This window comes from Streptomyces sp. NPDC055506 (assembly GCF_053643595.1).
In genome coordinates, this window is sequence record NZ_JBSHKH010000049.1 from 1 (window position 1) to 52,981 (window position 52,981).

At 70.0% G+C, this 52,981-nt stretch carries 61 protein-coding genes and 1 pseudogene (1 of these 62 cut by a window edge); 26 read left to right on the forward strand and 36 right to left on the reverse strand.

The features are described from left to right. Positions 1-49 precede the first annotated feature (49 nt). Both ACWIF2_RS19945 and ACWIF2_RS19950 read right to left on the reverse strand, forming a co-directional pair. A complete protein-coding gene (locus ACWIF2_RS19945; RefSeq protein ID WP_030243122.1) occupies positions 50-730 on the reverse strand; it encodes a response regulator transcription factor in 681 nt (226 codons plus the stop codon). Then, complete coding sequence (locus ACWIF2_RS19950; protein WP_454361854.1) at positions 727-2,019, reverse strand: sensor histidine kinase; 1,293 nt, start codon at positions 2,017-2,019, stop codon at positions 727-729. Before ACWIF2_RS19950 ends, ACWIF2_RS19945 begins: the two co-directional genes overlap by 4 nt. A 264-nt stretch (positions 2,020-2,283) precedes the next feature. Between ACWIF2_RS19950 and phoU the strand changes: the two genes are divergently transcribed. From phoU to ACWIF2_RS19965, 3 genes are all read left to right on the forward strand, one after another. Continuing rightward, positions 2,284-2,988, forward strand: coding sequence for a phosphate signaling complex protein PhoU (gene phoU, locus ACWIF2_RS19955; protein ID WP_454361855.1), 705 nt, complete (start codon positions 2,284-2,286; stop codon positions 2,986-2,988). A 191-nt stretch (positions 2,989-3,179) separates the two neighbouring features. Then, complete coding sequence (locus tag ACWIF2_RS19960) at positions 3,180-3,335, forward strand: hypothetical protein (protein WP_454361856.1); 156 nt, start codon at positions 3,180-3,182, stop codon at positions 3,333-3,335. Between the two features lie 124 nt (positions 3,336-3,459). Then, a complete protein-coding gene (locus tag ACWIF2_RS19965; RefSeq protein ID WP_454361857.1) occupies positions 3,460-3,711 on the forward strand; it encodes an SCO4226 family nickel-binding protein in 252 nt (83 codons plus the stop codon). A gap of 103 nt (positions 3,712-3,814) precedes the next feature. On the opposite strand, the gene ACWIF2_RS19970 is transcribed toward ACWIF2_RS19965, so the two are convergent. Then, positions 3,815-5,137, reverse strand: coding sequence for an MDR family MFS transporter (locus ACWIF2_RS19970; RefSeq protein WP_454361858.1), 1,323 nt, complete (start codon positions 5,135-5,137; stop codon positions 3,815-3,817). A gap of 162 nt (positions 5,138-5,299) precedes the next feature. Here ACWIF2_RS19970 and ACWIF2_RS19975 point away from each other — a divergent pair, with 162 nt between their 5' ends. Continuing rightward, a complete protein-coding gene (locus ACWIF2_RS19975; RefSeq protein ID WP_382494968.1) occupies positions 5,300-6,061 on the forward strand; it encodes a phosphoglyceromutase in 762 nt (253 codons plus the stop codon). 83 nt (positions 6,062-6,144) lie between these two features. Here the strand turns inward: ACWIF2_RS19975 and ACWIF2_RS19980 are convergent, their stop codons facing one another. Together ACWIF2_RS19980 and ACWIF2_RS19985 are read right to left on the reverse strand one after the other, a co-directional pair. Beyond that, the gene (locus ACWIF2_RS19980; protein WP_454361859.1) at positions 6,145-6,684 is read right to left on the reverse strand and encodes a DUF6415 family natural product biosynthesis protein; all 540 of its coding nucleotides are present in this window, start codon (positions 6,682-6,684) and stop codon (positions 6,145-6,147) included. After that, on the reverse strand, positions 6,681-7,214 hold the full coding sequence (locus ACWIF2_RS19985) for a hypothetical protein (protein ID WP_454361860.1): 534 nt from the start codon (positions 7,212-7,214) through the stop codon (positions 6,681-6,683). The genes ACWIF2_RS19980 and ACWIF2_RS19985 overlap by 4 nt, the downstream gene beginning before the upstream one ends. A 135-nt stretch (positions 7,215-7,349) precedes the next feature. Here ACWIF2_RS19985 and ACWIF2_RS19990 point away from each other — a divergent pair, with 135 nt between their 5' ends. The 4 genes from ACWIF2_RS19990 to ACWIF2_RS20005 all read left to right on the forward strand — a co-directional run bounded on the left by ACWIF2_RS19990 (position 7,350) and on the right by ACWIF2_RS20005 (position 12,721). Continuing rightward, positions 7,350-8,597, forward strand: coding sequence for a helix-turn-helix domain-containing protein (locus tag ACWIF2_RS19990; RefSeq protein ID WP_454361861.1), 1,248 nt, complete (start codon positions 7,350-7,352; stop codon positions 8,595-8,597). A 589-nt stretch (positions 8,598-9,186) separates the two neighbouring features. Then, positions 9,187-11,571 (forward strand): hypothetical protein, encoded by a 2,385-nt coding sequence (locus tag ACWIF2_RS19995; RefSeq protein ID WP_454361862.1) that lies wholly within the window; start codon positions 9,187-9,189, stop codon positions 11,569-11,571. A 51-nt stretch (positions 11,572-11,622) separates the two neighbouring features. Beyond that, positions 11,623-12,234, forward strand: coding sequence for a DinB family protein (locus tag ACWIF2_RS20000; protein WP_454361863.1), 612 nt, complete (start codon positions 11,623-11,625; stop codon positions 12,232-12,234). A gap of 67 nt (positions 12,235-12,301) precedes the next feature. Beyond that, positions 12,302-12,721 carry a nuclear transport factor 2 family protein gene (locus tag ACWIF2_RS20005; RefSeq protein WP_454361864.1) on the forward strand — a complete coding sequence of 140 codons (420 nt, stop codon included), beginning with the start codon at positions 12,302-12,304 and terminating at the stop codon, positions 12,719-12,721. Here the strand turns inward: ACWIF2_RS20005 and ACWIF2_RS20010 are convergent, their stop codons facing one another. Then, positions 12,722-13,414 carry a YqeB family protein gene (locus ACWIF2_RS20010; protein WP_454361865.1) on the reverse strand — a complete coding sequence of 231 codons (693 nt, stop codon included), beginning with the start codon at positions 13,412-13,414 and terminating at the stop codon, positions 12,722-12,724. A gap of 70 nt (positions 13,415-13,484) precedes the next feature. Beyond that, positions 13,485-13,922: a DUF2000 family protein gene (locus tag ACWIF2_RS20015; protein ID WP_454361866.1), complete on the reverse strand. Its 438-nt coding sequence runs from the start codon at positions 13,920-13,922 to the stop codon at positions 13,485-13,487. A gap of 49 nt (positions 13,923-13,971) precedes the next feature. On the opposite strand from ACWIF2_RS20015, the gene ACWIF2_RS20020 reads away from it, so the two are divergent. Then, positions 13,972-14,802 (forward strand): helix-turn-helix domain-containing protein, encoded by an 831-nt coding sequence (locus ACWIF2_RS20020; protein WP_454361867.1) that lies wholly within the window; start codon positions 13,972-13,974, stop codon positions 14,800-14,802. A 48-nt stretch (positions 14,803-14,850) separates the two neighbouring features. On the opposite strand, the gene ACWIF2_RS20025 is transcribed toward ACWIF2_RS20020, so the two are convergent. Both ACWIF2_RS20025 and mshA read right to left on the reverse strand, forming a co-directional pair. Continuing rightward, the gene (locus tag ACWIF2_RS20025; protein WP_382494948.1) at positions 14,851-15,360 is read right to left on the reverse strand and encodes a type III secretion system chaperone family protein; all 510 of its coding nucleotides are present in this window, start codon (positions 15,358-15,360) and stop codon (positions 14,851-14,853) included. Continuing rightward, entirely contained in the window at positions 15,353-16,690 is a 1,338-nt protein-coding gene (mshA, locus tag ACWIF2_RS20030; protein WP_454361868.1) for a D-inositol-3-phosphate glycosyltransferase, read from the reverse strand. The genes ACWIF2_RS20025 and mshA overlap by 8 nt, the downstream gene beginning before the upstream one ends. A gap of 369 nt (positions 16,691-17,059) precedes the next feature. On the opposite strand from mshA, the gene ACWIF2_RS20035 reads away from it, so the two are divergent. The 5 genes from ACWIF2_RS20035 (at position 17,060) to ACWIF2_RS20055 (ending at position 22,416) form a co-directional block, all read left to right on the forward strand. After that, positions 17,060-17,899 (forward strand): calcium-binding protein, encoded by an 840-nt coding sequence (locus ACWIF2_RS20035; RefSeq protein ID WP_454361869.1) that lies wholly within the window; start codon positions 17,060-17,062, stop codon positions 17,897-17,899. A gap of 106 nt (positions 17,900-18,005) precedes the next feature. Then, complete coding sequence (locus tag ACWIF2_RS20040; protein WP_454361870.1) at positions 18,006-18,617, forward strand: dihydrofolate reductase family protein; 612 nt, start codon at positions 18,006-18,008, stop codon at positions 18,615-18,617. Between the two features lie 43 nt (positions 18,618-18,660). After that, entirely contained in the window at positions 18,661-19,485 is an 825-nt protein-coding gene (locus ACWIF2_RS20045) for a class I SAM-dependent methyltransferase (RefSeq protein ID WP_454361871.1), read from the forward strand. Positions 19,486-19,697: 212 nt separating this feature from the next. Beyond that, complete coding sequence (locus ACWIF2_RS20050) at positions 19,698-20,786, forward strand: NlpC/P60 family protein (RefSeq protein WP_454361872.1); 1,089 nt, start codon at positions 19,698-19,700, stop codon at positions 20,784-20,786. A 280-nt stretch (positions 20,787-21,066) separates the two neighbouring features. Then, on the forward strand, positions 21,067-22,416 hold the full coding sequence (locus ACWIF2_RS20055; protein ID WP_454361873.1) for a PP2C family protein-serine/threonine phosphatase: 1,350 nt from the start codon (positions 21,067-21,069) through the stop codon (positions 22,414-22,416). Between the two features lie 40 nt (positions 22,417-22,456). Here the strand turns inward: ACWIF2_RS20055 and ACWIF2_RS20060 are convergent, their stop codons facing one another. The 4 genes from ACWIF2_RS20060 to ACWIF2_RS20075 form a co-directional block, all read right to left on the reverse strand. Further along, positions 22,457-22,789: a DUF2516 family protein gene (locus ACWIF2_RS20060; RefSeq protein ID WP_382495898.1), complete on the reverse strand. Its 333-nt coding sequence runs from the start codon at positions 22,787-22,789 to the stop codon at positions 22,457-22,459. A 150-nt stretch (positions 22,790-22,939) separates the two neighbouring features. Beyond that, positions 22,940-23,608, reverse strand: a complete 669-nt coding sequence (locus ACWIF2_RS20065) for a hypothetical protein (RefSeq protein ID WP_454361874.1) — start codon at positions 23,606-23,608, stop codon at positions 22,940-22,942. Between the two features lie 89 nt (positions 23,609-23,697). Next, complete coding sequence (locus tag ACWIF2_RS20070; RefSeq protein ID WP_454361875.1) at positions 23,698-24,378, reverse strand: helix-turn-helix domain-containing protein; 681 nt, start codon at positions 24,376-24,378, stop codon at positions 23,698-23,700. A gap of 70 nt (positions 24,379-24,448) precedes the next feature. Continuing rightward, on the reverse strand, positions 24,449-25,012 hold the full coding sequence (locus ACWIF2_RS20075) for a DUF6817 domain-containing protein (RefSeq protein WP_454361876.1): 564 nt from the start codon (positions 25,010-25,012) through the stop codon (positions 24,449-24,451). A 228-nt stretch (positions 25,013-25,240) separates the two neighbouring features. Here ACWIF2_RS20075 and ACWIF2_RS20080 point away from each other — a divergent pair, with 228 nt between their 5' ends. From ACWIF2_RS20080 to ACWIF2_RS20090, 3 genes are read left to right on the forward strand one after another with little or no spacing between them, the layout of a single operon-like run. After that, positions 25,241-26,224: a LysR family transcriptional regulator gene (locus ACWIF2_RS20080; protein ID WP_454361877.1), complete on the forward strand. Its 984-nt coding sequence runs from the start codon at positions 25,241-25,243 to the stop codon at positions 26,222-26,224. A 2-nt stretch (positions 26,225-26,226) separates the two neighbouring features. After that, positions 26,227-27,426 (forward strand): AAA family ATPase, encoded by a 1,200-nt coding sequence (locus tag ACWIF2_RS20085; RefSeq protein ID WP_454361878.1) that lies wholly within the window; start codon positions 26,227-26,229, stop codon positions 27,424-27,426. Next, complete coding sequence (locus ACWIF2_RS20090) at positions 27,423-29,045, forward strand: VWA domain-containing protein (protein ID WP_454361879.1); 1,623 nt, start codon at positions 27,423-27,425, stop codon at positions 29,043-29,045. The genes ACWIF2_RS20085 and ACWIF2_RS20090 overlap by 4 nt, the downstream gene beginning before the upstream one ends. A 20-nt stretch (positions 29,046-29,065) precedes the next feature. On the opposite strand, the gene ACWIF2_RS20095 is transcribed toward ACWIF2_RS20090, so the two are convergent. Next, positions 29,066-29,440, reverse strand: a complete 375-nt coding sequence (locus ACWIF2_RS20095) for a VOC family protein (protein ID WP_454361880.1) — start codon at positions 29,438-29,440, stop codon at positions 29,066-29,068. Between the two features lie 176 nt (positions 29,441-29,616). Between ACWIF2_RS20095 and ACWIF2_RS20100 the strand changes: the two genes are divergently transcribed. Then, a complete protein-coding gene (locus ACWIF2_RS20100) occupies positions 29,617-30,279 on the forward strand; it encodes a hypothetical protein (protein ID WP_454361900.1) in 663 nt (220 codons plus the stop codon). A gap of 7 nt (positions 30,280-30,286) precedes the next feature. On the opposite strand, the gene ACWIF2_RS20105 is transcribed toward ACWIF2_RS20100, so the two are convergent. Both ACWIF2_RS20105 and ACWIF2_RS20110 read right to left on the reverse strand, forming a co-directional pair. Further along, entirely contained in the window at positions 30,287-30,601 is a 315-nt protein-coding gene (locus ACWIF2_RS20105) for a hypothetical protein (RefSeq protein WP_454361901.1), read from the reverse strand. Beyond that, on the reverse strand, positions 30,601-30,951 hold the full coding sequence (locus ACWIF2_RS20110) for a hypothetical protein (protein WP_454361881.1): 351 nt from the start codon (positions 30,949-30,951) through the stop codon (positions 30,601-30,603). Before ACWIF2_RS20110 ends, ACWIF2_RS20105 begins: the two co-directional genes overlap by 1 nt. Positions 30,952-31,109: 158 nt before the next feature. Here ACWIF2_RS20110 and ACWIF2_RS20115 point away from each other — a divergent pair, with 158 nt between their 5' ends. Both ACWIF2_RS20115 and ACWIF2_RS20120 read left to right on the forward strand, forming a co-directional pair. Continuing rightward, positions 31,110-31,406 carry a GntR family transcriptional regulator gene (locus ACWIF2_RS20115; RefSeq protein ID WP_454361882.1) on the forward strand — a complete coding sequence of 99 codons (297 nt, stop codon included), beginning with the start codon at positions 31,110-31,112 and terminating at the stop codon, positions 31,404-31,406. A gap of 15 nt (positions 31,407-31,421) precedes the next feature. Further along, complete coding sequence (locus ACWIF2_RS20120) at positions 31,422-31,709, forward strand: winged helix-turn-helix domain-containing protein (protein WP_454361902.1); 288 nt, start codon at positions 31,422-31,424, stop codon at positions 31,707-31,709. A gap of 18 nt (positions 31,710-31,727) precedes the next feature. On the opposite strand, the gene ACWIF2_RS20125 is transcribed toward ACWIF2_RS20120, so the two are convergent. Then, positions 31,728-32,375 carry a class I SAM-dependent methyltransferase gene (locus tag ACWIF2_RS20125; RefSeq protein ID WP_454361883.1) on the reverse strand — a complete coding sequence of 216 codons (648 nt, stop codon included), beginning with the start codon at positions 32,373-32,375 and terminating at the stop codon, positions 31,728-31,730. Between the two features lie 180 nt (positions 32,376-32,555). Here ACWIF2_RS20125 and ACWIF2_RS20130 point away from each other — a divergent pair. The 3 genes and pseudogenes from ACWIF2_RS20130 to ACWIF2_RS20140 all read left to right on the forward strand — a co-directional run. Then, positions 32,556-32,924 (forward strand): annotated as a pseudogene (locus tag ACWIF2_RS20130) (DUF2269 domain-containing protein); the annotation flags it as partial. A gap of 80 nt (positions 32,925-33,004) precedes the next feature. Then, positions 33,005-33,592, forward strand: a complete 588-nt coding sequence (locus ACWIF2_RS20135; protein WP_454361884.1) for a TetR/AcrR family transcriptional regulator — start codon at positions 33,005-33,007, stop codon at positions 33,590-33,592. A gap of 4 nt (positions 33,593-33,596) precedes the next feature. Then, entirely contained in the window at positions 33,597-34,775 is a 1,179-nt protein-coding gene (locus ACWIF2_RS20140) for a GDSL-type esterase/lipase family protein (RefSeq protein WP_454361885.1), read from the forward strand. Between the two features lie 6 nt (positions 34,776-34,781). On the opposite strand, the gene ACWIF2_RS20145 is transcribed toward ACWIF2_RS20140, so the two are convergent. The 7 genes from ACWIF2_RS20145 to ACWIF2_RS20175 all read right to left on the reverse strand — a co-directional run bounded on the left by ACWIF2_RS20145 (position 34,782) and on the right by ACWIF2_RS20175 (position 43,358). Further along, positions 34,782-35,441, reverse strand: a complete 660-nt coding sequence (locus ACWIF2_RS20145) for an RraA family protein (protein WP_454361886.1) — start codon at positions 35,439-35,441, stop codon at positions 34,782-34,784. A gap of 35 nt (positions 35,442-35,476) precedes the next feature. Further along, entirely contained in the window at positions 35,477-37,498 is a 2,022-nt protein-coding gene (locus ACWIF2_RS20150) for a HelD family protein (RefSeq protein ID WP_454361887.1), read from the reverse strand. Positions 37,499-37,539: 41 nt separating this feature from the next. Next, positions 37,540-38,163: a TetR family transcriptional regulator gene (locus ACWIF2_RS20155; RefSeq protein WP_454361888.1), complete on the reverse strand. Its 624-nt coding sequence runs from the start codon at positions 38,161-38,163 to the stop codon at positions 37,540-37,542. Between the two features lie 26 nt (positions 38,164-38,189). Further along, positions 38,190-40,379: a phosphotransferase gene (locus tag ACWIF2_RS20160; RefSeq protein WP_454361889.1), complete on the reverse strand. Its 2,190-nt coding sequence runs from the start codon at positions 40,377-40,379 to the stop codon at positions 38,190-38,192. Between the two features lie 257 nt (positions 40,380-40,636). Continuing rightward, positions 40,637-41,512, reverse strand: coding sequence for a winged helix-turn-helix domain-containing protein (locus tag ACWIF2_RS20165; RefSeq protein WP_454361890.1), 876 nt, complete (start codon positions 41,510-41,512; stop codon positions 40,637-40,639). Positions 41,513-41,715: 203 nt separating this feature from the next. Next, positions 41,716-42,513 carry an HAD family hydrolase gene (locus ACWIF2_RS20170; RefSeq protein ID WP_454361891.1) on the reverse strand — a complete coding sequence of 266 codons (798 nt, stop codon included), beginning with the start codon at positions 42,511-42,513 and terminating at the stop codon, positions 41,716-41,718. Next, positions 42,462-43,358, reverse strand: a complete 897-nt coding sequence (locus ACWIF2_RS20175) for a winged helix-turn-helix domain-containing protein (RefSeq protein ID WP_454361892.1) — start codon at positions 43,356-43,358, stop codon at positions 42,462-42,464. Before ACWIF2_RS20175 ends, ACWIF2_RS20170 begins: the two co-directional genes overlap by 52 nt. A 152-nt stretch (positions 43,359-43,510) precedes the next feature. Between ACWIF2_RS20175 and ACWIF2_RS20180 the strand changes: the two genes are divergently transcribed. Continuing rightward, complete coding sequence (locus tag ACWIF2_RS20180; RefSeq protein ID WP_189729472.1) at positions 43,511-43,699, forward strand: hypothetical protein; 189 nt, start codon at positions 43,511-43,513, stop codon at positions 43,697-43,699. On the opposite strand, the gene ACWIF2_RS20185 is transcribed toward ACWIF2_RS20180, so the two are convergent. From ACWIF2_RS20185 to ACWIF2_RS20195, 3 genes are all read right to left on the reverse strand, one after another. Then, positions 43,694-44,605, reverse strand: coding sequence for a FadR/GntR family transcriptional regulator (locus ACWIF2_RS20185; protein ID WP_454361893.1), 912 nt, complete (start codon positions 44,603-44,605; stop codon positions 43,694-43,696). The genes ACWIF2_RS20180 and ACWIF2_RS20185 overlap by 6 nt on opposite strands. Positions 44,606-44,836: 231 nt before the next feature. Next, entirely contained in the window at positions 44,837-46,090 is a 1,254-nt protein-coding gene (locus tag ACWIF2_RS20190) for a GNAT family N-acetyltransferase (RefSeq protein WP_454361894.1), read from the reverse strand. 77 nt (positions 46,091-46,167) lie between these two features. After that, positions 46,168-46,800, reverse strand: a complete 633-nt coding sequence (locus tag ACWIF2_RS20195; protein WP_454361895.1) for an RsiG family protein — start codon at positions 46,798-46,800, stop codon at positions 46,168-46,170. A 212-nt stretch (positions 46,801-47,012) separates the two neighbouring features. Between ACWIF2_RS20195 and dtd the strand changes: the two genes are divergently transcribed. Then, positions 47,013-47,438 carry a D-aminoacyl-tRNA deacylase gene (gene dtd / locus ACWIF2_RS20200; protein ID WP_391415809.1) on the forward strand — a complete coding sequence of 142 codons (426 nt, stop codon included), beginning with the start codon at positions 47,013-47,015 and terminating at the stop codon, positions 47,436-47,438. A gap of 56 nt (positions 47,439-47,494) precedes the next feature. Here dtd and ygfZ read toward each other — a convergent pair whose 3' ends face one another. The 3 genes from ygfZ to ACWIF2_RS20215 are packed head-to-tail and all read right to left on the reverse strand — an operon-like array spanning position 47,495 to position 49,499. Then, a complete protein-coding gene (gene ygfZ, locus ACWIF2_RS20205) occupies positions 47,495-48,460 on the reverse strand; it encodes a CAF17-like 4Fe-4S cluster assembly/insertion protein YgfZ (RefSeq protein WP_454361896.1) in 966 nt (321 codons plus the stop codon). 10 nt (positions 48,461-48,470) lie between these two features. Further along, entirely contained in the window at positions 48,471-48,908 is a 438-nt protein-coding gene (locus ACWIF2_RS20210; RefSeq protein ID WP_215120573.1) for a Fur family transcriptional regulator, read from the reverse strand. Between the two features lie 15 nt (positions 48,909-48,923). Next, positions 48,924-49,499: an FABP family protein gene (locus ACWIF2_RS20215; protein WP_261680433.1), complete on the reverse strand. Its 576-nt coding sequence runs from the start codon at positions 49,497-49,499 to the stop codon at positions 48,924-48,926. A gap of 216 nt (positions 49,500-49,715) precedes the next feature. Here ACWIF2_RS20215 and ACWIF2_RS20220 point away from each other — a divergent pair, with 216 nt between their 5' ends. Further along, a complete protein-coding gene (locus ACWIF2_RS20220; protein ID WP_189729483.1) occupies positions 49,716-50,078 on the forward strand; it encodes a DsrE family protein in 363 nt (120 codons plus the stop codon). On the opposite strand, the gene ACWIF2_RS20225 is transcribed toward ACWIF2_RS20220, so the two are convergent. The 6 genes from ACWIF2_RS20225 to ACWIF2_RS20250 form a co-directional block, all read right to left on the reverse strand. After that, positions 50,072-50,458 carry a VOC family protein gene (locus tag ACWIF2_RS20225; protein ID WP_454361897.1) on the reverse strand — a complete coding sequence of 129 codons (387 nt, stop codon included), beginning with the start codon at positions 50,456-50,458 and terminating at the stop codon, positions 50,072-50,074. The genes ACWIF2_RS20220 and ACWIF2_RS20225 overlap by 7 nt on opposite strands. A gap of 21 nt (positions 50,459-50,479) precedes the next feature. Beyond that, on the reverse strand, positions 50,480-50,740 hold the full coding sequence (locus ACWIF2_RS20230) for a DUF3099 domain-containing protein (RefSeq protein WP_454361898.1): 261 nt from the start codon (positions 50,738-50,740) through the stop codon (positions 50,480-50,482). Positions 50,741-50,826: 86 nt separating this feature from the next. After that, positions 50,827-51,114 (reverse strand): DUF1416 domain-containing protein, encoded by a 288-nt coding sequence (locus tag ACWIF2_RS20235; protein WP_003991226.1) that lies wholly within the window; start codon positions 51,112-51,114, stop codon positions 50,827-50,829. A 41-nt stretch (positions 51,115-51,155) separates the two neighbouring features. Further along, entirely contained in the window at positions 51,156-52,001 is an 846-nt protein-coding gene (locus tag ACWIF2_RS20240; protein WP_215120569.1) for a sulfurtransferase, read from the reverse strand. A gap of 134 nt (positions 52,002-52,135) precedes the next feature. Beyond that, positions 52,136-52,216: a putative leader peptide gene (locus ACWIF2_RS20245; protein WP_350310325.1), complete on the reverse strand. Its 81-nt coding sequence runs from the start codon at positions 52,214-52,216 to the stop codon at positions 52,136-52,138. 204 nt (positions 52,217-52,420) lie between these two features. Further along, positions 52,421-52,981: the 3' portion of an LmeA family phospholipid-binding protein gene (locus ACWIF2_RS20250; protein WP_454361899.1), read on the reverse strand. Its footprint extends 177 nt past the window's final position; the window shows 561 of its 738 coding nt (coding positions 178-738); its start codon lies beyond the right edge, outside the window; the stop codon is at positions 52,421-52,423.

Consider the following 52,981-nt stretch of genomic DNA (forward strand, 5'->3'; position numbering starts at 1 on the left):
GTCTCGAAGGAGAGGCCCCGCCCTTCTGCTTCCGTCCTGCGCCGCCGGTCTACGGCTCGAACTTGTAGCCCAGGCCGCGGACCGTCACCAGGTAGCGCGGGGCGCCCGGGTCCGGCTCGATCTTGGCGCGCAGGCGCTTGACGTGGACGTCGAGGGTCTTGGTGTCACCGACGTAGTCGGCGCCCCAGACCCGGTCGATGAGCTGCATCCGGGTCAGCACGCGCCCGGCGTTGCGCAGCAGCATCTCCAGCAGGTCGAACTCCTTCAGCGGCAGGTCGATCTTGGTGCCGCCGACGGTGACCACGTGCCGGTCGACGTCCATGCGGACCGGACCGGCCTCCAGCGCGGCCGGGGTCACCTCCTCGGGCTCGCCGCGGCGGCGCAGGACGGCCCGGATACGGGCGACCAGCTCGCGCGAGGAGAACGGCTTGGTGACGTAGTCGTCGGCTCCTATCTCCAGGCCTACGACCTTGTCGATCTCGCTGTCCTTGGCGGTCACCATGATGACGGGGACATTGGAGCGGCCGCGCAGCTGGCGGCACACCTCGGTGCCCGGCAGGCCGGGCAGCATCAGGTCGAGGAGGACGAGGTCGGCGCCGTTGCGCTCGAACTCGTCGAGTCCGTCGGGGCCCGTGGTCGCGACCGCGACCTCGAAGCCCTCCTTGCGGAGCATGTACGACAGGGCGTCGGAGAAGGACTCCTCGTCCTCGACGACAAGCACTCGGGTCACGGAAGGACCTCCGGGGCGGGAAGCGTTTCGTACGCGGTTGATTCGGGGGATGTGGGGGTGGACCGCCCGGCCTCCTCGTCGAGGCCCGCGCCTCCTGCGCGTATCTCTCGGGCGGGCTGCTGATGTGCGCGGTCGCGGGCCGCACCGGCCTCCGGCAGCCGCAGGGTGAAGGTGGAGCCCTGGTTCTCGGCACTCCACACCGAGACCTCCCCGCCGTGCGAGGCGGCCACGTGCTTCACGATCGCCAACCCCAGGCCCGTGCCACCGGTGGCACGGGAGCGAGCGGGGTCGACGCGGTAGAAGCGCTCGAAGATGCGCTCCTTGTCCTTGTCGGAGATGCCGATGCCCTGGTCAGTCACGGCGATCTCGATGTGCTCCCCGCCGGACGCGTTCACCCTGCGGGCGGCTATGCCGACGCGGGTACGGGCGGGCGAGTAGTTGACCGCGTTCTCGACGAGGTTGCCGAGTGCGGCGGCGAGCTGGCCGCGGTTTCCCCATACGTGCAGGTCGGCGGTGCCGCCCGCGGCCATGGTGATCTGTTTGGTGCCGGCCTGGTGCCGGCAGCGGTCGATGGCCTCGGCGACGAGTTCGTCGACGCGGACCGGTTCGGCGTCCTCCAGCGGGTCGTCGTTCTGCACCCGCGACAGGTCGATGAGCTCCTGGACCAGGCTGGTCAGCCGGGTGGCCTCGATCTGCATGCGCCCGGCGAACCGCTCGACGGCCTCGGGGTCGTCGGAGGCGTCCATGACGGCCTCGGAGAGCAGGGAGAGGGCGCCGACCGGAGTCTTCAGCTCGTGGCTCACGTTGGCGACGAAGTCGCGCCGGACCGCCTCGATACGGCGGGCCTCGGTGAGGTCCTCGACGAGCAGCAGCACCAGCCGGGAGCCGAGCGGCGCGACTCGCGCGGAGACGGCCAGGGCCTCGCCGCGTCCGGTACCGCGCCGCGGCAGATCCAGCTCCACCTGGCGTATCTCCCCGTCGCGCCTGGTGTCCCGGGCCATCTGCAGCATCGGCTCGACGGCGAGCTTGCCGCCGCGGACCAGCCCGAGGGCGTACGCCGCCGAGCTCGCCTTGACCACGGCGTCCGCCTCGTCGAGCACGACGGCGGAGGACCTGAGCACCGACAGGACGGTGTCCACGCCCGGCGGAAGCACCGGGTCCGTGTGCAGGGAGGTACGTGTGGGGCGCTTCTGCTCGCGCTCGCTCCACCGGAACGCCAGCATGGCGATGACACCGGTGAGCACCCCGGCGATCGCTGCCACTGCGGCGACCGCCGCGTTCACGTCCATGCACCCAGGTTAGGCATGGCTCGGGCGCGGGCCACAGCCGTCGGACTGCGACCTCGAACACTCGTCGCCCAGAGTTCACCTTGGAGCCAGTATTGGTTCATTTGGGATGACGGAAACGGACGCGTACAGGCCGGAACGTGGGAGCGTGGGGTTCGGACCGTTGGTTATACGACGGTCGTACCGCCGGTTGTTCGGTGGGCCCCGGCTCGTTCGGTGGGCCCCGGCCCTCGAACCCCCGACACAGACGCACGAGAGGGAAGCCTGATGCGGGACGCGTACCACGAGGAACTGGACTCGATCAGCGACAGTCTGGTGGAAATGGCCCGGCTGGTCGGATCGGCGATCGGGCGCGCCACCACCGCCATGCTCGACTCCGACCTGAAGCTGGCCGAGGCCGTCATCGAGGCCGACCAGAAGGTCGACGAGCTCCAGCACGACCTGGAGGCCCGGGCCATAGCCCTGCTGGCACGGCAGCAGCCGGTGGCGACGGACCTGCGCATCGTCGTCACATCGCTGCGCATGTCGGCCGATCTGGAGCGCTCGGGCGACCTCGCCCAGCACGTGGCGAAGCTCGCGCGCCTGCGCTACCCGGACCGCGCGGTTCCGAGCGACCTGCACGCCACCATCCTGGAGATGGGCCAGCTCGCCCAGCGTCTGATGGCCAAGGCCGCCGAGGTGATCATCACCAAGGACGTCGACCTGGCGCTCCAGCTGGAGCAGGACGACGACGAGATGGACCTGCTGCACCGCACCCTTTTCCAGCACCTGATGGACGACCGCTGGAAGCACGGCATCGAGACGGCCGTGGACGTCACGCTGCTGGGCCGCTACTACGAGCGGTTCGCCGACCACGCGGTCTCGGTCGCCAAGCGCGTGGTGTACCTGGTGACGGGCGAGCACGCCGACGAGATCCAGCCGGACGTGCAGCCGGAGATCCAGGCGGTGAAGACGGAGGCGGAGAGCGCCTGAGCACGGAGTGGGAGCGGGCCGGGGGGCGGGTCCGTGGGCCGGGGGGGGACGGTTCCGTGGGCCGCGGGGGTACGGGCCCGCTGGGGGCGGTTGAGGGTCGGCCGGGGCGCGCGCAAGCCTCAGTGCGCCGTTGATGCGCCCAGCGGAACAGGCGTCCAATGGGCACAGGCACCAGCCTCGAGGAGGAACCCATGGCCGATTCCCCCAGCACCACGCCCGACCCCACGCAGGAGCGCCAGACCGAGCAGCCCGCCGAGGTCAGGAACCTGACCCTGATCGCCGCGTGCGGCTGCGGCTCGGGCTGCGGCTGCGGGTGTCAGTCGGGCAGCCCCTGCCAGTGCGGCTGAATTCCGTAGGGCCCCGGTGGTTCGCCGCCGGGGCCCTACGGCGTTGAGGTCGCCCGCGTGCGCATACGGGCGGAGCATGGACTTGAGGGCTCACTGGGGGTTCGTACGGAAGGAGGCGCGGGCCATGGCCAAGTTCATGGATGTCCACCACAGCATGAAGGGCATCACGGAAGAGCAGCTGCGCGAGGCCCACAACGCTGACCTCGCCATAGAGGGCGAAGAGCGCGTCCACTTCGAGAGGGCCTGGGCGGACCCGGAGTCCGGCATGGTCTACTGCCTCTCCGAGGCGCCCTCGGCCGAAGCCATCCAGCGCGTTCACGAGCGCGCCGGGCACAAGGCCGACGAGATCCATCCGGTGCCGCTGTCGATTCAGTGAGGTGAGGTGAGCGGCCGGCCGCCGTGTGTCGCGGTGTGCCGCCGTGTGTCGCGGTGTGCCGCCGTGTGCGTCGTGCCGGTCGCGCGGCCATCCCGGAAGAGGATCAGAGGCTTGCCGCGGGTCCCTCAGGGATCGGTGCCAAGTTCCTCTCAGCGGGCTCACCCGGCTTCTCCGCCGCAGCTTCCACCACCGGCTCCTCCGCCGGCTCCTCCTCGGGCAGTCGCCGCATCAGCAGCCCGTATCCCAGCCCGGCCACCGTTCCGACCACCGCGCACAGTCCCCACAGCCACTCCGCCCCGACCCGGTCGATGACGAAGCCGGACAGCAGCGGGGCGACGAGGGCGGCGACGGACCAGGACATCGTGTACATGCCCTGGTAGCGGCCGCGTCCGTGCATCGGAGACAGCCGGACGACCAGGCCGGTCTGCGTCGGGGCGTTGACGATCTCGGCCAGCGTCCAGACGCACACCGTGAGGGCGATGACGCCGACCGACCCGGCGAAGGCGGTGAGGGCGAAGCCGTACCCCGCGAGGAGCGAGGAGACGACGAGCAGCCGGCGGGGGTCGCGGTGCTCGATGAACCGGGTGACGGGGATCTGGAGGACGACGATCAGTACGCCGTTGACGGCGATCGCCATGCCGTACTCGGCCGGGGTGAACCCGGCCTCGCCCATCGCCACCGGCAGCCCCACCGACCCCTGCTGGAAGATCAGCGCTACGAGGAAGGACAGCCCGACGACGCTCATGAAGCGCCCGTCGCGCAGCACGGTGCCGAGGCTGACGGAGTCGTCCCGGTCCGCCTCGGCCGGGTTCTTACTCACCGTCTCGGCCGGCTTCGACTCCGGCAGCCTCAGGAAGACGAGGATCGCGCAGGCCATCGTCATACCGGCCTCGATCAGGAACCCGGCACGGTAGCTGACCTCGGCGATGAACCCCGCGGCCATGGAGGACACGGCGAAGCCGAGGTTGATCGCCCAGTAGTTCAAGGAGAAGGCGCGGATACGGTCCTCGGGCCGCACGATGTCCGCCATCATCGCCTGCACGGCCGGCCGGGAGGCGTTGCTGGCCATGCCGACGAGGAAGGCGACACCGGCGATCGCGACCGGGTCGTGCACGAACCCGAGGAGCGCGACGGACACGGCGGTCGAGGCCTGGGCGATGAGGAGCGTCGGCCGCCGGCCCAGCCGGTCGGTCATCACCCCGCCGCCCAGCGAGGAGATCACTCCGCCGAGCCCGTGCAGGGCGGCGACCAGACCGGCGTACGTGGCGGAGTAGCCGCGGTCGAGCGTCAGGTACAGCGCCATGAAGGTGGCGACGAAAGCGCCGAGCCGGTTGACGAGTGTGCTGGTCCACAGCCACCAGAACTCGCGGGGCAGCCCCGAGACGGTCTCCTGGACGGCACGTCTGGCGCGGACGGCGTACGGCATGGACTCCCCCGGATGTAAGTGGCCGCGCGTAAGTGACGCATATGGGAGTCACAAATTACGAGCGGCGGCTTGACGGCGGCCACTCAATTAACGGATCCGGTCAAGCGTCCGCCTGCCGGGCAGCCACGCGAACGGGCGAATGCGTGGATTACGCTCTGGGGCATGGCCGACGCACCGTACAAGCTGATCCTCCTCCGCCACGGCGAGAGCGAGTGGAACGAGAAGAACCTGTTCACCGGCTGGGTGGACGTCAACCTCACCGCGAAGGGCGAGAAGGAGGCGACGCGCGGCGGCGAGCTGCTCAAGGACGCCGGCCTGCTCCCCGACGTCGTGCACACGTCCCTCCAGAAGCGCGCCATCCGCACGGCGCAGCTCTCCCTGGAGTCCGCCGACCGCCTCTGGATCCCGGTCCACCGCAGCTGGCGCCTGAACGAGCGCCACTACGGCGCCCTGCAGGGCAAGGACAAGGCGCAGACACTCGCCGAGTTCGGCGAGGAGCAGTTCATGCTGTGGCGCCGGTCCTACGACACCCCGCCCCCGGCGCTGGACATCGACGCCGAGTACTCCCAGTTCTCCGACCCGCGCTACGCGACCCTGCCTCCGGAGCTGCGCCCGCAGACGGAGTGCCTCAAGGACGTCGTCAACCGCATGCTCCCCTACTGGTTCGACGCGATCGTCCCGGACCTGCTGACGGGCAAGACGGTCCTGGTCGCGGCCCACGGAAACTCGCTGCGCGCCCTCGTCAAACACCTCGACGGCATCTCCGACGAGAACATCGCGGGCCTCAACATCCCGACGGGCATTCCGCTGTCGTACGAGCTCGACTCGGACTTCAAGCCGGTGAAGCCGGGGGGGACGTACCTGGACCCTGAGGCGGCTGCGGCTGCCATTGAGGCGGTCAAGAACCAGGGGAAGAAGAAGTAGTTCGAACCCTCCTTAGGCCCCCGACCTGCGGTTTGTTCGCGGGGCGGGGGCTTTCTGGGTTGGGGCGGTCTGTCACTGGGCGGTCAGAGCCACTCCCGTGGGCCTGGCCCACCGCGCCGGGCCTGCCGGTACTCCTCGTAGAGCCGGTCCCCGGTCACGCAGCCGCCGACGGTCTCGCCCCTGTCATCCACGGCCCGGCAGTCCGGGCACGCGGGGCAGTGCAGCAGCATGCGCAGGTAGGCGGCTCGCTCGGGGGCGTTCGGGCACTGGTGGTTCTCGTTCTCGTAGTGGTCGCAGAGGGTTCGGACGGAACGGGCGAGGCGTTCCGCGTGGGCGACCCGGGCGGAGGGGTCGCGACCGGGCTGGGCGCTGAGCCGCAGCCGGGCTTCACCGATGCAGAACGACGCACAGGCTCTCGCCGCGCTGTCTTCGGGCAGAGCCAGCGCCACCGTCTCGACCTCGGGGACGGCAAGCATGAGGTGTCCGTGCAGTTGGAGCATGAGCGTCTCCAGCGTTTCCGGGGAGGGCGCTTCCGTGTCGCTCGCGAGCAGGCGGTCCGCGCTGGCGCGCATGGTCTCGAGGTCCAGCGGCGGCGTGGCCTTGCTGATGGGCGGCGCGGTCATGACTCGTCCTCGTCACCAATGCAGCGACCCGCCATCGCAAGAGCCAGCACGTCGACCGCCATGCCCAGCCGCCCGGGCCGGAAGAGGGGTACGGCCCAGTAGGACGCCCGCGTCTGTTCATCGAATGCGGTGCGGTCGGCTCGCGGCACTCCGAGGTACGTGCCCTCGCCCAGGCACTCCGCGACCGGCGCGCACCACATCTGTTCGGTGCCGGGCGGTACGAGGGCGTAGTAACGGCGGAAACCCGGGTCGTGGATGACCGGGGCACCGCTGAGGCACCGGGCCAGCCGATCCCTCACCGTGTCCCGATCCGCGCTCGCGACCGCACGATGCACGACCCGCTCGGGCAGACGAACCGCCTCGAAGACCCTCCCCAACGGAATCACGGCGAGCTTCGCGGCACCGTTCCACTCTCCACGCGCGGTGTCCGGTGACGGATGGGCCGATGCCAGCCACCGCGCGACCGTCGGGTAGTCCGGCGCACTCGCCGGGGACGGGCAGGAGACCCCCGGGAACCTAATCTCTGTCATGTCAGCGCTCCTCGACAGCGTTGGCCATGCCCCGGGACCGGTCGCACGGTCGCCAGGGTCCTTGCAGGAAGACCCTTGCGCCAGGTGCCGATTGCTCCCATCCCAAGCCCCATAGGAGCGCCCTATATTGGAGCTATGGGGGAATTCCGTACGGACCTCTGGTCCCATCCCGCACTCGCCTCTGCGGTCACGGTTGAAGACTGGGGCCAGGTCTTCCGCACCTACCGCAAGCTCACCGGCCTGAGCCAGACCAAGCTCGGTGAACTCGTCGGCTTAGTCCAACCCGACGTCTCCGACATCGAACGCGGACGACGCCGGGTGACCTCGCTCGAAGTACGGCAGCGCATCACGGCAGGGCTCGACATCCCAACGTCCCTGCACACTCCACCGGAGCACCCGAATACAACACCGGTCCCCGCACTCTCCCTCGCCGGCCCCGGACCCGACGAAGACCTCCTGGCCCGTGTCACGAGCGTCGTCGACACAGCACACCGTGTGGACGCCGCCACCCTGGACTGGCTGGACCGCCTGCTCGCTGAACACCGCCGCGCAGAGGACGTGATCGGCTCCCGCCCCCTCGTCGAGGTGATGCGCCGACAACTCAGCACCGTCGTCGACCTTTACGCCGCTGCCAGTGGCCCGCTCGCCGACCGCGTGATCCGCCTCGCCTCCGAACACGCCCAATTCCTGGCCTGGATGGCGCAGGACCAAGGCCGGACGGCCGCCGCGCTGGCCTGGTACGACCGCAGCCACGAATGGGCCTTGGAAGCCGGCGACGCCGACATGGCCGCGACCACCCTCAGCATGAAGGCCCACATGGCCTGGTCCGGCGGACGCGGCACCCGCTGCGTACGACTCGCTGAAGCCGCCCGCTGGTCCGCCCCCGGCACATCCCTCGGCGTCCAAGGCATGGCCGCCCAGATGACCGCCCGCGGCCACGCCCTCAACGGCGACGCCGACGAAGCCGAACGCCACCTGGACGACGCACAGGCCCTCATCAGCCGGGCCGCGGAACACCCCGAGGACGAGCCCCCGTGGATGTACTTCTACGGCGAAACCTGGTTCACCCTGCAACGCGGCATGGCAGCCCTGCACCTCCGGAACTGGCAGACAGCCATCACCCACCTCACCACCGGCTTGAACGCCCTGCCGGACGACTACCGACGCGACAGAACCTGGTACCAGACCTGCCTCGCCCACGCCTTCGCCGGCGCCGGTGAAGCAGCTCCAGCCTTGGCGGCAGCCATGACGGCCGTCTCCGACGCCTCAGCCATCGGGCGCCCTCACTCCTGGAACGAACTCCACACCACAGCGGCGGTTCTCCTGCGACGCGGAGCCAGGGAAGGACACCAACTGGTTGCCGCATTGCGAGATCACGACTGAACCGGCTCTTCCCTACAGATTGAGTCAGCAACTCTCGCTACCCGTTCAAGGCGGCTCGCTCCGCTCACCGCGCGCGGAGCACCGGGCCCGTCGCCATAGAGCTTCAAGGGTTCACCCTTGGGAGCGGCCAAAACGCGGCCCGAATGCGGCGGACCAAGGCACAGGCAGCTTGCAACCATTCACTTGGTAGAAATTGACAATTCATCAATAGCATGCTTGAAAGGAGCCGCCATCAGGTGTCCGCATTGGCGCCAAGGTGCGAGCTGAAGCCCAGCTTCTTAGAATCGGTCATAGAGGTTGCCTGGCCGCATGCACTCACTCCGTTCTGGAGGCACTCATGTCTCGGAGGAGCCGAAAGCAAGGCCACTGGGCCGAGGCTGCCGTCCCCGAGCCTCGACCTACGCTGTGGCTGTCTCTCTGCATAATCTCATCTGTGGCGGTACTCTGTGGAGTTTCGGCCTTTTGGGCCGACTTCACGAAGCGGGAAGGTAACTGGATTCTGCAAACCCTATGGCATTTGCGACCCTACAGATTCTTTATTCTTGCCGCCTTCCTCCTGATAGCCGTCTACTGTTGGCGAAGGTTCAGCATGGCCCTGAAAATCAACAAACCAGGGCCCATTTCCGTGACACCGCTAAGAGATGAGACTGTCAGACACAGTCTGTCCACAGACAGACTGACCACTTACTTCCGCGAGAGGCTCAACGAGGTAAACATTCAAGCCCCGGCACCGATTCCAGGAGGAGCGCAGCAAATTGATTTTGCGGAGGTATTGCACAGTCCGACGGTGGACACAAGGAACGTAGGCGCAAGCTTGGCTATAAGCATCGGCAAACTATTGGCGGCAGGCAACATCAGTTACGCCTATCAGGTTAATGGCGCCCTCTTCAACAGCGAGGACGGGAAGCGCGGTGTGACCGTACAGGTCATGGTGTTGCCTAAGTGGGCCAGCCAGCCCATCACCTACACAGATGAGACCTGGGAGCTGGCCATAGACAAAGCGGCGTACGACGTATGTGCTTTCATCCTTCCGCTGACAAAACTTGTAGACCAACCGCCATGGCAGGCATGGCGGCGGCTCGCCATCCCGGGCCCACTTTTCAAGGTTGTCCAACAAGCACAGCAATGCAAGGCAGAGAGGCGCTTCGACGAAGCTCTTGGGCACTATTACGAGGCTCTTAATCTCGATCCTCGCAATCCATATCTTCGACTTGAGGTCGGCCTGCTTCAAGAGCAGCTAGGACTTCATCTCGATGCGCTTGTCACGTACGAAGGCGTAATTGACCTCGCTCCCTCGAGTATGGACCTGAAGATTTACCACGCTTTCAAGAGGAAGCCAGTCTATTTCCAAAGGAAAGGTATATTTATTCGCAGGGGCTGGTGGAGGGTTCCCCTACTCATGGCGCGATATCGACAGGCGATCCTGCTAGGCATGGGTGAGCGTTTGAGTGGGGATTGGTCGCCACCTTACGAGATTTCCGGGCCGCGAGCGGAAGAGTGCGCAGACCTTCGTGGTCAAATTAAGGAAATTTTCACGAGCGACTTTCAAGGTTTCCAACTATACCTTTGTGATCACGAAGGAAAGTCAAACGACCATAAAATTGACGGAGTGCTCCCTAACAAGCCTCTCGGAAAGAACTCAGAGAGGCTGCTTCAGCAAGAGTTCTTCCAATTCCTAGGGCAAGTCAAGGCGCAGCAATTGAGTCGAGCCTACTTCTTCCCACGGACCATCCCAGAGCGGAAAATTCCACGAGCCGCTCTACGCCTCTTGTTGGTGTGTAACCCAGTCCGGCGGTGTTGGACCCGGAACCTTCGCCTTGGAGAAGCAGCCGACTCCCGCGGCCTCAAGTACTTGGCAGCTTACAGAGCCATCAAGCGGCCAGCGATTGCGAATGCACTCTGGCAAGCAATACGCACGTTCGAGTTTGCGCCTAGATTGGTGGGAATGCACTGGCCTATCGACGCACAGGAGGTATCACGCCGAGTGTCGTTTGGCCGTCACGGCATGAGGCTTTCCCGCCTGTCTCCGCATTGGCAGGACTTCTACGATGTCGCTTGCATTTATGCCGTCTGCCTGACTCCGACTAAGCCGGGCTCGTCTGACAACCACTCTTCTACCGCGGAGAAGGATGAGGGTTTGGCCGACAAAGCTGTGGAATCACTTGAAAAATCTTTGCGGCTTCAGGACAGTGGGTTCGCCAGCTCAATTCGCTCATGGGTTACGGAAGATGACCCCGATCTTGTCGTTCTTCACAGAAGGCAAAAATTTTCCCACTGGGCAAAACGGCATTTCCCCACGACATGCCCGAACCAACCTCATCCTGACAATGTTCAAGAGATCGAACTGCTGTATTATGAGCAGCTACTTATCGAAGGATCGGCCTCCACGGCTGCCGCCGTATGGGATTATCGCAGCGCTCGCACCTCAAATGGGAGCCTATCGCAGAAGAGGCTTCATGAGTGGCTGAGGAAGGAAAAGGAAGGGTGGGACCGGGTAGCCGAATTGGTTGAGAATAGGCGACATTGGCAGACGCGCTACGAATTCATCAATGCGATGCGCCAATTCGGGCACGACTCTTCACCAAATGATGTGACATACGAATTCACGATTCCCTATCCCTCGTTCAGCAACGACCCGTTGATCGACCTATATGCCGATCACGCCCGCGGCTGCACTACTAAAGTGACGGACGTCCTCGAGGAGAGAGAGCAGCGAATCAAGGATTTGGCGAAGATTCTTGCGAGTCGTCGGAAATGGTGCATAGGCAGTTTGCCGAGTTCGCCAACTGCGGATGATATATCGAAGCTCTGCACGCAGCTGGCAAACAGGTGGGAGACCCTGGCCAAAGCATTCCATGAACCCATAGAGAATGGCGTTTTCAGACCTTTTGGTCGGGTTAGGGAGGTAGGCAGAAAGCCAGGAGCCTTTAGGGATGACCCGACCAGGCGTGCAGGCTCTCCGCACCGGAGCTGAAAAGCCCGATATCCAGTGGCGGAACCTTCCCGCCTCGTCCACCATGCCCCCATGGTCTCGGGTGAGCACACCACTGAACGAGCTGTGGCTCGGTGGACGCAGTCCATCGTCTACCCCGACATGTGGGTCGATCCGGATGATGACCCCCGTGAGACCGACACCGAAGTCGTCGATGAGCGCAGCACCTTGCTCGAGAACCTGCGCCACTACCGACTCACCCTGGAAATGAAGTGTGGGGGCCTGGACGCCGAGCAGATGGCCCTGCGGTCTGTGCCGCCGTCGACGATGTCTCTGCTGGGGCTGGTGCGGCACATGGCTGAGGAGGAGCGGCATTTTCGGCGGGTGATGGCCGGTGAGGATGCGCCGAAGCTGTATCGGACCGAGGAAGACCGGGACGGCGACTGGAACGGGGCGGTCGCGGATCCGGGGGTCGTGGATGGTGCCTGGCGGCAGTGGCGGGTGGAAGTGGAGCTCACCGATCGGTATCTGGCCGGCGTCGGCGATCTCGCCACCCGGAACGCCGGGTTCTCCGATCTCGGGCCCGAACCCGGTGGACAGCTTCAGCTGCGCGATGTCCTGGTGGCGCAGATCGGGGAGTACGCGCGGCACTGCGGCCACGCCGACCTTCTGCGCGAGCTGATCGACGGTCGCGTCGGGCAGTGATCGACGCCGGGTTTCCTTACCTGGGACGTAATCGACGCTCCTGCGGTGTCCCGGCAGTCTGGGCTTCATGACGCCTACCACCACCGCGGACGCGACCCGCGCCACCGTTCAGAGGTTCCTCGAGCTCCGTCTCGCCGGGGACATCGAAGGGCTCACCGCGCTCTTCGCCGACAAGGTCGACTGGGTGCTCGCCGAGAATCCGGGAGTGCCGTGGATACGTCCGCGGTCCACCGCTGCCGAGTGTGCCGCGCAGGCAGCCGAGTTGATGGAGTACACCGTGCCCGAGGATGCCCGCGCCTCCGTCGATTCCTTTCTCGTCGACGGCGCCGACGCCGTGCTGATGGGGCATGTGTCGGGGACCGTACGGGCGACGGGGAAGTCCTTCGAGGGGCCGTTCGCGCTGCGGCTCACCGTCGAGGGTGGGCGGATCACGCGGCATCACCTTTATGAGAACAGCTTGTCGATCGCCGAGGCCTGCGCCCCGTGATCAGTCCCTCCCCACCAGCCGCCAGTACTGCCGCCTCTCCTCGTCCCGTACGACGACCCCCAGCCGCAGCAGTTCACCGCGCAGCTCCCGGGCGTCGTCGGCGGCGTCCGAGTTCCTTCGGGCTTGCGCGCGTGCCCTGAGCAGGGCGTCCGCGCCCTCGGGGAGGCCCGGGGTGCCGGGGACCCAGCGGCGGTAGTCGGCTTGGTGGGGGTCCTGGTCCGACCACGGGTAGCCGTACGAGGAAAGCGTCGTTGTGAGGCGAGGCCAGGGCAGGCCGCTGTGTTCCCGGGCCAGTTCCATGCCGTCCGGGGCCAGGACGACCAGGTGCTTGCCGTCCCGGAACAACGTCGCGATCTCCTCGCGGGCGAACGACCGGGCGCTGTCCCTGATGGTCAGGGTCACGTGGGTGTCGGAGATGCTCACCGACAGCGACTCGTGCACGGCGGTGAAGCCCAGGAGGAGGCCGGCGAGTGCGCCCACCCCGACTGTGCCGAGGGTGAGGGCGGGTTCCGGGATCGAGGTGAGCAGTTCGGCCGGGCCCTCCAGCGGTGCCCACGGCAGGCTCAGCAGCCAGCGGGCGAGGAGAGGGAGCAGGGCGCCGGCGGCGGCACCGCAGCCGACGCAGAAGAGCACGATGGCCCAGGTCGATTCCCCGAGTTCGGCTCCCATGCGGACCTTCTTGGCTTCCTCCATGAGACAGAGTCTCGGGACGGGCCCTCCGTCCTGTCATCAGCCGTTGGTCTACGTGCCTCCGACTTTGGTCTCACGGATGCATCCGCGCCCCCTTCACCACCTTGTCCACCGCGTTCTTCGGGCCGTGGACCAGGAGGCCGACCAGGTCCAGGTCCGCCGTCGGAACCGCCCGTACGGCCGCGCGGTTGTCGCGGTCGTTGCCCGTGGCGAACAGGTCGGACGTGAAGACCGCACGGGGAAGGGAGCGGGACAGGGTCCTGGTGTGGGCCTTGGTGAGGGTTTCCTTCGTGGCCTCGAAGACCATCACCGGCTGGCGGAACATCGGCAGGTAGGGCACGCCGTCCGCGTCCTCGTACGGTTCGCCGATCACCTCGGGGAGCTGCGTGCCCAGGCCGCTGACCAGGAACGACGTGACGTTCAGGCGCTGCCACTGCTCCAAGTCCTCGCGCAACAGCACGGCGATCTTCGTATCGAAGCGGATCGGCTCCGGGGATGCTTCGGTGTTCATGATGCGAGCGTGCCCGGCAGGCCCCGCCAGGGTCTTGTACGTTTTTTGCATGGCCTCCGAGTCATCCCGGGCCTCCCGGACCTCCCGGATCTCCCAGACCTCCCGGACCGTCTCCGCTTGGCGGCCCCCCGTCGCGGGTGTCGTCGAGGTCTTCCACGCGCGGTTCACCGAGTACGCGTATCCGATGCACGTCCACGAGGCCTGGACGCTGCTGATCGTCGACACCGGCGCCGTGCGGTACGACCTCGACCGGCACGAGCACGGAACGCCGCACGACACCGTGTCGCTGCTGCCGCCGCATGTGCCGCACAACGGCTCTCCCGTCACGTCGGAGGGCTTCCGCAAGCGGGTGCTGTATCTCGACGGGACCTATCTCGGCGACGAGCTGATCGGCGCCGCCGTCGACCGGCCCGATCTGCGCGATCCGCTGTTGCGGCGGCGCGTCGGGCAGTTGCACGGCACGCTGCTGCGGCCCGGTGAGGAACTGGAGGCCGAGAGCAGGCTGATGTTCGTCGGGGAGCGGCTGCGCGGGCATCTGCGGGGCGACCTCGTCGCACCCCGGCCGGTCGATCCCGCACTGGCGCGACGGCTGCGCGAACTGCTGGACGAGCGGGTCGTCGAGGGGATCGGGCTGAGGGAGGCCGCTGGGCTTGTCGGGGCCCATCCGGCGCATCTCGTACGGGCGTTCAGTGCCGCCTTCGGCATCGCCCCGCACCAGTACCTGACGTCCCTGCGCGTGGGCCGCGCCCGGCGGCTGCTGCTCGACGGGCGGACGCCGAGCGAGGTGGCGGTGGCGACCGGGTTCTACGACCAGTCGCATCTCACCCGGCACTTCCGGAAGTTGGTGGGGGTGCCGCCCGGGCGTTTCCGGGCCAAGTGATCAGCGCGCCGAGTGATCAGCGCGCCAAGTGATCAGCGCGCCGGCCGATCAGCGCTCCGGGCGCTGCGTCAAGTGCGCGAACGCGTCCAGGTTGCGCGTCGACTCGCCCCGGGACACCCGCCACTCGTACTCCTTGCGGATCGCCGAGGCGAAGCCCAGCTCCAGGAGGGTGTTGAAGCTGCCGTCCGCCGCTTCCAGGACCTGGCCGAGCAGACGGTCCAGTTCCTCGGCGGTGACGGCGGCGAGGGAGAGCCGTCCGGTGACGTAGACGTCGCCGTGCTGGTCGACGGCGTAACTCACGCCGTAGAGCTTGAGGTTGCGTTCCAGCAGCCAGCGGTGGACGGCCGGTTCGTTCTCGTCGGGGTGGCGGATGACGAAGGCGTTCAGGGAGAGGGAGTGGCGGCCGACGATCAGGGAGAGCGTGGTCTTGAGCTTGCGGGTGCCGGGGAGCTGCGCGACGTAGGTGCCGGGCTCGGGGCTCTCCCACTCCAGGTCGGCGTCCTTCAGCACTCCCTCGATGACCTGTGCCGCGCGCTGTTCCTGACCGGTTTCACCCATGGTGCGAGCGTACGCGACGGCGGTGCGCCTGCATCGCGGCCGTGTAGACGTCCGCCGTGGCGGCGGCCGCGGTGTCCCAGCCGAAGGACTGGGCGTGGCGGGCGGCCTGCGCGCCCATGCGGGGCGCCAGTTGCGGGTCGTCGGCGAAGTCGCGCAGCACGCGCGCGTAGTCGGCGGGGTTGTGGCCGCGTACGAGGAAGCCGGTGTGTCCGTCGTCCACGGCCACGGGCAGGCCGCCGACCGCCGCCGCGAGCACCGGGGTGCCCGCCGCCTGGGCCTCTATGGCGACCAGGCCGAAGGACTCGCTGTAGGAGGGCATGACCAGGAGGGAGGCGGCGCGGAACCAGTCCGCGAGCTGTTCCTGGCCGACCGGCGGGCGGAACCGTACGACGTCCGCGATGCCGAGGCGGGCGGCGAGCTTCTGCAGGCCCTCGGGCTTGGCGAGGCCGCTGCCGCTGGGGCCGCCGACGACGGGGACGTGGATGCGCGAGCGGAGTTCGGGGCGCTCGTCGAGGAGGACGGCGACGGCCCGCAGCAGCACGTCGGGGGCCTTCAGGGGCTGGATGCGGCCCGCGAAGAGCGGGATCAGGGCGTCCTGGGGCAGGCCGAGACGGGCGCGGGCGGCGGCGCGGCCGTCGGCGGGCGAGAAGCGCGTGAGGTTCACGCCGGGGTGGACCACCGCGAGCTTGTCGGGGTCGGCCGCGTAGTGCCGGGCCAGTTCGTCGGCCTCTTCGGTGGTGTTGGCGATGAGGCGGTCCGCGGCGGCGACGATCTGGGTCTCGCCGATGACGCGGGCGGCCGGCTCGGGGCTGTCGCCGTCGGCCAGGTTGGCGTTCTTGACCTTGGCCATGGTGTGCATGGCGTGCACCAGGGGGACGCCCCAGCGCTGGGCGGCGAGCCAGCCGACGTGGCCGGAGAGCCAGTAGTGGGAGTGGACCAGGTCGTAGTGGCCGGGGCGGTGGCCGGCCCAGGCCTGCATGACGCCGTGGGTGAAGGCGCACAGCTGGGCGGGGAGGTCCTCCTTGTTGAGGCCCTCGTAGGGGCCGGCGTCGATGTGCCGGACGAGGACGCCGGGGGCCAGTTCGACGGTCGGCGGGAGGGCGGCCGCGGTCGCGCGCGTGAAGATCTCGACCTCGACGCCCTGCGCGGCGAGGCGCTGCGCGAGCTCCACGATGTAGACGTTCATGCCGCCGGCGTCGCCGGTGCCCGGCTGGTGGAGCGGGGAGGTGTGCACGGAGAGCATGGCCACCCGGCGGGGCCTGCGGTGCAGCCTCAGTCGCGCGGGCGCGGACGCGGAGCGCCGCCCGAGCCTGCCGATGTACTGGCTCACGTGGCGTTCCTCCTCGCTCCGGGCATGCCTCACGCAGGACTCGCTGTGCCCTGCACGGGGGTAACACCGGAAGGGGGCACTCCATTTCCTCGTTCGTTTCCCTGTTCGCGACTTTTACCGAATCATTACCGGTCGCCGCTCAACCGTTCGAGGGTTCGAGCCTCCCGCAGCCTCCGGGCCCGGGAGCATGACCGACAGGTGAACTCGATCGGAAATCGCAGGTCACGGGCGTTGTCCCGGTCGTGAAATGGCTGTCGATCCCGGTCCTGCGGACAACCGCGCTTCCGCCCCACGGGTCACAAGCAACGAAAGGATCGACAACTGCCTCACGGAGGTTCCGCAATGCCCTCTCGCCTCATCGGCCGCCGGATGTTACGCGCGGCGACGGTTCTCACGCCCGTTCTCGGCACAGTCCTGGCCGTCCCGATCGCCCTGGCGGGCCCGGCCGCGGCCGCGGCACCGACGGCCACCGCCTCGGTGAACGAGTACGGCTGGCACCTCACCTACACGGCCGCCCCCGGGCAGGCCAACAAGGTGGCCATCACCCAGTCGTACACCGATGACCGCTCGCAGTTCACCTACGTGATCGACGACGTCGTCCCGATCAGCACCGGGACCGGCTGCGGCCATCCCGACAGCGCGGACAAGACCAGGATCTCCTGCACGGTCGAGGCCCCCGAGAGCCAGTCCCCGCTCAACTCCATGGAGATGGACCTCGGCGACGGCGCCGACACCGCCTCGTTCGACAACGCCACCGACCAGATCTACTACTTCAACACGGTCGAGCTGGGCGCCGGCGCCGACCAGTGGACGGGCGCCACCGGCAACCGCGTCGACGGCACGTCGGTGCGGGGCGGGGCGGGCGAGGACACCATCAGGGTGGGCGCGCACGGGTTCGCCGGCGGCGGGGACGGCGACGACACCCTCTACGCCGGCGCCGAAGGCGAGATCGTGGACGGCGGTGCGGGCGACGACGTCCTGCGCGGCGGTGCGGGCGACCAGATCCTGCGCGCCGACGACGGTGACGACACGGTCTACGGCGGGGCCGGCGACGACGAGATCTACGGCGGCAGGGGCAACGACATCCTGTACGGGAACAGCGGCGCCGACCGGATCTGGGGCAACAGCGGCGACGACGAGCTGTACGGCGGGCCCGGCGCGGACACGCTCTCCGGCGGCCCGGGCAGGAACATCGTCCGCCAGGACTGACGGCTCCTCTCAGGACTGACGGCTCCTCTTTCGAAGGGGGACGCGGGGGCCGATGAGTTTCCGCGTCCCGGGGCGTCTGACTCACTGAGGAGAGGAGAGGGTCACGATGAAGCTCGTGGTGCAGGAGTTCCTGACGCTCGACGGTGTCTCCCAGGGGCCGGGCGCCCCGGACGAGGACACCAGCGACGGTTTCGAGCGGGGCGGCTGGTTCGTGCCGCATCTGGACGAGGAGTTCGAGCGGATGGCCGGCAGCTGGCTCGGTGAGGCGGACGCGCTGCTGTTCGGCCGCCGTACCTACCAGAACTTCGCCCGGGACTGGCCGACGATGACCGACCATCCCCTCGCCGCCGTACTGAACGGCCTGCCGAAGTACGTCGCCTCCCACAGCCTGACCACGGCCGGCTGGAACCCGACCACGATCCTGTCCGGCGACGTCCCGGCCCAGGTCGCGGAGCTGAAGCGGCTGCCCGGCCGGGAGATCCAGATCCACGGCAGCGCCCGGCTCGCGCAGTCCCTGCTGGCCGCCGGGCTGATCGACACGCTGCGGCTGGTGATCGCCCCGGTCGTGGTGGGGCAGGGCCGCCGCCTCTTCCCGGACGGCGGGGCACCGGCCGGGCTGCGGCTCACCGACCACCGGACGACGCCGGGCGGGCTGGCGGTGCATGTCTTCGAGTCGACGGGGGTTCCCGAGTTCGGGACGTACGGGGGCGGCACCTGAGGAGACCCGAGGGCCACCCCGGGGGCCGCATACCCTCGTACGCATGACCTCCCGCCCGGCGACCCGCCCCCGCGTCGTGGGAACGGTGACGCGCGGGACGACCAACCCCAACCGCCTGCGCCGTATGGACCGCTGGATCGCGGCCACGCACGGCGCGGAGCTGCGCCGTGCCGCCGACCCCGTCACGGTCGACCTCGGCTACGGCGCCGCCCCCTGGACGGCCGTCGAGCTGCTGCACCGCCTGCGTACGGTCGCGCCACGCGCGCGCGTGGTGGGCGTCGAGATCGAGCCCGCCCGGGTCGCGGCGGCGCTGCCGTACGAGCGGGCGGGGCTCGTCTTCCGGCACGGCGGCTTCGAGATCCCCCTCCCGCAGCGGCCCCTGCTCGTCCGGGCGGCGAACGTGCTGCGGCAGTACGAGGAGGGCGAGGTCGCGGCCGTGTGGGAGCGGCTGTGCCGACGGCTCGCACCGGCCGACCCGGCCACCGGTGCGCGCGGCGGGCTGCTGGTCGAGGGGACCTGCGACGAGATCGGGCGGCGGCACGTGTGGGTCGCGCTCGGCCCGGAGGGGCCGCGCACGGTCACCTTCGCGACCCGGCTGGGCTCCCTGGAGCGCCCTTCGGATCTGGCGGAGCGCCTGCCGAAGGCGCTCATCCACCGCAATGTCCCGGGCGAGCCGGTGCACGCCTTCCTGCGCGACTTCGACCGCGCCTGGGCGGCCGCCGCGCCCTACGCCTCCTACGGCGCCCGACAGCGGTGGATCCGGGCGGTACGGGACCTGAGGGCGGACTGGCCGGTGGCGGACGGGCCGGTGCGGTGGCGGCAGGGCGAAGTGACGGTGCGGTGGGAGGCGTTGGCCCCTCGGGGCTGACCTCTCCGCCATGGCCCGGAATGGACCGGCTCGGCCCGCCCGGGAACGATCTCTTTGAGTCGTTCGTCACACAGGCGGGGAGATCGGCATGCCGGGGGCATACCGGTGCGGGGGCGGCGGGAAGCACTACCCCTGTCGCTTTGGGCGCCGTCGTGGCAGCATCCCCAGACGAACCGGATGTTACTGACGGTTAATCAGTTGGGGGCTGGGGTATGGCAGCGGGCAAGCGTGGCCTGATCGCGACGGCTGTGACAGTGGTCTGCGCGATCACCGTGCTGGCGGCTCCGGGCACGGCGTTCGCGAGCCCCGGCCCGGAGCCGACGCCGAGCGCGAGCCCGACTCCCGGGCCCAGCAAGGACCTCGAGGCCGTACGCAAGAAACTCGACAAGCTCTACCGCGCCGCCGGCCGTGCCACCGACGAGTACAACGCCGCCGAGGAGAAGGCGGACAAGCAGTCCGCCGAGATCGTCGAACTGGCCAAGAAGATCGTCAAGGGCAAGGAGAAGCTGGCCAAGCTGAAGGACCGCGCCGGCGCCTCGGCCGCCGCGCAGTACCGCGGGGGCGGGCTGCCGCCCGAAGCCCATCTGACGCTCAGCGACGACCCGCAGGAGTTCCTCGAGGGAGCGGTCCGGGTCCGCCAGGGCCAGCACGCGGCCAAGGGCCTGATCGGCGAACTGAGCCGCACCCAGGAGGACTTGGAGCAGTACGCCAAGGACGCCTCCGCGCAGTGGAAGAAACTGGAGGCGGGCCGTAAGGCCAAGGCCGCCGCGCAGAAGAAGATCGAGAAGCAGATCGAGCAGGCGGAGAAGGTCGAGTCCGAGCTGCGGAAGGACGAGCAGAAGCGCCTCGCCGAGCTGGAGAAGGCGGCCGCGGCCAAGGCCCAGTCCGCCTGGCTCGGCTCCGGCGTCCTCGACGAGATCAGCGGCAAGGCGACCGACCAGGGCAGGAAGGCCGTCGAATACGCCACGGCCCAGATCGGCAAGCCGTACCAGTGGGGCGCCGAGGGCCCGAAGACCTACGACTGCTCCGGCCTGACCTCACAGGCCTGGATATCCGCCGGCCGCGGCATACCGCGCACCTCGCAGGAGCAGTGGAAGCAGCTGCGGCACATCGACGTCCAGGACATGCGGCCCGGCGACCTCATCATCTACTTCGACGACGCCAGCCATGTCGCGATGTACATCGGCGACGGGGCGATGGTGCACGCCCCGCGGCCCGGGCGGGACATCACCGTCGCGGGAGCGGGATCCATGCCTATCCTCGGGGTGGTACGGCCGGATCCCGGCACCGACGCCGGGTGAACATATCGGGCATCGGGCACCTTTGGTGACCCGGCCCACGTGACCCACCGCACGCCGGGCCACCTGACAAACGCGGTGCTGACGTGACGTTCGTCATCTCCGCAGCATCTCCGGCCTGTCCAACTGCGGCACATATCGCGGCATATGACACTGGCCGATGGCGTAGCGGCGTGGCTCACACCATTCCAATGCGGCGCCGACACCCGCTATGGTCCCCGTCGGTGGGTCGAGGTCCCTCGCCCCCGCCATGCCCTCGGGGGGAGGGAAGGAACCCAAGACGATGCCCGTACCCATACCGCGGCAGAGAGCGATCCCGGCCGTGGAGAGTGGTCAGGCGCAGGCCGCGTCCCCGTGTGCCCGCTCCGCCGAGGACTCCGTCAAGGACGCCTCGACCGCGGCCCCGCGCACACCGGACACCGCCGGGAACAGCACGGAGAAGGTGGAGAACAACACCGCCCACACCAATCTGACCCTGCTGCTGATCGAGGACGACCCGGCCGGTTCGCCGATCGTGCCGGACATGCTCGACCAGGCAGGCAAGCCGATCCGCGTCCGCACGGCCCGCAATCTGACCGAGGCCGGGCGGCTGCTGACCGACGACGTCCACTGCATCCTGCTGGACCTGGCGCTGCCCGCGCCGGGCCACAGCGACTCCGAGGACGAGCTCGCCGTACTCAAGCACGTCCTGGAGCTCGCGCCCCGGCACGCCGTGCTGGCGCTGACCGCGTCGGGCGACGCCGAGCGCGGTGCGGAGGCGGTGCGCGTGGGCGCCCAGGACTATCTGTTCCGCGACGAGCTGGACGGCAGGCTGCTGAGCCGGGCGATCCGCTACGCGGTGGAGCGCAAGCGTTCAGAGTCGGCCGAGCGCCGGCTCGCCGAGGGCCGCCTGCGGGCCCAGGAGAACCGCCGCCTGGAGCGCGGTCTGCTGCCGACCCCGCTGCTGGAGGGCTCTCCGCTGCGGTTCGCCGCCCGCTACCGCCCGGGCCGCTCGCGGGCCCTGCTCGGCGGTGACTTCTACGACGTCGTCCGTACGCCGGACGGCACCGTGCACGCGATGATCGGTGATGTGTGCGGCCACGGCCCGGACGAGGCCGCCCTCGGGGTGGAGCTGCGGATCGCGTGGCGCGCGCTGACGCTGGCGGGCCTGTGCGGCGACCAGCTGCTGGGCACGCTCCAGCAGGTGCTGGAGCACGAGCGGGCCGACGACGAGATCTTCGCGACGCTGTGCACGGTGGACATCGCGCCGGACGGCCGCCGCGCCGGCCTGTGCCTGGCGGGTCACCCGTCGCCGCTGCTGGCCCGCCCGGGCAAACCGGCCCGGCTGCTGCCGTACGACAACAACGGACCGGCCCTCGGGCTGCTGCCGGGTGCCCGCTGGCCGCGTATGCAGGTGGAGCTGGGTGCCGAGTGGAGCCTGATGCTCTACACCGACGGCCTGATCGAGGGCCATATCGGCCAGGGCCGGGAGCGGCTCGGCCAGGACGGCATGACCGAGATGATCCGCCGCCAGTTCGCCGAGGGGCTGCGGGGCGAGCGGCTGCTGCGCGCGGCGGTGAACGAGGTGCGCGAACTCAACGGTGGCGAGCTGACGGACGACGTGGCGGTACTGCTGCTGGACCGGGTGCCGTAGCCCCGGGCTCCGGCGCTGCCCAGGCGGTGCCTACGGGGGTTTACCGGCCGCCGTTCCAGGGGCCGTACGGGCCGTCGCTGCTGGAGCCCCGCTGGCTCCGGCCGCCGCCGGGGAGCGCGCGGATGGCCGGGCGGACGTCGACCATGTACACGATCGTCGCGATGAGCCCGATGATCGGCAGGAACGACAGGATCGGGAAGAGCAGGTTCACCACGAAGGCCAGACCGAGGATGATCAGCCAGAACGGCTTGGTCTTCTTGTCGGCCGCGCGGTACGCGTCCTCCCGCCGCACGGCGGCGTCGAACAGCGCGAAGCCGCTGAAAATGATCAGGGCCATGCTCAGAAGCCACATAAACCCTGCGAAGCCCTGCATCAGCACAACGTCCACCACCAGACTCGGCTCGTCCCTACGCGGTCACCGTACCCGTACAACGGGCCGGACACCCCCAGGGTGCCCGGCCCGCGTCAGCCTCCGCGCTTACTTCCTACGCGCTGGCTTCCTCCGCGCTTGCTTCCTCCGCGCTTACTTCGCCGGCGGCGTCTTCTTGGCGACGGGCTTGCGTGCCGGAGCCTTCTTGGCGGCGGGCGCCTTCCGCTCCGGGGTGGCCTGGGCCTTGGTGCCTGCGGGCTTCGCCGGCTCCTCCTTGACCTCGACCGGCTCGGCCTTCGGCTCGACGGCCACGGCCAGCTCCTCGACGCCCTCGGCGACGTCCTCGATGCCCTCGGCGGCCTCGCCGCGCCAGGTGCGCACGGCCTGCTCGCCGTGCTCGGCGACCTTCTCGTAGGTCTCCCGGGCCTTGACGGCGTACTCGGCGGCCACGCCGACCCCGCGCAGCGCGAAGTCCTGGGCGCTCTCGCCGAACTTCTTCAGGTCGGCGTCGATGTTGCTGCCGAGCTTCTTGAAGTCGGCGTCGAGGGAGCCGATGAAGCCCGTGACCTTGGTCTGGAGGGTCTCCTGCGTCTCCTTGACGCGGGCGGTGGCCTCCTTGGCCCGGGCGGACGCCTTCTCCTGGACGGCCTTGGTGTCGGTGTTGCGTACGGCGTCGATCCGCGCCGGAGCCTCGGCCCGCAGCTGCTCCACCAGGGCCGGCACCTTCTTCGCCTGCTGGAGGGCGAGGTCGGCGGTGCCCGCGGCGAAGTAGAGCGGAGTCGGGTCGCTGAGGGTCTTGCGCAGGTCGTCGGTGATGGCCATGGTGAGGGTCCTCCCGGATTCTTTCTCGCTTGAGGGTTCGGCTGAGGGTGGTGTGATCCGCAGCGGAGCGGCCGGTGCCCTGGTCCGGCTCAGCCGGCCGTCTGCTGCGGGTCGGTGTCACTGCCGCCGGTGGCCTTGCGGGGCCGGCGGGCGGCGGGTGTACCGCCGGTGTTCTTGCGGGTGCGGCGGGTGGCGGACGTACCGCCGGTGTTCTTGCTGGTGCGGCGGGCGGCCGGCGCACCGCCTTCTCTCTCGGGGGTGCGGTCCTCGGCGGACCGGCCGCCGCCGGCCGTGCGGGTCCGCCCACGTATCTCGGTGCCGCCGTCCGGGGCGTCCCCGTCCGCGTCCGCCGTGCCTTCGGCGACCACGAACTCGACGACGGCGGCACCGTCGCCGGGGCCGTCGGAGCCGTCGCCGGTCCCGAACCCGTTCTCCTTGCGGAAGGACTCGTAGATCTGCAGCAGCACCTGCTTCTGCCGCTCGTTCAGCGTCGGGTCCGCGAGGATGACGGCACGCGTCTCCACCTCGTCCCGGTCCCGCTCGGCGTCGAGAATGCCCGCCCGCACGTACAGCGTCTCGGCGGAGATCCGCAGGGCCTTGGCGACCTGCTGCAGCACCTCCGCGCTCGGCTTGCGCAGCCCGCGCTCGATCTGGCTCAGATACGGATTGGACACCCCGGCGGCGTCGGCGAGCTGCCGCAGCGACAGCTGCGCGTTGCGCCGCTGCTCGCGCAGGTAGTCACCGAGATTGCCGACGTTGAGCGATGCCATGCCCTCCACGGTGCCGCATCCCGCTAACTATTGCAAGCACTCGCTTGCAATAGTGCGCCATGCCACCCGTTCAGCCCTTCGGCGCCCCCGCGAGCACCCGCTCGCAGTCCGACCAGGCCGGCTCGCTGAGCAGGGGCCGGAAGCGGGTGAACAGGGTGAGGAGCTCGGGTCCCCACTTCTCCCGGAAAGCGGAGTCGATGCGGGCGAGGTCGAGCTCGTTGGCGACGGACAGCTCCGCGAAGTCTCGTCGGTGTCGAGGGTCCGGAGTCCGAAGGCGGCCGGTGAACCGGTCCCGGAACGGACCGTCGGCGTCCACGAGCGTCGGATAGGTGGCCTGCCGGTCGCAGGACGCGTAGAGATACACGATCGCTTCGGCCTCGGCGCCGATCACGTCCACGAGGTCGGAGCGGCTGTCCGGGGACAGCGGGGCGACGGGGAAGCCGTCGGTGCCGTAGAGGGCGTGGCACAGGCCCGCGAGCTGGAGGGCGGGGCGGGCGCCCCAGGCGGCGAGGCGGAGCCGGACACGCTGGAGATGGGCGATGAGCGTGCCGCCCGGATGGGCGATCTCCGCGGCACCGAGCCGGTGCAGCAGCGCGATCGCCCGGTCGGCGGCGGCAGGGTCGGTGGTGGACACGGCGTCCTTCCGTCAGCGTCCTTCCGTCAGGGAGGGGACACGGCATCCTCCCGTCAGCGTCCTTCCGTCAGGGAAGGGTCGGCACCCGTCCGCGCCTTCGCCTGTGGTCCGGATCCCGCGAAAGCGCCGGACGGGTTGCCGCCCGGGCCCTGCCTTGATCCTCCTGGGCTCCAAGACCTCAGTCAATCCTATGGATTTCTCGCAACACCCAAGCTGTAGCTTGGAGTTGTGACTCTTGACGATCTGCGCGTCTTCGTGGCCGTGTGCCGGGCGGGAAGCCTCAGTGCCGTCGCCCGGGAGCTGGGCCGCACCCAGTCGGCCGTGAGCCAGCACGTCAAGCGGCTCGAGCGGGAGACCGGCGTGAGCCTCCTGGAGCGCCGGCCCCGGGGTGTCGTGCCCACACCCGCGGGACGCGTCCTGCGCGACGCCGCCTCGGACGGCATCTCCGGTCTGGATCTGGCCCTGCGGCGTCTCGGGGACCTGGTCAACGGCGACAGCGGCGCCGTGCGCGTCACCACGGGCGGAACCACGGTGCGGCACTTCATGGCCGAGGCCGTCGTCGCCTTCCGGCGTCGCCACCCGAAGGTCAGTCTGGAGTTTCGGACGGAGACCTCCAGCCGCGACTGTTTCGACGCCCTCACCGCCGGCGACCTCGACCTCGCCTGGGTGACCATCGACGGCCCGGTGCGCGGTATCGAGCAGCGCCCCGTCGTCTCCCTGCCCTGGGTCGTGGCCGTCCGCTCCGATGACCCGCTCGCGGGCCGGCCCTGCGTCGGAACGGCCGAGTTCAGCGACATCAGCCTCATCCGGCTTCCCGAGAACTCCACTTCGGGCGCCCGCCTCGACGCCGCGTTCGCCGAACTCGGCATCCGGAACAGCTCCGGCACCAGCGTCGCCGACTGGGACACCGCCCTCCTGCTGGCGGAACTCGGCCTCGGTCACGCCGTCGTGCCCGTCCTGCCCGGCTGGGAGGTACCGGGTGACGGTCCTCTCCGCCTCGTCCCCATCCCCGCCCTGCCCCCGCTCCCGGTCGGCTGGGCCTGCCGCCGCTGGGACGCCCTCACCCCGCTCGCCCGGGCCTTCGCCGACACCGTCGCGCGCAGTTGTACGGAACGGACCTCAGGTACTCGGCCCGACCAGCGGGCGACCGTCGTAGTTTCGGAGAAGGGCCGTCCCGGTCGGTCCAACGCAGCGCTACCGGCGAGGAGTTGACCATGGACGCACACGACGCGCAGGACACCGCGAAGGGACTGCGGGCGATCGGCGACGAGTTGTCGGAGCGGTTCTACGAGCGGGACGACGTGGTGCGGACGCTGGTGGTGACGCTGCTGGCCGGGCAGCACTCGCTGGTGCTCGGTCCGCCCGGGACGGCGAAGTCGGAGCTGGCCCGGGAGCTCACGGGCCGGGTCGAGGGGGCGGCGTACTGGGAGATCCTGCTGTCGAAGTTCACCGCGCCGACGCGGATGTTCGGTCCCATCGACGTCGCCGCGCTGGCCCGGGGCGAGTACCGCCAGGTCTACGACGGCCGTGCCACGACCGCTCATGTCGCCTTCATCGACGAGATCTTCAAATGCTCCACGGCCGCGCTGAACGAGACCCTGGGCTACCTCAACGAGCGGATCTACCACCCCGAGAACGGCGGCGAGCCGATCCGCTGCCCCCTGATCGGCGCCATCACGGCGAGCAACGAACTGCCCGCCGGAGAGGACTCGGCCGCGATCTACGACCGGCTGCTGGTGCGGATCGAGGTCGGCTACCTGGAGGACCCCTCGAACTTCGCCGCACTGGTCCGCTCCGCCGTCGGCCGCCCGGCGGCACCGGAGCGCACCACGATCGAGCTGGCCGCCCTGCAACACGCCGTGGCGGAGGCCGTCCCGGCCGTGGACGTCCCCGACGCGATCGTGGACGCGGTGTGCACGCTGCGGGCCGCCCTGCGCCGCAGGGAACTCGTCGCCTCCGACCGCCGCTGGCGGCAGGCGGTGGGACTGCTCCAGGCGTCCGCGTACCTCGACGGCCGTCCCGAGGTCGCCGAGGCCGATCTGTCGGTGCTGACGCACGTGCTGTGGGACTCCCCCGCCGAGCGCCCGGCCGTCGAGCGCGAGGTGCTGCACCTGGTCAATCCCGACGCCAAGGATGCGCTCGACCTGGCCGACACCATCGAGGAGCTGGAGGCCCAGCTCGACGCGATGGCCGGGCAGTCCCGCGAGGCGCTGAGCGAGTGGGTCATCAAGCAGGCCCACAACAAGCTCGCCATGGCCGGGAAGCGGCTGGAGAAGCTGCGCGAGGAGGCGACGAGCGCGGGCCGTTCCACGGCCGCCATCGACCGGGTCACCGGCCGCCAGCGCGCCGTCCGCGCCCGCGTGCTCACCGAGGCCCTCGGCATGGACGCGAGCATGGTGCAGGCCCAGCTGTGAGCATCGACGGACCCCACCGGCTCGACGAGCTGGCGGGCCGGGGCGGGAAGTGGCTGGGCCTGTCCGCCGCCGCCCCCGAGCGGCACTCCGGGGCCGTGGTCGCGGACCGGTTCGACCGGATGACCTGGCGCGACACCTGTGAACAGTCGGCCGGGCTGCGCGAGCTGGCCGCGGAACTGGGCGACCGCTACGACCACGCCGGCGACCTCCTGGCCGACACGTTCCTGGCCGCCTACAAGGTCAGACCCCGGTTGCGCGAGCCCGCCGAGATGGACCCCTCCCGGCTCGTCAACCACCAGGTCGTCAACTCACTGGTGGCGTCCCCGGAGTTCACCGGACTGCACCGGGAGACCGCCGGCGACCCCTACGCCGCCGCCATGGCCGTACTCGCCCAGGCCGCCGCGCTGCGGGGGCTGCTGGAGCGTACTCGGCAGGCCCGCGAGCAGGCCGAGCGGCAGAAGCGGGCCCAGGGGGACGTGGCGGACGCGGCCGACGCCGTGAGCGAGGCGCTCCGGCGGGCCGCCGCCGAGGCCGAGGCGGACGGCATGGTGCCCGGTCCGGCCGCTGACGCCATGGAACAGGCGATCGAGGCCGCCGAGACCGCCGAGGCCGCCGCGCGGCAGGCCGCCCAGGGTGCCGCGCAGGCCCTCGCGGCGGCGGCCCCCGGTGTCGGCGCCGGTGCCCGGACCGCGGCCGCGAAGGCCGCCGTGGTCGTGCGGGAGGAGGCCGCGCTGATGCGGGCCTGGGGCGTCGGATCCGGCGAGCTGGAGCGGCTGCCGTTCGGCCGGCGGGCCCTGCTCGCCGAACGGCTGCGCACCGGTCGGCTCGCGCAGTGGGCCGAACTGATCGGCCGCTTCCGGCAGATGGCCGGCGGCGAGCGCGCCCGCAAGGTGGAGAACGCCACCGGGGAGCTGGTCGGCGTGACCCTCGGCGACGACCTGTCCCGCGTCATCCCCTCCGAGCTCGCGAACCTCGGCCTGCCCGAGCTGCGCGCGGTGTTCGCCGTGCGCTACGCCGCCGGGGAGCTGATGCTCTACGACAGCCAGGGGGAACAGGCCACCGGCCGGGGCGCGATCATCGCCTGCGTGGACACCTCGCACTCCATGTTCGAGGCCGGGCCCGGCGGCATCACCCGGGAGGCGTGGGCCAAGGCGTGCGCGCTGGCACTGCTGGACCAGGCCCGTCACGCGGGGCGTGACTTCGTCGGCATCCTGTTCTCCGCCGCCGACCGGCTGAAGGTCTTCCGCTTCCCGGCCGACGAGCCGGCGGGCATCACCCGGACCCTCGACTTCGCGGAGACGTTCCTCGGCGGCGGCACCAGCTACCAGCGACCGTTGTCGGCGGCCGCCGACCTGCTGGAGGAGGAGTTCAACGACGTCTCACGCAGGCGCGGCGACATCGTGATGATCACCGACGACGACTGCGGCGTCACCGAGGAGTGGACCCGCGGCTGGAACGAGGCCAAGCACCGCCTGGGCTTCCGTCTCTTCGGCGTGGCCGTGGGCGCCCCCCGGGTCGCGGCGACCGACTCGGTCCTGGACGCCCTCTGCGACAACCTCCGCGCGGTGGAGGACCTCACGGACGTCCACGCGGCCGCCGATCTCTTCCGCGTGATCTGACGGCGGTCACGACACGCCGGTCACGACAAACCGCCGACGATGCAGAAGGGATGCCCGGCGGGATCCGTGAGGACCCGCCATCTGTCCTCCTGCGGCTGCTGGTCCGGCCTGCCCGCGCCCAGTTCCAGCAGCCGGGCCTCGGCCTCGTCCAGGTCGACGACCCTGACGCAGCAGTGCAGTTGCTGCGGAACGGCCGGGCCGGGCCAGCTCGGAGCTCGGTAGTCGTCGACCCGCTGAAACCCGATGTCGAACCCGCCCTCACCGTCCAGCGCGGCGAACCCGGCATCCGACTCGGGGTGCAGCTCGAGTCCGGTGGCTTCCTGGTAGAACGCCGCCAGGGCGAGCGGATCCGGGCAGTCCAGGGTGATCGCGCTCAACTTCATCAGCGGGGTCATCGCGCCTCCGTGCCGATCTCTGGAAACTCTCGTGGTGCCCACCCTAGAAGCGGACGGTCGCTAAACAGTTCGACGAGGCGGGGTGGGCACCGTCATGATCCGCAGTCGTGACGACGACTTCGCAGCAGTTCCTGGTCCGGGCCGCCGCCCGGAACAACGCCGAGTGGTGCGCGGCGATGTGCCGGGCGCACGGGGTGGCGGGCGAGTTCGGGACCGACGCCTGGGCCGCCCCGGTCCGGACGCCGCTCTACTACCCCGACGCGGTGACACTGGAGCCGGACGCCGGCCGGGACGCGCTCGTGGCGCGGATCGACACGGCCTCACCCGGCGCCTCGGTCAAGGACAGCTTCGCCGACCTGGAGCTGGCGGAGGCGGGGTTCCGGGTGCTGTTCGAGGCGCAGTGGATCCATCGTCCGGCGGAGACACCCGCGACCGACCTCGATGCCGGGGCTATCGCGTGGGACGTGGCACGCGACCCGGACACGCTGCGCGCCTGGGCGCTGGCCTGGGACGACGGTGCCGGAAACGCGGACCTGTTCCGGCCCGGGCTGCTCGCCGACCCGGCGACCTTCGTGATCCTGGGACGGTCCCCCGACGGCCGAGTGGCCGCCGGCGCGGTGGCGAGCCACAGCGAGCACGTGGTCGGCGTCTCCAACGTCTTCGCGCGGAACGGCGGGCCCGACGCCGCCTGGCCGGTCGTCCTGCACGCGCTCGCCCACCTCTTCCCCACCCTGCCCGTCGTCGGCTACGAGCAGGGTGACGACCTGGCGACCGCCCTCCGGCACGGCTTCGAGCCGCTCGGCCCGTTGCGGGTGTGGCAGCACAATCGGCCCGACTGATCCGCCCCTACGTGTCCGTCGCGGGCAGGCGCAGACCCCGGGACTCGGCGACGCGCAGGGCGTCGGTCAGGCACTCGGCGAGACGTTGGCCGGCGAAGCGCACCTCGGTGCGGGGCGAAGCCGGGTCGTCCAGCACCCTGCGGGCGAGGTCGAGCACCTCGGCCCCGGTGGCCAGTTGGACGGCCTCGAGGTCGTCGGCGAGCCGGGAAAGGCAGCCGCCGTCGCTGCCGGTGATCAGGTAGCAGGGCTTGCCGTCAGGCGAGAGCCAGGGCAGAAGCCGGGGCGGGGGCATGCCGTGTCCGTGGCTGTCCACGAGCTCCATCACGCTGCCACCTCCTGCTCACCGACGAGGTGCCGATCCAGGTCGATCCCGAAGTCGGTGGCGAGCACGAGCGCGAGGCGGCGGCGCTGCTGGAGGGCGGCTTCCTGTTCGTGAGCGGTGAGGTAGGGACGAACGAGGGCGGAGGCGCTGCCGTCGAGAGGGGTGGGGAGGCCGTACGGCGAGCGGTGGCGGGGGAGCTGCGGGGGCTGGGATGCGGAGGGGCAGCTCACGAGGGTGAGGTGCACGTGGGGGAAGAGGTGACGGCGGGGGCGGCACCGACGCCGTTTCCCCGTGCCGGGGGCGAAGAGGAGGCGGAGCCAGTGGAGGGCTCGGGGGATAAGGTCGTGCATGTCGACGCTCCTTGTAAGCGTTGGCCGTGCCCCGGGAGGTTGCCGCCTCGCCGGGGTCTTTTTCTGTCTTCGACGCTACACCTGGATATAGCCCTCTACATACAAGTACAGAGGGATCCACACGATCGGGCAGGTCGGCACCGCTCTACGTTGGACGTATGAGCGATAACGCAGCTCCGAAGACCCAGCTGGACCCCATGAGCGCCAGACCGCTCTATGTGCAGCTGGCCGACGTGATCGCCGGCAAGATCTCGTCCGGAGAGCTGGCGCCGGACAGGCCCATCCCCTCCGAGAACCATCTCGCCGACGAGTACGGCGTGGCACGACTCACCGCACGGCGGGCCGCACAGGAACTCCGCGAGCGCGGCTTGATCGTCACCGTGCGAGGCAAGGGATCCTTCGTCGTCGAACAGCCGACCGGCGACGCGCCGGAAGAAAGCGAACCGAACACCTGAAGCCGCCCCTCGGTGGTGAACCACCCCGTCGTTGCACATGGGTCAGCACGAACATCGAGGCCACCACGGCCAAAACTCGCCGACGCCATCGCCACGGACATCGCGTCCGGCAAGCTGCCGCAGGGCGCCGCACTGCCCGGCGAACGCGCCATGACCGATCTGTACAGCGTGAGCATCGGAACCGTGCGTCGCGCAGTCGTCGAACTCCGCAAACGCGGGCTCGTCGCCACCCTGCCCGCGAAGGGCACGTACGTCATCGGGATGCCGGAGTCGGCTGACGACACGCCCAAGGCCGGCGAGTAGTCGCAGGGGCCCGCGCCGCTACTGAGGCTTGTACGCCAGGAACGTGCCGTACTGCCTCCTGGTCCCCTCCTCCGGTTCCTGCACCACACGCGTCGTGACCACCAGCCCCGCCTGATCGAGCAGTTCCGCGATCCGGTCCGGCGGCAGCAGATGCGACTCGTAGGACACCGGATGGTCGCCGTACGCGCGCGTCGGGCGCAGGTGCTCGCCGCTGCCCACGTGGCCGGCCAGCATCAGCCGGCCGCCGGGCACGAGGGTGCGGTGGAACTCGGCGAACACGGTCGGCAGCCAGTGCGGCGGGGTGTGGTGGACGGTGTAGTACGCCAGGATGCCGCCCAGCTCGCCGTCGCCGATCTCCAGCGCAGTCATCGAGCCGACGGTGAAACGGAGTTCCGGGTACGCCGCCCGGGCCACTTCGACCATCCCCGGCGACACGTCCACACCGAACGCCGTTACTCCCAGGGTGGCCAGATGCGCCCTCACCTTGCCCGGACCGCAGCCCAGGTCGGCGACCGGCCCGAGGGGCCGTGCGAGTTCGACGAAGGCGGCCAGCATCGCGCGGGACACCGGGTCCAACTCGGCCGGTTCCTTGACGAGTCGGGCGTAGTCGGCGGCGACGGTGTCGTAGGACTCCCGGATCGCGGTGAGGTGGGAGGGCTCGGTCATGCCGCGAAGCTAGACGACGGCACTGACACTCCCCGTACGCCGACGCGAGTACGCCGGCTTACTCCCGCTGAGAGACGACCTCACCCCGCCGCCCCGGCACCGTGTTCCACGTGACTACGAACCCGAAGCCGAACCCGAAGCCGAAACTCAACCGCCCCGCCCGTCGGACCGTCCTGGTCGTCCATGCGGCTCTTCGCCGACTGGCTGCTGCTCCCCGTCGCGTTCCTCACGCTCCTCAGCGGTCTCGTGCTGTCGCTGGGCACGCCCTGGGGTTTGGCGCGGCACCGGTGGGTCTACACGAAGTTCTGGCTGACGCTCGCCACGACCACCGCCACGGTGTTCGCCCTGCGCCCCGGGGTGAACGCCGCGGTCACCGCCGTCGCGGCGGGCGGTCCGCTGCCCGACGCGGGGGACGTGCTGATGGGGCCGATCGTCTCGCTGTCCGCCTACGTCTTCATGACGGTGATCTCGCTGCTGAAGCCCTGGGGCCTGACCAGGCGGGGCAGGAGGCTGCGCGCTCCCGCCCGGCGCACCCTCCAGGACGCCTGAGAGCCCCCTAAAGGACCATGACGCTTGCCTAAGGGTATTAGGCAGATGCACAATCCCTTCAGGCAGAAGGGAGAGACCGTATGGCACGCGTGGGACTCACTCCGGAGCGGCTGACCGAGGCGGGCGCGGAACTCGCCGACGAGGTCGGCTTCGACGAGGTCACCGTCTCGGCGCTCGCCCGGCGTTTCGACGTCAAGGTCGCGAGCCTGTACTCGCACGTGAAGAACTCCCAGGACCTCCGGACCAGGATCGCCCTGCTGGCACTCGCGGAAATGGCCGACCGGGCGGCCGACGCCCTGGCCGGACGGGCCGGCAAGGACGCCCTGGGCGCCCTCGCGGACGTGTACCGCGACTACGCCCGGGAGCACCCCGGCCGCTGGGCCGCGGCCCAACTGCGGCTCGACCCGCGGACGGCGGCCGCGAGCGCCGGCGTCCGGCACTCCCAGATGACCCGGGCGCTGCTGCGCGGCTACGACCTGACGGAACCGGACCAGACCCACGCGGTCCGGCTGCTGGGCAGCGTCTTCCACGGGTACGTCAGCCTGGAGCTGGGCGGCGGGTTCAGCCACAGCGCCCCCGACACCGACGACACCTGGGTCCGGATCATCGACGCCCTCGACACGCTGCTGCGCAACTGGCCCGCGCCCCCTACGGATCCCCGAGGCTGACACCATGCACACCGAGCACGACTGGATCACGACCCCCCTCACGGCGGACCTGCTGCGCGGCGCCCTCGACCTGGAGCGCACCGAGCACGGCCTGCTCCCGCACCGGCTGCCCGCCCGGGCCCGCGCCCAGAACACCAACCCCCAGCTCGCCATGGCCGAGGCCCAGCCCTCCGGCGTACGGCTGGTCTTCCGTACCGCCGCGACGGCCGTCGAACTCGACACGCTGCGCACCAAGCGCGACTACGTCGGCTTCCCGTCCCGCCCGGACGGCCTGTACGACCTGCTCGTCGACGGCCGCCCGGCCGGCCAGGCCTCGGGGACCGGCGGCAACGTCCTCACGGTCGACATGGCCACCTGGGACGGCGAGGTCACGCCCGGCCCGGTGGGCACCGTCCGCTTCACCGGCCTGGCCGCGGGTGAGAAGGACGTCGAGATCTGGCTGCCGCACAACGAGACCACCGAGCTCGTCGCCCTGCGCACCGACGCGCCCGTGGCGCCCCTGCCCGACCGGGGCCGCAGGGTGTGGCTGCACCACGGCAGTTCGATCAGCCACGGCTCCGACGCCGCGAGCCCCACGGCCGTCTGGCCCGCGATCGCCGCGTCCCTGGGCGGTGTGGAACTGGTCAACCTCGGTTTCGGCGGCAGCGCGATGCTCGACCCGTTCACCGCTCGTGCCATGCGGGACACCCCGGCCGACCTGATCAGCGTCAAGATGGGCATCAACATCGTCAACGGGGACGTGATGCGGCTGCGCGCCTTCGGCCCGGCCGTGCACGGCTTCCTCGACACGATCCGCGACGGACACCCCGACACCCCGCTGCTGCTCGTCTCCCCCATCCACTGCGCGATCCACGAGGACACCCCCGGCCCCACCGCCCCGGACCTCGGCGAAATCAAGAACGGCCGGCTGCTCTTCGCCGCCATGGGCGACCCGGCGGAGAAGGCCGCCGGGAAGCTCACGCTCGGCGTCATCCGGGAGGAACTGGCCCGGATCGTGCGGCAGCGCGCGGCCGACGACCCGAACCTCCACTACCTCGACGGCCTCGCCCTCTACGGCGAGTCGGACGCCGCCGCGCTCCCCCTCCCCGACCACGTCCACCCGGACGCCGCCACCCACCGCCACATCGGCGAACGCTTCGGCGCACTGGCCTTCACCGAGGGAGGGCCCTTCGCGGAACGCTGAGCCGGCTCAGCCCTCGAAGTCCTCGGCGTCCTCGGAGTCCTCGGCGTCCTCGAAGCCCTGCTCCGCAAGGATCTTGTCGATGCGCGCCCGGTGGGCCGACTCCCAGTCGTCGAGGGTTTCCGCGGCCTCCTTCGCCAGCTTGGCGCGGGCCGCGGCGAGCACCTCCTCCCGGCGGGCGCCGGGCACCACCACGACGCCCTCCTCGTCGGCGACGACCACGTCCCCCGCGTCGACGGCCACCCCGCCGCAGGTCACCCGCTCACCCAGCGGCCGGGCGGCGGCCTTGGTGCCCGGGATGGGGATGACACCGCGCGCGAACACCGGGAAGCGGGCCTCCCGCACCTCGGGAAGGTCGCGGATCAGCCCGTCGAGGACGAACGCGGTGACACCGCGGCGCTGGGCGACGGCGCAGACGTTGCCGCCGGCCAGCGCGTAGTCCAGGTCGCCCGACTCCACGACGACGACCGAACCGGGCTCGGCCCGGTGGATCGCGGCGTGCAGCATCAGGTTGTCGCCGGGCGGGCACCGCACGGTGAAGGCCGGTCCGGCCACCCGCGGCACGGGCTCCCACAGGGGCCGGATCCCGATGTCCATGACCTGCCCGCGGCCCAGCAGGTCGGCCAGCGTGGTGGTGGGTATGTCCCTGAACGCCTCTACGTCAGTCATGACACGGACCCTAATCACCCTGTGCGCAGCCGTGTCTAGAACGGCAACGGCGTCCCGTGCACCACCTCCAGCCTCGTCACCGCCCGCGTCAGCACCACGTACAGCCGGTGGAGCCCCCGTGCCTCCGCCTCGGCGATCGCCGCCGGCTCGACGGCGACGACATGGTCGTACTCGAGTCCCTTGACCACGCTCGCGGGCACCAGGGCCAGCCGCGCGCCGAGTTCCCCGGGCCCCGCCGCGTCGATACCGGCCGCGTCCAGGGCCGCCCGCACCCGGGGCACGTCCAGGTCCGCCGCGACGACCCCGACGGACCCCTCCCGCTCCAGCGCGTCCCGTACGGCGTCCACGACCGCCGCCGGCACGCCCTCCGGGTCCGTCTCCCGCATCCGCAACTCCCCGTCCCCGCGCAGCGAACGGGCCGCCGGCACGTCCACGTCCAGCCGCTCCAGCAGCCGGTTGGCGAGGCCGACGACCGCACGCGGCACACGGAATCCGGTGGTCAGCTCGACCACGGCCGCGTCCGGTTTCCCCAGGTGCGCCAGGACCGTCAGCCACGACCGCGCCGCCCACGGCGTCGTCCCCTGGGCCAGATCGCCCAGGACCGTCAGCGAGCCGAAGGGGGCCCGGCGGGCGATGGCCCGGCACTCCATCGGGGACAGGTCCTGCGCCTCGTCGACGACGACATGCCCGTACCCCTCCGGATGCTCGATCAGCCCGGCCACCTCGTCGAGCAGCACCAGATCGGCGGCCGACCAGCGGGCCGACTTCCACGAACGGGGCGGCTTGGGCCACAGCAGCGCCCGCTGCTCGGCGTCGTCCAGCAGCCCGTCGGCCGCCCCCGCCAACGCCTCGCCGTCGGTGAGCAGTTCGGCCACGACCTCCTCCGGCCGAACCCGGGGCCAGACGGCGTCGAGGTACTCGGACACCGGCCGGGCCCGCTCGACCCGGCGCACCCAGGCGTTCGCGGGCGGCCCGGCCCGCCGCTCGACCCGCTCGCGCAGGCACCGCACGATCCGCGCCCGCACCCGCTCCCGCCCGACCCCGTAGGGCGGTTCCTCCTCCCGTACATCCGCGACGATCCGCGCCAGCTCCGCCTCGGGCACCCGCCAGCGGTACGACCCGTCCGGCACGGCGAGCGAGCCCGCCCCCGCGGTGCGCACGCGCGCGTACAGCGCCCGCCGCAGCACCTCCGCCATCCGGGCGTCGTGCTTGACGACGGCGGCGGACTCGTCGTCGGCACCACGGACCGGCCACCGGGCGATCTCCTCGGCGAGGGTCGACTGCCGCACCCCCGTCTCGCCGAGGGCCGGGAGCACCTCCGCGATGTACGAAAGGAACGTGCGGTTGGGTCCGAGGATCAGCAGGCCGCCGCGCCGGATGCGCTGCGGGTGCGTGTACAGCAGATACGCGGCCCGGTGCAGCCCGACGGCCGTCTTGCCGGTGCCCGGCGCGCCCTGCACACACACCGACATCGCCAGGTCCCCGCGTACGAGGTCGTCCTGCTCGGGCTGGATGGTCGCGGCGATGTCCCGCATGGGCCCCACGCGAGGCCGCTCGATCTCCCGGGCGACGATCGCGCTGGCCCTGCCCTCCCCCTGCCCCAGGTGCTCGTCCTCCAAGCCGGTCAGGTCGCCGGAGTCCCCGCGGCTGCCGGCCGCCCACCCGAACCGCCGCCGCACGGCGACGCCCTGCGGGTCACGGGCGGAGGACTGATAGAAGGCACGCGAGACGGGTGCGCGCCAGTCGACGACGAGAGGCGGTTCGGCCGGGTGCTCGGAGATGCGCAGCCGCCCGATGTGCAGCCGCCCACCGGCCTCCTCGAACTCCAGGGCCCCGAAGAACAACGGCCCCTCGGGCAGTTCCCGCAGGGCCTTGGCATGGCTGCGCAGCCGGTACCCGAGCACCTCCGCGTCGGCACCGGACGCCGAGACGTCCTCCCCGATGACGACCTGTTCACCGGCGCCCTCGACCATCGCGGCGAGGGCGTCCCGGCAGCGCTCGTGATGGGCGCGTTCACGGCTGAGGGCGTGCTGGAGGGCAGGTTCGGTCGACGTCATTCCACCGAGCGTACGGCAGAAACGTAACCGAGTTAAATTTATTACCCACTCTCACCCTGGAGCCGTCTCGGCAACCCGGCCGCCAGCCACCCGAACGCCCGCTCCGCCGCGGCCACCGCGTCCCCCCGCACGTCCGCCACCCGCTCCCCCGCCGCGATCCGCCGCCAGTTCTCCAGCGCGAGAACCCGAGTCACGGCCATGATCTGCCCGGCCGCCAGCCGCGCGTCCAGATCACCCCCGAGCACCTCGGCCAGCGCCGCCTCCGACCGCTCCTGGTGCGTATGGGCACGGGCGACCAGGGAGGGCGTCCCGTAGAGCAGGGCATGGAAGGCGAGCACCTGGGGATGGTCATTGAGCCCGGTCACGGGGTCGGCTCGCTCCAGCCCCTCCAGGAAATGCCGCCGCAAGGCCTCCACCGGCGGCTCCTCCGCCCCGGCCACCACCCGCGCGGCCTCCCCCTCGTGGTCGGCGATCCGGTACAGCACCAGATCCTCCTTGGCCGGGAAGTACCGGAACAGCGTCGGCTTGGAGATCTCTGCCGCCGCCGCCACCTCGGCGACGGACACCGCGTCGAACCCCTTCTCCAGAAAGAGCCCCACCGCGATGTCCGACACGACCTGGTACATCCGCCGCTTCTTGCGCTCACGCAGCCCGGTCTCGCTCATGGGGGGAGCCTACGCAGGCGCCGTGGCTAGGCCAGGGCGCGGGCGAGATACGGGTTCGCCGTGGACCTGACCGGGAGGCCGAGCGAGCCCGTGGCGACCGCCAGCGTCACCGCGTAGGAGTCCACCGCCCGCCGCACGTTCGGGGCGTCCAGGCTCGCGCCGGTCACGATGCGGTCCAGATCGACGTACGCGGACCGCACGATCTCCAGCCAGCGGTACACCCGCCAGTCCTTGCGCCAGTCGCGGGTGTACTCGGCGGGCAGGCGTCGCTCCCAGCGGCGGAACATGCGGTCCCGGATCTCCGGCCGGGTCGGTGTGAGGTGCATGTGCCGGACGAGGTCGTAGAGGGGATCGCCGACCACGGCCATCTCCCAGTCGATGATGGTCAGCGCCAAGTCGTCGTCGCGCCGTACGAGGTTCCATGGGTTCAGGTCCCCGTGCAGCAGGGCAGGCTCCCGCCGGCTCACCTCGTGCCGGGAGAGGATCAGCTGCAACCGGTCCGCGGCGGGCAGCCCGAGATGCCGGGCCAGCTGCTGCGACTCCTTCGGCAGATCCCGTACCAGGGCGATGAGCTGGTCCCGCAGCCAGCGGTGGAAAGCGCCCTCGCCGGCGGTCGGATCGACCTGCTTGTACCGCACCCGCGTCAGAGCGCACAGCTGGTCCACCAAGCCGTCGGCCTCGTGCGGCAGCAGTCCGTGGACGGGGTGGTTGGGCGGCCGGTCGACGTCCCGCGGTCCTACGTAGGTGTGGATGGCGATGGTGTCGCTCTGGAAGGTCTCGCCCAGCGCGAGCACCCTCGGCGCCGCCACCTCGATGGACGACTCCTCGATCGCGCGCAGCACGGTGTGCTCGCTGAGGAAGCCACGTTCCCGACGGCACACCTCGGGCAGCTTCCGCCGTACGACCACGGGGGAGTCGACGCCCGGCACCGACACCACCGTGTTCAGGTGCGCGGTCCCCTTGAAGACCCTGCCCGCAGGGGCGGCACCCTCTGCCAGCAAGGCCTCCCGGACCGCGGCGGACGGGAAGTCGGGGCGCTCCGGAACACGCCGGTCGGGCCGCCACTCGAACGCCTTCGCGATCCAGGCCCGGCCGCTGATGTCCCCGTTCATGCGCGACACCAGCCAGCGGAACAGGGCCCGCCTGATCTCGCCCTCACCCGGCACGCTCCCGAGCCGCAGCGGCTCCGCCGCCGCGTCGAGGGCCCGTCGCACCTCGGTCGTCGCCTCGTCCAGGCTCGTCTGCGTGAACGATTCCTCGAGGGACCGGGCCGCCCGCATCACGTCGGGGAAGACCGATTGGGCCCGCTCGAACGCCAGGTAGTGCCGCAGATCCTTGGCCAGTCCGTTGACGGCGGCCGGCCGGACCTCCTGCATCGCCTCGGCCCACGCGTCGACCACCTCGGCCCACTGGTGGGCCGGGTACCGCATGCGGACGAGGTGCGTGGCGAGGTCGTGCAGCGGGTCGCCGTAGGTGGCCAGCTCCCAGTCGACACAGATGAGGGGCGGATCGCCCGCGTAGGACACGATCACGTTGTCCCGGTGCAGATCGGCGTGGAGCAGGCTGTACGGCCGCCGGGCCATGGTGGGGACCCGCCCGGCCAGCCCGGCGAGAGCGTCCTCCGGGATGCCCAGTGCCGCGAACAGCCCGCCGAAGGACGACCAGTTGGGCCGCCTGATCTGCCGGTCGGCCAGTTGGACCAGCGTCTGGAGGAATCCCTGGCTGTCCATGTCGTTGCGGGGCCAGGCGGACGGCAGGGCGGGCAGTGCACCACGCCGCACCTGGGCCATCTGCGCGAGCAGACCGGCCAGCGCCTTGATCAGCAGGGTGTCGACAGGTTTGCCGTTGTCGCAGACGCTGGAGAGCGGTACGCCCTCCACAAAGCTGTGGATCGCGAAATCGCTCCGCTTGACCAGGCACTCCGGCGCATGCGGCAGGACTCCCCGGACGGCATCGAGGATCTCCGCCTCGTTCTGCCAGGTCCGGATGACCACGGGCAGCGCGTCCGGTCGCCGGATACGGACGGTCACGGACGTCCCGGCCTCACGTCCGACCAGCCGGGCCATGTCCTCCGTCAACGGCAGGACGAAATTCTGGTTGTGATGGCCGCTGCTCGCCTGGCCCCGCTCGGCGGCCAGCCTGACGAAGGCCCGGTAGGCGGCGTCGTGCGAGGCGCGCTCCCCGAGGAAGGGACGGGGAAGAGGAGGTGCGCCCACTGGCCGCTCCGGAAGTACGAGAAGGGGAGAACGGTATGGCAAACCGTAAGTTCGCGGCCGGTGCCGCGCATGGCCGGTGAGCCATTCAGGGTGGATTTGCCACCCGTCTGCATGAGACGGCGTGAACTCGTTCTATGGTGGCCGGTTGCCCTCCTTCGGATACGAACGAGGACAGGCGTTTGACTCAATCGGTGCGCGGTGCGGGAATGCTACACCCGGCCACCCCATGGCCTCTCGCACCTCCCCGGCGCTTTATGTCACTCGGGTCGCTCGGCCAACAGGTCCCAGACGGAGTCGTACCACCTGCGCATGGTGTCCACGAAGATCGTCCCGGCCGAGTCGGGGTCGCCGTCCCGCACATGGTGCGTCAGCGTGGCGCCGAGGCCCAGGACGTCCAGCGCCCGCACCTGGTCCCCGCTCTCCAGGACCAGGGCCCGTTCGACTACGCGGTACAGACCGTGCAGCACCTCGGCTTCGTTGATCACGTACAGCTTGAAGGTCGGCGTGAGGGGGGCGTGCCGGATCTCGAGGTCGACGGACGGGACCAGCTTCTCCGCCCGCAGCCCCTCCAGCACCTGGTGCAGGGACTCCGTGCTCCGCCTGGTGATGGTGCGGAAGCGGTCCCGCAGGCGGGGGGCGTCCTCGTCGTTCACGGCCCGGGGGTAGGGCAGCTCCAGCGACTCGGACGGCAGGAGCATCCGCAGGGCGATGCGCTCGGGCGCGATGAGGCCGGCGCGGATCCGTTCGTCCTGACGGCGGATGTGGACGTCCAACGATTCCGACGTCAACGTATAGACGTCCAGGGTGACTTCGCGCTGCTCGAACGCCTCGCTGATGAGCGGGTCCAGTGTCATCGGCCGCCGGGACCGGGTGGCCCTGGCCGTCTCGGACTGGATGCGCTGGTTCTTGATGACCCGGGCCCTGGTCCCCTGCCGGTTCTCGATCCAGCTCTCGTTGCCCAGTTCCTGGATGACCCGCTGCACGGTGTCCCTGGAGACTCCGAACTCCTCGGCCAGCTCGCGCTGCGAGGGCAGCAGGGCCCCCTGCGGATATGTCCCGTCCGCCATCCGCGTCCGCAGTTCTTCCGCCACATGCCGGAACGCCTTGCCGTCACCACTCCGCCTGGCAGTCACACGACGTACCTACCGCCGACAGCCGACAAGCAAACAGGTTTGGTTCAGGCAAGCAGTCCGTCCAACTTGCCGGTTAGGGGATCAAGTTGACCGGGCATGCCTGATACAAGCAGGCAACCAGGCAAGTGGACCGACGAGTTGCCTGACCCACAGGCCAGGACGGGAGGCGAGCCGTGACGATTCGGTTGCGTCCGGCAGACGGCCTAGGCCCGCCGCAGCAGCGCCAGCAGCGGTTCCAGGGAGGTCAGGACCGCGTCGGCCCCGGCCGCCTTCAGCAGCTTGGCCTTGCGTTCGTTGCGAGCGAAGCCCAGGAACGGCACCCCGGCTCGTGCCGCCGCCTCGTGGTCGGAGGGTGTGTCGCCGATCATCAGAGCGTCGGACGGAGCCGCGCCCATCGCGCTCAGCGCCCGGTTGAGGCAGTGCGGGTCCGGCTTCAGCAGGTGAAGTTCCTGGGTGCGGCCGTAGATGTGGGGCTGGAAGCAGGGGACGAGGCCGCGACTGGTGAGGTACTCGGCGACCACGAGCGGGGAGTTGTTGGTGGCGATCGCAAGACGAGTCCCCACCGCCGTCCACGTACGGATCAGCGGGTCCGCGTACGCGGTCGGCATCGCCGAAGACGCGGCCAGCCGCTCCTCCTGGGTCAGACGTGCCTCCAGATCGGCGACGAGATCGCTGCCGGGGTGCCGGCGGTCCACGGCGCGCAGCACCACATGCGGATCGAGGGACTCTCGCTCGCTCTCCGTCAGCAGCCCGTGCAGCCCCCGGCCCTCCAGCCAGGAGACCAGGTCGCGCGCCACCCGCTCCGCCGAGTGGTTGGCGAACAGACGGCAGATGGGCCCGTCGAAGTCCCACAGCACGACTCGGGCGCGTCTGATCAGATTCCGGAGCTCGTGCGAATCGCTTTCCGTCTGGACTTTCACCGCACCAGTCTGCGTCGTATCAGAAGTCACTAGGAGAGTGTCAGGTCCGTCGTGATGGTTTCCCAGAGGGCGTCGAACCACTTCTGGGATTCCTCGACGAACGCCGCGTCCCGCCGGCCCGCTCTGTTCACGAAGGAGAAGAGGAGGGACTGGGAGCCGAGGACGTCGTACATGTCCAGGGTCCGGCTGCCCCACTCCTCCTCGCGCCTGGTCAGCATGTAGTAGCCGATCAGCGCCTCCTCCTGGTTGAGGAGGTACAGCTTCACCGGCGGGGTGAAGGGCAGCGCGCGGAACGTGACCTTTACGTCGATGCCGTGCGTTGAGCGCAGGGCCAGGAAGTTGTGCTGGAGGACCTGGCCCTGGGCGTTGCGCATGGCCAGCCAGCGCTGGTGGACCGGGTTGTCGTCGCCGTGGGCCTCCACGGGGACGGGGAAGGCCAGCTCGATGTCCCGGGAGGGGACGAGAATGCGGACGTCGATCGACTCGGGGTGGATCCGGCCCTCGTGGATGAGGCGGAGCGGTTCGCCGATGGCGACCATCAGGGTCTCCGCGGTGTGGCAGACCACGTCCACGCGGACGCGGCGGGCCGAGAACGCCTCCGTCAGCCGGGGTGCCAGACCGACCATCGTCGGCTGGGGCTCGCCCCGGGCCGGCGCGGGCACGGCGATCCGCGGGGGGCTGCCCTTGCTGACGTTGGTGAGGAGACCGTCCTCCTGGAGCGCCCGCAGGGCCTGGCGGACGGCACCGCGCTCCACCCCGAACTCCTCCGCGAGTTCGGCCTGGGTGGGCAGGCGGTCCCCGGGCTTGAGCTCGCCCGTGCGGATGCGTTCCCGCAGGTGGTCGGCGATCTCCTGGGGCGAGAGCCTTCTGCTGCCGTTGACTGCCACGTTCTCCGCCACGTCCTCCGCCACGTCCGCCTGGATCACGACCAAACGCTACAACTCTGATCCATCTGGCGGGAGTTGTTTGAAAGTTGTTTATGAGTAGGGGCCAAGTGGGGACAACTTAATCAGAGTTGGTTGCCAACTTACATGAGTTGGCGGAAGTTTTGCTTCCGAACCTCCGAAGGGGGAAACCAATGCCCGCCCTCACTCTTCTCGCCGCCATCGCAGTCGTCGCCTTCGAGCAGTTCGTCCAGTGGAAGTACGGCCCCGTCGGCATCGTCGGCCTGCTCCTTCTCACCGTGGGGCTCAAGTCCAACAACTCGGCGGTCAGCTCCACGGGAGCCGTCGTGCTGGCGCTGCTGGTGCTGCGGACCGCCCTATGAGCTGGTGAGCACCAGCTCCGAACTGATCGTCTCCCACAGCGCGTTGAACCAGAGGTGCGACTGCTCGACGAAGGTCGTGTCGCGCAGGCCCGGTCCCTGCCGGAAGGAGAACAGCATCGACCGGGTGCCCTGCGCGTCGTACATCTCCATCTGCTCGTGGTCGACCTCGGCCTCCCGGCGCGTCAGCGTGTAGTACGCGAACAGCGCCTCCGAGCCGTTGAGCAGGTACAGCTTCACCGGCGGAGTGAAGGGCAGCGCCCGGAACGTGACACGCACGTCGATGCCGTGTGTGGCACGGAGCGCCAGCAGATTGTGCTCGAGGACCTGTCCCTGGGCATTGCGCATCGCCAGCCACCGCTCGTGCACCCAGTCGTCGCCGCGCCCCTCGACCGGCACCGGGAAGGCGAGGTCGATGTCCCGGCTCGGCAGCAGGACCCGGACGTCGACCTTGGCCGGTTTCAGCCGTCCGGCGTGGATCTGCCGCAGGGGTTCGCCGATCGCCAGCGTGAGGGAGATGGAGGTCAGGCACACGGCGTCGATCTCGACGTGCTCCGCCGCGAACGCCGCCGCGATCCGGGGCGCCAGGGCCACCGTCGTGGGCAGCGGCGGGGCTTGCGGGCCGGTCAGCGCCCTGGCGGGGTCGGAGGCGACGGTCGCCGGGCTTCCCTTGGACACATTGGTGAGCAGCTGCTCGGACTGCAGGATGCGCAGCGCCTGGCGTACGGCACCGCGCTCGACGCCGAACTCGTCGGCGAGCTGCGCCTGCGTCGGCATCCGCTCACCGGACCGCAGCACTCCTGACCTGATCCGGGCGCGCAGTTCGTCGGCCACTTCTTGATGTGTTCTCTGTGGCCGTTGCGACCTCTTCCGTCCATTGACGGAGGTGTGTTCCGGGTCCACAACCAAACAGTACAACTTCCCGCCATCTTCCGGCAGTTCAGCGCAGGGTGGTTATGAGACGCTTCCAAGCGGCTATAAGTACAGAGAAGTTGGTCGCCAACTTATGCAACATGGTCAGACGGGCCTCCCTTCCGGAGGGGAGCCGGGAGCCCGGTCGGTGAGTACCACCCCACAACAATCACAACCGAACAGCTCGCTACGGATGCGGGTCCCTGTCCGCCGGCAGAAGGGAGCGGATCAGAACATGTCCGGGCACCAAGGCCGCCTGGACGTACGCAGCAGGGCGTCGGCCTTCCGGGCGGCGCCCGCTCGTTCTTCCCGCACCCGCCCCAGCGCAGCCAGCCGCACCGCCGACTCGTCGCCCAGCCACAGCGCCCCCAAATCGCCCAGTTCCAGAGTGAGTTCCGCGCTCTCGGTGGTCGGCGTACAGGACGCTCCCTCGGCGGAGGCCTCCAGCCGGTACCGCCCGCCGGTCAGACCGTCCACCCCGGCGACCTCCAGCACCAGCGTCCCCTCTGCCTCGTACGTCCGCGCCTCCAGCGCCCGTACGACGTCCAGGATCCGCACCCACAGGAAGTCCGCCAGCGACGTGACCCTGGCCGCCCGCGGATCCGGCAGGAAGTGCGGGAGCAGATCGTCGGGCGCCCGCCAGCCGCTCTTCACCGTCACGACCCAGTCGATGGAGCAGAGGTACTGCCACAGGGCGCGCTCCGCGGCCGGTGTCACCCCGATCAGCCACTTCACGGTCGCCGTGTTCAACGGCTGCTTGGCCTCGCCCCAGTTGTCGTCCACCTCGTACGCGGCCATGCCCTCGACCTCGCCTGACGCCGAGCGGTACACGGCGAAGAAGGGCATCTTCCACCCCGGGTCGAACCGTACGGCGCCGGTGTTCACCTTCCACCAGAACTCGTCGCGGCTGATGGCGCCGGGCTGGGTGCGGCACAGCCGCTCGTGCAGGTCGGGGCCGAGCTTGCGGACCTCGTCACCGTCCACCAGGTCGATCCGGCCGCCGTCCGCCGGGCCCGCCCAGCGGGCGTCGAGGCCGGCCCGCGGCACATCGACCGTCCACTCGGCCATCCAGGCCGCCGGGCCGAAGCCGTACCGGCCGTAGATCGGGTACTCGGCGGCGATCAGCGTCGCGACGACGTCCCCGCGGTCCTTCGCGGCCGCCAGGTCCCGCGCCATCATCCGGCTGAGCAGCCCGCGGCGGCGGTGGGTCGCGGTGACGGTGACACCCGTGACGGCGTCGGCCGGGACGGTCGCCCCACCCACGACCGTGAGCTCCTGGTCGAAGGAGCGGAAGGTCGCCACGCACCGGCCGCCGTCGAAGGCGCCGAGGAAGCGCCCCGGCACGAAGTTCCGGCGACGACCCTCGATCTCCTCCGCGGAGACGACGGGCCCCCGCAGAAAGCCGGTGTGCACGGCACGCAGCCACTCGGCGTGTTCGGCTTCGGCGATGGCGCGTATGTCGATGTCGGCTTCGCGGGTCATGGACTCACGCTAGGCGGAGGGCCGGTCGGTGTCGCGCGGATTTCCGAGCGCCGGCCCTCCCCCTGTTCAGAAGCGCCTCAGACCAGCAGGTCGTCGACCTGCGCCTCCCCTTCGCGGTAGCGGCGGGCGATCTCCGCGCTGCACTCGTCGGCCGTGCGCTGCAGCCGCTGCCGCCTCCGGGAGACCTGCTGCTCGTAGCGCACGAGCCGCCCCATCGCCGTGTTCAGCTCAAGGTCCGTCCGCGCCCCCAGGTCGGACAGCTCGACCTCGCCGAGCATCTCCTCGGCCAGCCGCCGGGGCTCCTCGCCCTGCGGGGTGGAGAGCGTCACATGGCGGGCGGAGGAGCGGTGCCGGGCCGGGGCGTCCCGGAGGATCTCCGCCAGCCGCTCGACGACGGACACCTCCGCCGGCGCCGCGGCGGCTGCCACGTCCGCCGGTGTACGCCGTGCCAACTCCGCGCGCAGGATGTCGATCCGCCCCTGGAGCAGCCGCCGTACATAACTGAGGTCGGCCTCGTCGCGCTGGGCCTCGCGGCGCAGGGTGCGCAGCTCGGTCAGGCTCAGCGCGGTCTGATCGGGCTCGGGAGCGTCGGAGGGCAGCCGCGGGCTGTCCGTGCGCTGTGTGGGCGGCCGGTGGTACTCCGTCGCCCCGATCCCCGTGTACGTCGACCAGACAGCCCCCGACTGCTGCCCGGTGCTGGATGTGCTCATGTGCCTCAACCGTCCCCTCGACCGGTGTGTGCATGCATCGTGCCACCCCAAGTGGCCGCTATGGGAACGAGTGCCCCCGATAGACCCCAGATGGGCGGTTAAGCAGCAAAATACGGCCGAGCGCGGCCCGTTGGCGCCCGGCGCAAACCACCCGTTCGTGCCATCCGCACACCACCCGCGGCGTGACGTTCACCGCCCTGCATGATGGACGTATGCGAGCAGTGGTGCAGAGGGTGGACGGCGCGAGCGTCGTCGTGGACGGCGAGACCGTGGGCGCGATCGAGGGCGAGGGGCTGTGCGTCCTGGTCGGCGTCACGCACGAGGACACCAAGGAGAAGGCGGCCCAGCTGGCCCGCAAACTGTGGTCGATCCGCATGCTGCGCGACGAGAAGTCGTGCAGCGACATCGACGCCCCGCTCCTGGTGATCAGCCAGTTCACCCTCTACGGCGACGCCCGCAAGGGCCGCCGCCCCACCTGGAACGCGGCCGCCCCCGGCGATGTCGCCGAGCCGCTCGTCGACGAGGTGGTCGCCCAGCTGCGCTCCCTGGGCGCGACGGTGGCGACGGGCCGCTTCGGGGCGGCGATGCGTGTATCACTGACGAACGACGGCCCGTTCACCGTGCAGATCGAAATCTGACCCGAAAGGTCTACAAGTCCTAAAGGCGCAAGACTTACGGCTCAAGACTCACGGCTCTACGGCTCGACGACGACTTCCTGCGCCGCGGCCGTGTCCCCGGCCACCAGCCGGGCGTCCACGGCCACGTTCCGCTTCACCAGCGCGAGGGCGACCGGGCCGAGCTCGTGGTGACGTACGGAGGTCGTGATGAAGCCGATCTTCCGGCCGTCGGGGCCGTCGTCCGCGAGCCGGACCTCGGTGCCGGCCACCGGCAGATGGACCTCGCTGCCGTCCAGGTGCAGGAAGACCAGCCGGCGCGGCGGCTTGCCCAGGTTCTGCACCCGGGCGACCGTCTCCTGCCCCCGGTAGCAGCCCTTCTGCAGGTGCACCGCCGAGCCGATCCAGCCCAGCTCGTGCGGGATGGTGCGGTGGTCGGTCTCGAAACCGAGCCGGGGCCGGTGCTGCTCCACGCGCAGCGCCTCGTAGGCCAGGATCCCGGCCGGCGGCCCGGCCTGCTCGGCGAACGCCTCCAGGTCGGCGCGCGGCAGGAACAGGTCCCGGCCGTGCGGTGTCTCCCGTACGGCGACGCCCTGCGGCACCTCGGCGATGGAGCCGGCCGGCAGGTGCACCACCGCGGTGTCGGCCGTGCGGTCGGCGACCTCGACCCGGTAGAAGAACTTCATCGACTCCAGGTACGCGATCAGCGCCTCCTGGGTGCCCGGCTCCACATGGGCCCAGACCGTCTCGCCGTCGTCGACGAGATACAGGGCGTGCTCGATGTGGCCGTTGGCGGAGAGGATCAGCGCTTCGGTGGCCCGGCCCACGGGGAGGTCGCTCACATGCTGGGTGAGCAGCAGGTGCAGCCAGGCCAGCCGGTCCTCGCCGGTGACGGCGACGACCCCGCGGTGCGAGAGGTCCACGAAACCGGTGCCGTCGGCGAGGGCGCGCTGCTCGCGGAACAGGTCGCCGTAGTGGGCGGCGACGCCTTCGTCCACGCCCTCGGCGGGGACGGCGCCGGGCAGGGTCAGCAGGGGGCTCTTCATACGGATAAGCCTACGACTCGGTAGTTGAAGCCTTGAGTGTGCAGTCCCGGCACCGGCCGAAGATCGCGAAGTGCTTCATGTCGGTGTCGAAGCCGAACGTCTGCCGCAGCTTGTCGGTGAACTCGGCGGCCACGGAGACGTCCGCCTCGATGACGTTCTGGCAGTCACGGCAGACCAGGTGGAGGTGGTGGTGCCGGTCCGCGAGGTGGTACGTCGGCGCCCCGTGTCCCAGATGCGCGTGACTGACCAGCCCGAGCTCCTCGAGGAGCTCCAGGGTCCGGTAGACGGTGGAGACGTTGACCCCCGACGCCGTCTTCCGCACTTCCACGAGGATGTCGTCGGGGGTCGCGTGCTCCAGGGTGTCCACGGCTTCGAGCACGAGTTGCCGCTGCGGGGTCAGCCGGTAGCCGCGCTGCCGCAGATCGCTCTTCCAGTCGGTGCTCACCACACCTCGAGTCTAGAACTACTTGAAGAAGGCGATGCCGTCGTCCGGCATGTCGTCGGGGAGGGCCTTGGCCCAGCGCTCGACCTCTTCCGGGGTGACGACCTTCTTCAGATGGGCGGACATGTAGGGACGCAGCTCGACCTCGGGGGTCTGCTTCTCGCCGACCCACATCAGGTCGCTCTTGACGTAGCCGTAGAGCCGCTTGCCGCCGGTGTAGGGCTGGGAGGCGGCCGTGCGGGCCACGGCGTCGGTGACCAGGTCGATCTGGGGCTTCTGGTCGGCCAGCTCGCCGTACCAGATCTCGATGACGCCGTCGTCGCGGGTCATCGTCACCTCGACCTTGCGGTTCGCGTCGATGCGCCAGAAGCCGTGCTCGGACTCCAGGGGCCGGACCTTGTTGCCGTCGTTGTCCAGCACCCAGGAGTGGGAGTGGTACTCCAGGAAGTCCCGGCCGTCGTGGGTGAAGGTGACCTCCTGCCCGAAGTTGCACTTCTCGGAGCCGGGGAAGTCGTGCACACCGGCACCCGCCCAGTTGCCGAGCAGGAAGGCGAGCGGGACGAGGTCCTTGTGGAGGTCGGACGGGATCTCGATCATGGGAACTTCCTAGACGGGGGTCAGCGCTGGCCCTGGTACAGCTTCTTCACGGTCAGTCCGGCGAAGGCGAGGACGCCCACGGCGACCAGGACCAACAGGATTTCGAAGAAAAGCTCCACGGGGTGCTCCTTGAGCGGGGTGCGAATGGGTGCACAGGGCCGAGGCCAGCTTACGCGGGCGCCTTCGGCACTTCGATTCCGGACTAGGCTTCCGGCTATGGCGAAGAAGCTGGTGATCAAGGTGACGGCGGGGGCCGACGCCCCCGAGCGGTGCTCTCAGGCGTTCACGGTGGCGGCGGTCGCCGTCGCCAGCGGCGTCGAGGTCTCCCTGTGGCTGACCGGTGAGTCCGCCTGGTTCGCCCTCCCCGGCCGCGCCGCCGACTTCGACCTCCCGCACGCGGCCCCGCTGCCCGACCTGCTCGACTCGGTCCTCGCGGCCGGCCGCGTCACCCTGTGCACGCAGTGCGCGGCCCGGCGCGAGATCACGGAGAAGGACGTCATCGAGGGTGTCCGCATCGCGGGCGCACAGGTCTTCGTCCAGGAGGCCATGGCGGACGAGACGCAGGCGCTCGTCTACTGAGCCGCCTCCGTCGCCTCCGTGTGGAGGCAGAACGGGTGGCCCGCCGGGTCCAGCAGCACCCGGACCCCGGCCTGCGGCTGGAACTCGGCGAGACGCGCCCCCTCGGCGACGGCCCGCGCGGTCTCGCGCTCCACATCGTCGACCTCGATGTCGAGGTGGATCATCATCTGCTGCCGGTCCGGTGCGCTCGGCCAGGCGGGCGGCCGGTAGGCGGGCTCGGTCTGGAAGGACAGCCCCGTGCCGCCGTCCGGCGGCCGGATGTGCACCCAGTCCTGCCAGTCCTCCCCGCGCCACACCCGCCAGCCGGGCAGCAGCCGTAGGTAGAAGGCGGCCAGTTCACGGGCGTTCGGCGCGTCCAGTGTCGCCGCCGTCAGGCGCATGGAACCCCTCCCCTGGTCGGTTCAGCCTCGGCGCTTCTTGCCGTCCAGCTCGTCCCACCACTCGTCGGACTGGGGATCCCCGGACGGGTCGTCCCACCAGCGGTCGTCGGGGCCCCGGCGGTTCGCGACCATCGCGGCGACGGGCGGGATGACCATGGCCACGACGCACATGCCGACGGCCACCGGGATGGACCAGAGGCGTACGACGCCCCAGGCCAGGATGAAGAGGGCGATGCAGCCGCCCATCATCGCGAAGTACGTGCGCCGCCGTCGTGCGTACATATGTCCAGCGTAGATCCGGGCAGCCCGAAGGGCCGCACCCCAGGCGTCCAACCCGGGGGGTGCGGCCCTTCAAGAACCTGTCGCCGTCAGACGGCGATCGCGACCTCCGCCAGTCCGCCCTGCTGGGCGACGACCGTGCGGTCGGCGGTGGCGCCGGGCACGAGGGCACGAACGGTCCAGGTGCCCTCGGCCGCGTAGAAGCGGAACTGTCCCGTCGCCGAGGTCGGCACCTCGGCCGTGAACTCGCCGGTCGAGTCCAGCAGACGGACGTAGCCCACCACGGGCTCGCCGTCCTTGGTCACCTGACCCTGGATCGTGGTCTCACCGGGCTTGATCGTCGAGGCGTCGGGGCCGCCGGCCTTCGCACCACACATGTCGTACTCCTGAAGAGGTCTGGAAAGGTCGGTCGGGTTCTCTACTTGTTGGCGCCGAGCTCGATCGGCACGCCCACCAGGGAGCCGTACTCGGTCCAGGAGCCGTCGTAGTTCTTGACGTTCTCCACACCGAGCAGCTCGTGCAGCACGAACCAGGTCAGCGCGGAGCGCTCACCGATGCGGCAGTAGGCGATGGTGTCCTTCGCCAGGTCCACCTGCTCCTCGGCGTAGAGCTCCTTGAGCTCGTCGTCCGACTTGAAGGTGCCGTCGTCGTTGGCGTTCTTGGACCACGGGATGTTCCGGGCGCTCGGCACGTGGCCGGGGCGCTGCGACTGCTCCTGCGGCAGGTGGGCCGGGGCGAGCAGCTTGCCGGAGAACTCGTCGGGCGAACGCACGTCGACCAGGTTCTGCGAACCGATGGCGGCCACGACGTCGTCGCGGAAGGCGCGGATGGACGTGTTCTGGGCCTTGGCCTTGTAGTCCGTCTTCGGACGCTCGGGCACCTCGTCGCCGGCGACGAGCTCGCGGGCGTCGAGCTCCCACTTCTTGCGGCCGCCGTCGAGGAGCTTGACGTTGTCGTGGCCGTACAGCTTGAAGTACCAGTACGCGTACGAGGCGAACCAGTTGTTGTTGCCGCCGTACAGGACCACCGTGTGGTCGTTGCCGATGCCCTTCTCCGACAGGAGCTTCTCGAAGCCCTCCTGCGTGACGAAGTCACGGCGGACCGGGTCCTGGAGGTCCTTGGTCCAGTCGATGCGGATCGCGTTCTTGATGTGGTTCTTGTCGTACGCGGACGTGTCCTCGTCGACCTCCACGATCGCGAGGCTCGGGTTGTCCAGGTTCTCCTGAAGCCAGTCGGCGTCGACCAGGACGTCGCTGCGGCTCATGCTCTTTCTCCTCCGGGGCAGTTACGGCGGGGCGTGCGAGGTATGCGGGCGCGCGCCCTGACGAGGGCGGCGCACGGGTGCCCTTGATCCAGGGCGGCGGGGATGCGCGCGTCGGAGCAGGCCGACGCGGTCGCTCAGAAGGTGCGACAGAGCATGGCGGCGACGCGGCACAGGTCTACTGCCCGCCGCTTCGTGAGATCCGCCTGTCGCTTCATGCTGTCGATCGTAGGGACGGCAGGGTGCGCGTGTCACCGGTGTGTCGCATATTGAGACGCATTGATCCGCCATATGGGATCAGCGACCTGTCCGTGCGTGTCCCGCACGGTTTCCGGCCGCCTGTATTCGCCATCACATCTACGCTACGGACTCCGCCGTCTCGCCTACCGGACAGCCCTGGTCGGTGCTGCCTCGCGCCTTCCCTACCCGGCCAGTCGGACGTTGGAACCCTTCACCGTGATCTCCACGCCGTTCGGCGCCGCCTGGACCTTGTCCAGCTCGATGCCACCGGGCAGGCCGTCGATCTTCTGCTGGAAGTCGGTGATGGCCCGGACGCGGGACTCGGCGATGTCGACGCCGCCGAACTTGGGCAGACCGTCGGCCTTCACCCGCACTTCGCCGTCGACCACCGTCACCGAGCTGAGCACGGAGACCGGCTCGGGCAGCTTGGTGCCGAGGACGGTGGCCTCGACGGTGACCTTGATCTTGCCGTTGCCGCCGTCGGAGAGGCCGACGACGTTGGCGGTGACGCCCGGGGCGACCTGGGTCGGCTCGGACTTCGCTGTCTTCAGCAGTTCGTCGTAGGCGATGGTCGCGGTGCCGGTGGCGCTGGTGGCGGTGGCGGAGCTGTAGTCGCCGGAGAACTCGACGCCCTGCATGTCGGCCCTGAGGTCGTCGATCCGGATCTTCTGGCCGCCGTTGCCCGCGGCGGCCTCGTAGTCCTGGATGCCGACCTCGATGTCGTCCAGGGAACCGCCGGCGAC

What these genes read in the sequence shown, in the direction of transcription:
- ACWIF2_RS20015 (WP_454361866.1), bottom strand. Translation starts at nt 13,922, where the DNA reads ATGAACACCGAAGCATCCCCGGAGCCGATCCGCTTCGATACGAAGATC.
- ACWIF2_RS19980 (WP_454361859.1), bottom strand. Translation starts at nt 6,684, where the DNA reads ATGACCGCGCCGCCCATCAGCAAGGCCACGCCGCCGCTGGACCTCGAG.
- ACWIF2_RS20195 (WP_454361895.1), bottom strand. Translation starts at nt 46,800, where the DNA reads ATGAGCACATCCAGCACCGGGCAGCAGTCGGGGGCTGTCTGGTCGACG.
- ACWIF2_RS20135 (WP_454361884.1), top strand. Translation starts at nt 33,005, where the DNA reads ATGGCACGCGTGGGACTCACTCCGGAGCGGCTGACCGAGGCGGGCGCG.
- ACWIF2_RS20190 (WP_454361894.1), bottom strand. Translation starts at nt 46,090, where the DNA reads ATGACCCGCGAAGCCGACATCGACATACGCGCCATCGCCGAAGCCGAA.
- ACWIF2_RS20235 (WP_003991226.1), bottom strand. Translation starts at nt 51,114, where the DNA reads ATGTGTGGTGCGAAGGCCGGCGGCCCCGACGCCTCGACGATCAAGCCC.
- ACWIF2_RS20060 (WP_382495898.1), bottom strand. Translation starts at nt 22,789, where the DNA reads ATGCAGGGCTTCGCAGGGTTTATGTGGCTTCTGAGCATGGCCCTGATC.
- ACWIF2_RS20095 (WP_454361880.1), bottom strand. Translation starts at nt 29,440, where the DNA reads ATGACCCCGCTGATGAAGTTGAGCGCGATCACCCTGGACTGCCCGGAT.
- ACWIF2_RS19990 (WP_454361861.1), top strand. Translation starts at nt 7,350, where the DNA reads ATGGGGGAATTCCGTACGGACCTCTGGTCCCATCCCGCACTCGCCTCT.
- ACWIF2_RS20110 (WP_454361881.1), bottom strand. Translation starts at nt 30,951, where the DNA reads ATGCACGACCTTATCCCCCGAGCCCTCCACTGGCTCCGCCTCCTCTTC.
- ACWIF2_RS20125 (WP_454361883.1), bottom strand. Translation starts at nt 32,375, where the DNA reads ATGACCGAGCCCTCCCACCTCACCGCGATCCGGGAGTCCTACGACACC.
- ACWIF2_RS20045 (WP_454361871.1), top strand. Translation starts at nt 18,661, where the DNA reads ATGACCTCCCGCCCGGCGACCCGCCCCCGCGTCGTGGGAACGGTGACG.
- ACWIF2_RS20155 (WP_454361888.1), bottom strand. Translation starts at nt 38,163, where the DNA reads ATGAGCGAGACCGGGCTGCGTGAGCGCAAGAAGCGGCGGATGTACCAG.
- ACWIF2_RS20220 (WP_189729483.1), top strand. Translation starts at nt 49,716, where the DNA reads ATGGCGAAGAAGCTGGTGATCAAGGTGACGGCGGGGGCCGACGCCCCC.
- ACWIF2_RS20100 (WP_454361900.1), top strand. Translation starts at nt 29,617, where the DNA reads ATGTGCCGGGCGCACGGGGTGGCGGGCGAGTTCGGGACCGACGCCTGG.
- ACWIF2_RS20020 (WP_454361867.1), top strand. Translation starts at nt 13,972, where the DNA reads ATGGCCTCCGAGTCATCCCGGGCCTCCCGGACCTCCCGGATCTCCCAG.
- ACWIF2_RS20065 (WP_454361874.1), bottom strand. Translation starts at nt 23,608, where the DNA reads ATGGCCATCACCGACGACCTGCGCAAGACCCTCAGCGACCCGACTCCG.
- ACWIF2_RS20025 (WP_382494948.1), bottom strand. Translation starts at nt 15,360, where the DNA reads ATGGGTGAAACCGGTCAGGAACAGCGCGCGGCACAGGTCATCGAGGGA.
- dtd (WP_391415809.1), top strand. Translation starts at nt 47,013, where the DNA reads ATGCGAGCAGTGGTGCAGAGGGTGGACGGCGCGAGCGTCGTCGTGGAC.
- ACWIF2_RS19975 (WP_382494968.1), top strand. Translation starts at nt 5,300, where the DNA reads ATGGCCGACGCACCGTACAAGCTGATCCTCCTCCGCCACGGCGAGAGC.
- ACWIF2_RS20000 (WP_454361863.1), top strand. Translation starts at nt 11,623, where the DNA reads ATGGTCTCGGGTGAGCACACCACTGAACGAGCTGTGGCTCGGTGGACG.
- ACWIF2_RS20240 (WP_215120569.1), bottom strand. Translation starts at nt 52,001, where the DNA reads ATGAGCCGCAGCGACGTCCTGGTCGACGCCGACTGGCTTCAGGAGAAC.
- ACWIF2_RS20115 (WP_454361882.1), top strand. Translation starts at nt 31,110, where the DNA reads ATGAGCGATAACGCAGCTCCGAAGACCCAGCTGGACCCCATGAGCGCC.
- ACWIF2_RS19995 (WP_454361862.1), top strand. Translation starts at nt 9,187, where the DNA reads ATGGCCCTGAAAATCAACAAACCAGGGCCCATTTCCGTGACACCGCTA.
- ACWIF2_RS20180 (WP_189729472.1), top strand. Translation starts at nt 43,511, where the DNA reads ATGCCCGCCCTCACTCTTCTCGCCGCCATCGCAGTCGTCGCCTTCGAG.
- ACWIF2_RS20215 (WP_261680433.1), bottom strand. Translation starts at nt 49,499, where the DNA reads ATGATCGAGATCCCGTCCGACCTCCACAAGGACCTCGTCCCGCTCGCC.
- ACWIF2_RS20035 (WP_454361869.1), top strand. Translation starts at nt 17,060, where the DNA reads ATGTTACGCGCGGCGACGGTTCTCACGCCCGTTCTCGGCACAGTCCTG.
- ACWIF2_RS20070 (WP_454361875.1), bottom strand. Translation starts at nt 24,378, where the DNA reads ATGGCATCGCTCAACGTCGGCAATCTCGGTGACTACCTGCGCGAGCAG.
- ygfZ (WP_454361896.1), bottom strand. Translation starts at nt 48,460, where the DNA reads ATGAAGAGCCCCCTGCTGACCCTGCCCGGCGCCGTCCCCGCCGAGGGC.
- ACWIF2_RS20140 (WP_454361885.1), top strand. Translation starts at nt 33,597, where the DNA reads ATGCACACCGAGCACGACTGGATCACGACCCCCCTCACGGCGGACCTG.
- ACWIF2_RS20005 (WP_454361864.1), top strand. Translation starts at nt 12,302, where the DNA reads ATGACGCCTACCACCACCGCGGACGCGACCCGCGCCACCGTTCAGAGG.
- ACWIF2_RS20010 (WP_454361865.1), bottom strand. Translation starts at nt 13,414, where the DNA reads ATGGAGGAAGCCAAGAAGGTCCGCATGGGAGCCGAACTCGGGGAATCG.
- ACWIF2_RS20085 (WP_454361878.1), top strand. Translation starts at nt 26,227, where the DNA reads ATGGACGCACACGACGCGCAGGACACCGCGAAGGGACTGCGGGCGATC.
- ACWIF2_RS19970 (WP_454361858.1), bottom strand. Translation starts at nt 5,137, where the DNA reads ATGCCGTACGCCGTCCGCGCCAGACGTGCCGTCCAGGAGACCGTCTCG.
- ACWIF2_RS20245 (WP_350310325.1), bottom strand. Translation starts at nt 52,216, where the DNA reads ATGAAGCGACAGGCGGATCTCACGAAGCGGCGGGCAGTAGACCTGTGC.
- phoU (WP_454361855.1), top strand. Translation starts at nt 2,284, where the DNA reads ATGCGGGACGCGTACCACGAGGAACTGGACTCGATCAGCGACAGTCTG.
- ACWIF2_RS20040 (WP_454361870.1), top strand. Translation starts at nt 18,006, where the DNA reads ATGAAGCTCGTGGTGCAGGAGTTCCTGACGCTCGACGGTGTCTCCCAG.
- ACWIF2_RS20050 (WP_454361872.1), top strand. Translation starts at nt 19,698, where the DNA reads ATGGCAGCGGGCAAGCGTGGCCTGATCGCGACGGCTGTGACAGTGGTC.
- ACWIF2_RS19965 (WP_454361857.1), top strand. Translation starts at nt 3,460, where the DNA reads ATGGCCAAGTTCATGGATGTCCACCACAGCATGAAGGGCATCACGGAA.
- ACWIF2_RS20145 (WP_454361886.1), bottom strand. Translation starts at nt 35,441, where the DNA reads ATGACTGACGTAGAGGCGTTCAGGGACATACCCACCACCACGCTGGCC.
- ACWIF2_RS19960 (WP_454361856.1), top strand. Translation starts at nt 3,180, where the DNA reads ATGGCCGATTCCCCCAGCACCACGCCCGACCCCACGCAGGAGCGCCAG.
- ACWIF2_RS20150 (WP_454361887.1), bottom strand. Translation starts at nt 37,498, where the DNA reads ATGACGTCGACCGAACCTGCCCTCCAGCACGCCCTCAGCCGTGAACGC.
- ACWIF2_RS20055 (WP_454361873.1), top strand. Translation starts at nt 21,067, where the DNA reads ATGCCCGTACCCATACCGCGGCAGAGAGCGATCCCGGCCGTGGAGAGT.
- ACWIF2_RS20225 (WP_454361897.1), bottom strand. Translation starts at nt 50,458, where the DNA reads ATGCGCCTGACGGCGGCGACACTGGACGCGCCGAACGCCCGTGAACTG.
- ACWIF2_RS19985 (WP_454361860.1), bottom strand. Translation starts at nt 7,214, where the DNA reads ATGACAGAGATTAGGTTCCCGGGGGTCTCCTGCCCGTCCCCGGCGAGT.
- ACWIF2_RS20105 (WP_454361901.1), bottom strand. Translation starts at nt 30,601, where the DNA reads ATGGAGCTCGTGGACAGCCACGGACACGGCATGCCCCCGCCCCGGCTT.
- ACWIF2_RS20230 (WP_454361898.1), bottom strand. Translation starts at nt 50,740, where the DNA reads ATGTACGCACGACGGCGGCGCACGTACTTCGCGATGATGGGCGGCTGC.
- ACWIF2_RS19950 (WP_454361854.1), bottom strand. Translation starts at nt 2,019, where the DNA reads ATGGACGTGAACGCGGCGGTCGCCGCAGTGGCAGCGATCGCCGGGGTG.